This window comes from Brevundimonas sp. FV1ye4L (genome assembly GCF_058681255.1).
In genome coordinates, this window is record NZ_CM178734.1 from 3136075 (window position 1) to 3193537 (window position 57463).

The 57463-nt window shown below is 66.0% G+C and carries 49 protein-coding genes and 1 pseudogene (2 of these 50 running past the window's edge); 19 read left to right on the plus strand and 31 right to left on the minus strand.

Annotated elements, in window-relative coordinates:
- Positions 1 to 359, minus strand: partial view of a SixA phosphatase family protein gene (locus ACW17X_RS15185; protein WP_492098653.1) — the 5' portion only. The gene continues 163 nt to the left of window position 1, outside the view; only the first 359 of its 522 coding nucleotides appear in the window; the start codon lies at positions 357 to 359; its stop codon lies beyond the left edge, outside the window.
- Positions 360 to 418: 59 nt separating this feature from the next.
- Positions 419 to 1159: a class I SAM-dependent methyltransferase gene (locus tag ACW17X_RS15190; protein WP_492098655.1), complete on the minus strand. Its 741-nt coding sequence runs from the start codon at positions 1157 to 1159 to the stop codon at positions 419 to 421.
- Between the two features lie 45 nt (positions 1160 to 1204).
- Here ACW17X_RS15190 and gloB point away from each other — a divergent pair, with 45 nt between their 5' ends.
- On the plus strand, positions 1205 to 1933 hold the full coding sequence (gene gloB / locus ACW17X_RS15195; RefSeq protein ID WP_492098657.1) for a hydroxyacylglutathione hydrolase: 729 nt from the start codon (positions 1205 to 1207) through the stop codon (positions 1931 to 1933).
- On the opposite strand, the gene ACW17X_RS15200 is transcribed toward gloB, so the two are convergent.
- From ACW17X_RS15200 to ACW17X_RS15220, 5 genes and pseudogenes are all read right to left on the minus strand, one after another.
- Positions 1923 to 2642: a DUF4908 domain-containing protein gene (locus tag ACW17X_RS15200; RefSeq protein WP_492100481.1), complete on the minus strand. Its 720-nt coding sequence runs from the start codon at positions 2640 to 2642 to the stop codon at positions 1923 to 1925. The genes gloB and ACW17X_RS15200 overlap by 11 nt on opposite strands.
- A gap of 99 nt (positions 2643 to 2741) precedes the next feature.
- Entirely contained in the window at positions 2742 to 3464 is a 723-nt protein-coding gene (gene phbB, locus ACW17X_RS15205; protein WP_492089100.1) for an acetoacetyl-CoA reductase, read from the minus strand.
- Between the two features lie 123 nt (positions 3465 to 3587).
- A complete protein-coding gene (locus ACW17X_RS15210) occupies positions 3588 to 4649 on the minus strand; it encodes an NAD(P)-dependent alcohol dehydrogenase (RefSeq protein WP_492098659.1) in 1062 nt (353 codons plus the stop codon).
- 84 nt (positions 4650 to 4733) lie between these two features.
- Positions 4734 to 4829: pseudogene (locus tag ACW17X_RS15215) on the minus strand (DUF72 domain-containing protein); the annotation flags it as partial.
- Positions 4830 to 5172: 343 nt separating this feature from the next.
- Entirely contained in the window at positions 5173 to 5613 is a 441-nt protein-coding gene (locus tag ACW17X_RS15220; RefSeq protein WP_492098661.1) for a helix-turn-helix domain-containing protein, read from the minus strand.
- Between the two features lie 306 nt (positions 5614 to 5919).
- On the opposite strand from ACW17X_RS15220, the gene ACW17X_RS15225 reads away from it, so the two are divergent.
- Positions 5920 to 6042, plus strand: a complete 123-nt coding sequence (locus ACW17X_RS15225; RefSeq protein WP_492098663.1) for a hypothetical protein — start codon at positions 5920 to 5922, stop codon at positions 6040 to 6042.
- Positions 6043 to 6146: 104 nt separating this feature from the next.
- Here ACW17X_RS15225 and ACW17X_RS15230 read toward each other — a convergent pair whose 3' ends face one another.
- The 4 genes from ACW17X_RS15230 to ACW17X_RS15245 form a co-directional block, all read right to left on the minus strand.
- Positions 6147 to 6896, minus strand: a complete 750-nt coding sequence (locus ACW17X_RS15230) for a DUF72 domain-containing protein (protein WP_492098665.1) — start codon at positions 6894 to 6896, stop codon at positions 6147 to 6149.
- A 60-nt stretch (positions 6897 to 6956) separates the two neighbouring features.
- Entirely contained in the window at positions 6957 to 7712 is a 756-nt protein-coding gene (locus tag ACW17X_RS15235; protein WP_492098667.1) for a prephenate dehydrogenase/arogenate dehydrogenase family protein, read from the minus strand.
- A 145-nt stretch (positions 7713 to 7857) separates the two neighbouring features.
- Entirely contained in the window at positions 7858 to 9189 is a 1332-nt protein-coding gene (locus tag ACW17X_RS15240; protein WP_492098668.1) for a dihydroorotase, read from the minus strand.
- Positions 9190 to 9339: 150 nt separating this feature from the next.
- Complete coding sequence (locus tag ACW17X_RS15245) at positions 9340 to 10305, minus strand: glycosyltransferase family 9 protein (protein WP_492098670.1); 966 nt, start codon at positions 10303 to 10305, stop codon at positions 9340 to 9342.
- Positions 10306 to 10405: 100 nt separating this feature from the next.
- Between ACW17X_RS15245 and ACW17X_RS15250 the strand changes: the two genes are divergently transcribed.
- The 3 genes from ACW17X_RS15250 to ACW17X_RS15260 all read left to right on the plus strand — a co-directional run bounded on the left by ACW17X_RS15250 (position 10406) and on the right by ACW17X_RS15260 (position 12762).
- A complete protein-coding gene (locus ACW17X_RS15250) occupies positions 10406 to 10648 on the plus strand; it encodes a hypothetical protein (protein WP_492098672.1) in 243 nt (80 codons plus the stop codon).
- Complete coding sequence (locus tag ACW17X_RS15255) at positions 10645 to 11190, plus strand: hypothetical protein (RefSeq protein WP_492098674.1); 546 nt, start codon at positions 10645 to 10647, stop codon at positions 11188 to 11190. Before ACW17X_RS15250 ends, ACW17X_RS15255 begins: the two co-directional genes overlap by 4 nt.
- A gap of 105 nt (positions 11191 to 11295) precedes the next feature.
- Positions 11296 to 12762: a response regulator gene (locus ACW17X_RS15260; RefSeq protein ID WP_492098676.1), complete on the plus strand. Its 1467-nt coding sequence runs from the start codon at positions 11296 to 11298 to the stop codon at positions 12760 to 12762.
- Positions 12763 to 12777: 15 nt separating this feature from the next.
- Here the strand turns inward: ACW17X_RS15260 and ACW17X_RS15265 are convergent, their stop codons facing one another.
- The 11 genes from ACW17X_RS15265 to ACW17X_RS15315 all read right to left on the minus strand — a co-directional run bounded on the left by ACW17X_RS15265 (position 12778) and on the right by ACW17X_RS15315 (position 23954).
- Positions 12778 to 14352, minus strand: coding sequence for a PAS domain-containing hybrid sensor histidine kinase/response regulator (locus tag ACW17X_RS15265; protein WP_492098678.1), 1575 nt, complete (start codon positions 14350 to 14352; stop codon positions 12778 to 12780).
- 58 nt (positions 14353 to 14410) lie between these two features.
- A complete protein-coding gene (locus ACW17X_RS15270) occupies positions 14411 to 15772 on the minus strand; it encodes a glutamate--cysteine ligase (protein ID WP_492098679.1) in 1362 nt (453 codons plus the stop codon).
- A gap of 242 nt (positions 15773 to 16014) precedes the next feature.
- Positions 16015 to 16746, minus strand: coding sequence for a 16S rRNA (uracil(1498)-N(3))-methyltransferase (locus tag ACW17X_RS15275; protein ID WP_492098681.1), 732 nt, complete (start codon positions 16744 to 16746; stop codon positions 16015 to 16017).
- 80 nt (positions 16747 to 16826) lie between these two features.
- The gene (locus tag ACW17X_RS15280) at positions 16827 to 17159 is read right to left on the minus strand and encodes a GIY-YIG nuclease family protein (RefSeq protein ID WP_492098684.1); all 333 of its coding nucleotides are present in this window, start codon (positions 17157 to 17159) and stop codon (positions 16827 to 16829) included.
- 117 nt (positions 17160 to 17276) lie between these two features.
- Positions 17277 to 18440, minus strand: coding sequence for an acyl-CoA dehydrogenase family protein (locus ACW17X_RS15285; protein ID WP_492098685.1), 1164 nt, complete (start codon positions 18438 to 18440; stop codon positions 17277 to 17279).
- Positions 18441 to 18539: 99 nt separating this feature from the next.
- Positions 18540 to 20324 carry an acyl-CoA dehydrogenase C-terminal domain-containing protein gene (locus ACW17X_RS15290; protein ID WP_492098687.1) on the minus strand — a complete coding sequence of 595 codons (1785 nt, stop codon included), beginning with the start codon at positions 20322 to 20324 and terminating at the stop codon, positions 18540 to 18542.
- Positions 20325 to 20329: 5 nt separating this feature from the next.
- Entirely contained in the window at positions 20330 to 20812 is a 483-nt protein-coding gene (locus tag ACW17X_RS15295) for a MerR family transcriptional regulator (protein WP_267515606.1), read from the minus strand.
- A gap of 232 nt (positions 20813 to 21044) precedes the next feature.
- Entirely contained in the window at positions 21045 to 21461 is a 417-nt protein-coding gene (locus ACW17X_RS15300) for a DoxX family protein (protein ID WP_492098689.1), read from the minus strand.
- Positions 21462 to 21663: 202 nt separating this feature from the next.
- A complete protein-coding gene (locus tag ACW17X_RS15305; RefSeq protein WP_492098691.1) occupies positions 21664 to 21885 on the minus strand; it encodes a helix-turn-helix domain-containing protein in 222 nt (73 codons plus the stop codon).
- Positions 21886 to 21894: 9 nt separating this feature from the next.
- Positions 21895 to 22422: a DUF2975 domain-containing protein gene (locus ACW17X_RS15310; protein ID WP_492098693.1), complete on the minus strand. Its 528-nt coding sequence runs from the start codon at positions 22420 to 22422 to the stop codon at positions 21895 to 21897.
- A gap of 119 nt (positions 22423 to 22541) precedes the next feature.
- The gene (locus tag ACW17X_RS15315) at positions 22542 to 23954 is read right to left on the minus strand and encodes a protein adenylyltransferase SelO (protein WP_492098695.1); all 1413 of its coding nucleotides are present in this window, start codon (positions 23952 to 23954) and stop codon (positions 22542 to 22544) included.
- 226 nt (positions 23955 to 24180) lie between these two features.
- On the opposite strand from ACW17X_RS15315, the gene nhaA reads away from it, so the two are divergent.
- The 3 genes from nhaA to ACW17X_RS15330 all read left to right on the plus strand — a co-directional run bounded on the left by nhaA (position 24181) and on the right by ACW17X_RS15330 (position 29795).
- A complete protein-coding gene (gene nhaA, locus ACW17X_RS15320) occupies positions 24181 to 25419 on the plus strand; it encodes a Na+/H+ antiporter NhaA (RefSeq protein ID WP_492098697.1) in 1239 nt (412 codons plus the stop codon).
- A gap of 216 nt (positions 25420 to 25635) precedes the next feature.
- The gene (locus ACW17X_RS15325) at positions 25636 to 28272 is read left to right on the plus strand and encodes a TonB-dependent receptor (protein ID WP_492098699.1); all 2637 of its coding nucleotides are present in this window, start codon (positions 25636 to 25638) and stop codon (positions 28270 to 28272) included.
- Positions 28273 to 28520: 248 nt separating this feature from the next.
- Positions 28521 to 29795 carry a sugar MFS transporter gene (locus ACW17X_RS15330; RefSeq protein ID WP_492098701.1) on the plus strand — a complete coding sequence of 425 codons (1275 nt, stop codon included), beginning with the start codon at positions 28521 to 28523 and terminating at the stop codon, positions 29793 to 29795.
- A gap of 67 nt (positions 29796 to 29862) precedes the next feature.
- Here ACW17X_RS15330 and ACW17X_RS15335 read toward each other — a convergent pair whose 3' ends face one another.
- Complete coding sequence (locus tag ACW17X_RS15335; protein WP_492098703.1) at positions 29863 to 30432, minus strand: TetR/AcrR family transcriptional regulator; 570 nt, start codon at positions 30430 to 30432, stop codon at positions 29863 to 29865.
- Between the two features lie 170 nt (positions 30433 to 30602).
- Between ACW17X_RS15335 and ACW17X_RS15340 the strand changes: the two genes are divergently transcribed.
- From ACW17X_RS15340 to ACW17X_RS15350, 3 genes are read left to right on the plus strand one after another with little or no spacing between them, the layout of a single operon-like run.
- Positions 30603 to 31811, plus strand: a complete 1209-nt coding sequence (locus ACW17X_RS15340) for an efflux RND transporter periplasmic adaptor subunit (protein ID WP_271163636.1) — start codon at positions 30603 to 30605, stop codon at positions 31809 to 31811.
- A gap of 3 nt (positions 31812 to 31814) precedes the next feature.
- Entirely contained in the window at positions 31815 to 35081 is a 3267-nt protein-coding gene (locus tag ACW17X_RS15345) for an efflux RND transporter permease subunit (RefSeq protein WP_492098705.1), read from the plus strand.
- Positions 35081 to 36517: an efflux transporter outer membrane subunit gene (locus ACW17X_RS15350; RefSeq protein ID WP_492098707.1), complete on the plus strand. Its 1437-nt coding sequence runs from the start codon at positions 35081 to 35083 to the stop codon at positions 36515 to 36517. The genes ACW17X_RS15345 and ACW17X_RS15350 overlap by 1 nt, the downstream gene beginning before the upstream one ends.
- A 1344-nt stretch (positions 36518 to 37861) precedes the next feature.
- On the opposite strand, the gene ACW17X_RS15355 is transcribed toward ACW17X_RS15350, so the two are convergent.
- The 7 genes from ACW17X_RS15355 to ACW17X_RS15385 all read right to left on the minus strand — a co-directional run bounded on the left by ACW17X_RS15355 (position 37862) and on the right by ACW17X_RS15385 (position 46131).
- On the minus strand, positions 37862 to 38410 hold the full coding sequence (locus ACW17X_RS15355; RefSeq protein ID WP_492098710.1) for a hypothetical protein: 549 nt from the start codon (positions 38408 to 38410) through the stop codon (positions 37862 to 37864).
- Positions 38411 to 38703: 293 nt separating this feature from the next.
- Positions 38704 to 42111, minus strand: coding sequence for an autotransporter family protein (locus ACW17X_RS15360; RefSeq protein ID WP_492098712.1), 3408 nt, complete (start codon positions 42109 to 42111; stop codon positions 38704 to 38706).
- Between the two features lie 142 nt (positions 42112 to 42253).
- Positions 42254 to 42460: a hypothetical protein gene (locus ACW17X_RS15365; RefSeq protein WP_492098714.1), complete on the minus strand. Its 207-nt coding sequence runs from the start codon at positions 42458 to 42460 to the stop codon at positions 42254 to 42256.
- Entirely contained in the window at positions 42429 to 43034 is a 606-nt protein-coding gene (locus tag ACW17X_RS15370) for an RNA polymerase sigma factor (protein ID WP_492098716.1), read from the minus strand. The genes ACW17X_RS15365 and ACW17X_RS15370 overlap by 32 nt, the downstream gene beginning before the upstream one ends.
- 107 nt (positions 43035 to 43141) lie before the next feature.
- Positions 43142 to 43555, minus strand: coding sequence for a flagellar protein FliS (locus tag ACW17X_RS15375; RefSeq protein WP_492098719.1), 414 nt, complete (start codon positions 43553 to 43555; stop codon positions 43142 to 43144).
- On the minus strand, positions 43548 to 45239 hold the full coding sequence (fliD, locus tag ACW17X_RS15380) for a flagellar filament capping protein FliD (RefSeq protein WP_492098720.1): 1692 nt from the start codon (positions 45237 to 45239) through the stop codon (positions 43548 to 43550). Before fliD ends, ACW17X_RS15375 begins: the two co-directional genes overlap by 8 nt.
- A 67-nt stretch (positions 45240 to 45306) precedes the next feature.
- Positions 45307 to 46131 carry a flagellin gene (locus tag ACW17X_RS15385; protein ID WP_492098722.1) on the minus strand — a complete coding sequence of 275 codons (825 nt, stop codon included), beginning with the start codon at positions 46129 to 46131 and terminating at the stop codon, positions 45307 to 45309.
- A gap of 192 nt (positions 46132 to 46323) precedes the next feature.
- Here ACW17X_RS15385 and ACW17X_RS15390 point away from each other — a divergent pair, with 192 nt between their 5' ends.
- The 8 genes from ACW17X_RS15390 to ACW17X_RS15425 all read left to right on the plus strand — a co-directional run bounded on the left by ACW17X_RS15390 (position 46324) and on the right by ACW17X_RS15425 (position 56679).
- Complete coding sequence (locus tag ACW17X_RS15390) at positions 46324 to 46986, plus strand: flagellar hook assembly protein FlgD (RefSeq protein WP_492098724.1); 663 nt, start codon at positions 46324 to 46326, stop codon at positions 46984 to 46986.
- A 10-nt stretch (positions 46987 to 46996) separates the two neighbouring features.
- On the plus strand, positions 46997 to 48262 hold the full coding sequence (flgE, locus tag ACW17X_RS15395; RefSeq protein WP_492098726.1) for a flagellar hook protein FlgE: 1266 nt from the start codon (positions 46997 to 46999) through the stop codon (positions 48260 to 48262).
- Positions 48262 to 48582 (plus strand): hypothetical protein, encoded by a 321-nt coding sequence (locus tag ACW17X_RS15400; RefSeq protein ID WP_492098727.1) that lies wholly within the window; start codon positions 48262 to 48264, stop codon positions 48580 to 48582. The genes flgE and ACW17X_RS15400 overlap by 1 nt, the downstream gene beginning before the upstream one ends.
- The gene (gene flgK, locus ACW17X_RS15405) at positions 48579 to 50273 is read left to right on the plus strand and encodes a flagellar hook-associated protein FlgK (RefSeq protein ID WP_492098729.1); all 1695 of its coding nucleotides are present in this window, start codon (positions 48579 to 48581) and stop codon (positions 50271 to 50273) included. Before ACW17X_RS15400 ends, flgK begins: the two co-directional genes overlap by 4 nt.
- Entirely contained in the window at positions 50270 to 51136 is an 867-nt protein-coding gene (locus ACW17X_RS15410; protein ID WP_492098731.1) for a flagellin family protein, read from the plus strand. Before flgK ends, ACW17X_RS15410 begins: the two co-directional genes overlap by 4 nt.
- A gap of 294 nt (positions 51137 to 51430) precedes the next feature.
- On the plus strand, positions 51431 to 54391 hold the full coding sequence (locus ACW17X_RS15415; RefSeq protein ID WP_492098733.1) for a TonB-dependent receptor domain-containing protein: 2961 nt from the start codon (positions 51431 to 51433) through the stop codon (positions 54389 to 54391).
- Positions 54392 to 54599: 208 nt separating this feature from the next.
- Positions 54600 to 55280, plus strand: coding sequence for a response regulator (locus ACW17X_RS15420; RefSeq protein ID WP_492098735.1), 681 nt, complete (start codon positions 54600 to 54602; stop codon positions 55278 to 55280).
- A gap of 13 nt (positions 55281 to 55293) precedes the next feature.
- The gene (locus ACW17X_RS15425; RefSeq protein ID WP_492098736.1) at positions 55294 to 56679 is read left to right on the plus strand and encodes an ATP-binding protein; all 1386 of its coding nucleotides are present in this window, start codon (positions 55294 to 55296) and stop codon (positions 56677 to 56679) included.
- A gap of 9 nt (positions 56680 to 56688) precedes the next feature.
- Here the strand turns inward: ACW17X_RS15425 and ACW17X_RS15430 are convergent, their stop codons facing one another.
- On the minus strand, positions 56689 to 57463 hold the final stretch of the coding sequence (locus ACW17X_RS15430; protein ID WP_492098738.1) for a sensor histidine kinase. 1289 nt of this gene lie beyond the right edge of the window; 775 of the gene's 2064 nt are visible here — the last part of the coding sequence; its start codon lies off the right edge, out of view; it ends in the stop codon at positions 56689 to 56691.

The window sequence follows — 57463 nt, forward strand, 5'->3', positions numbered from 1 at the left end:
AGATATTCGCCGGCGAGAACATGGACGCCGGGATTATGGGCCAGGACCAGCAGGCAGCCGGCCTGATCCTCGTTGTCCTCTACGAAGCGGCGCAGCACCTCGGACGGGGCGTTATAGAGGCGCGGCTCCTCACGCACTTCGACGTCGCCGAGGGCATCGTGCATCTGCTCCCAGGTCTGGCGGGTGCGCGTGGCGGATGAGACCAGGGCCAGGTCGGGCTTCAGCCCGCGCTCGGCCAGGGCCTTGCCCATCAGCAGGGCCTCGCCGCGTCCCACGGCGGAAAGGGGACGGGTTTCATCCCCGCCGGACGGGCTGGAGCCCTCGGCCTGGGCGTGTCGCATGAGGATCAGACGGTGCATGGGCTTCGCCATAAGGCCGTTCGAGTTCGGCGACCAGATGGGTCAGGCTCAACTCCCCGTCAGCGCGGCCAGTCCGGGGTGACGGAGGCGGCGGGTTGGGGCGTCAGGGCCGGCTTGGCGGGAACCCGCTGGGCGTGGCCGCTGGGGCGGATGCGGGCATAGGCCTGACGGGATGCTTCCAGCAGGATCAATCCGGCCGTCCCCGGCGCGACACGGCGCCCGACCTGTTCGAAACCGTCGGCGAGGGGCAGCAGCGGCGTCCAGGGCGGGACATACAGGGTCTGGGACCAGGCCGCCGGCTCCAGCCCCGCCTCGCGCACCAGCCGTTCCAACTGGCCCCGGGTGAAGGGACGGCCGTGGCCGAAGGGGGTGTTCTCGGCCCGCGCCCACAGGCCGCCGCGCGCCGCCGCCGCCAGGATGATGCGGCCGGTGGGGGCCAGGGCGCGCACGGCCTCCAGCAGCAGGGCGGCGGGATCGTCGGCTTCTTCCAACGCGTGCACCAGAAGGATGCGGTCGAAGGATCCGGCGGCGAAGGGCAGGCGGCGGTCGTCCACCAGAAGGGTGCGGTTGCGCCCCACGCTGGGCCAGTGTTCGACGCCCTGGCCGCCCGGCATGGCCGCGACGATGCGCCGCGCGCCGACGAAGGCGTCCAGCCAGGGTGTGGCGTAGCCTATGCCCAGCACGTCGCAGTCGGGCGTCTCGCCCCAGGCGTCGTCCAGCCGCCGCGCCAGAAGACGTCGCACCAGCGCTCCGGTCGGTTCGCCGTAGAAGGTTCGAAGCTCGTCGATGCTGCGCCGCATGGGTCCACCATAGGCCGGGTCGGGCCCGCCTGCTAGAACGCGTCCATGACCCTGGATGTTCACCTGTTTCCGTGCCGCAGCGACAACTACGGCTTCCTGATCCGCGATACGGCCACCGGCGTTGTGGCCACGGTCGATACGCCCGATGCGGCGCGCATTCTGGAAGAGCTGGAGGCCCTGGGCTGGGGCCGGCTGGATATGATCCTGAACACCCATTGGCACCCGGACCACACCGAGGGCAACGAACGGCTGAAGGCCGAGACGGGCTGTGAGATCGTCGGGCCGGAAGAGGTGCGCCGGGTCGCGCCGCTGGATCGGGTCGTCGCGGACGGCGACGGGGTCATGGTGGGCGAGACCCGGTTCGAGGTCACGGCCACGCCCGGCCACACCCTGGGCCATGTTGTGTTCCGCTCGGTCGAGGATCAGCTGGCCTTCGTCGGCGACACCCTGTTCGCCCTGGGCTGCGGCCGGCTGTTCGAAGGGACGCCGGAGCAGATGTGGGCTAGTCTGCGCAAGCTGGCCGCCTGGCCCGAGGCGACCGTGATCTGGTGCGCTCACGAGTATTCGGCTTCGAACGCCCGCTTCCTGCTGAGTCTGGATGATCGCCCTGAGGCCCGGTCTCACGCCGAGACGATCTTCGCGGCGCGGGAGCGGGGTGAGCCAACGGTGCCGACCACCATAGGGGCTGAGCTGCGGTTCAATCCGTTTCTGACGGCGACCGATGCGGCTCAGTTCGCCGCGCGTCGGGCGGCGAAGGACGGCTTCAGCGGCTGAGGACGTCGTCCGCGACCACGCGGACGACCCGGGCCGAGGAGGGCCGGCCGGCCACGCCGGCGCGCGGTTCGATCACGATGCGCAGGACGCCGCGAGAGAAGGTCGCCTGGGGGCCCCGACCTTGATCGACAATTTCGATACGGCGGATACGGTCGGCCTCACGTCGCAGTATTTGCGAACGGGACATACGGGCGATGGCGTCGACAGCGGTCGATAAGGCGTCGGCGGCGACGGCTTCCGAGCCCGGTTGGATGTCCACATCCACCACCACCAGCCGGCCCAGGGCGCGACTGGCTCGGTCGCTCTGACGGATGATGTAATTCCACAGCTGGACCGCCGTCAGACCCGGCGCCAGTAACGGCGCGGCCTGACCCGACGGCGAGACCGGCGACCCTTGCGGCGCACTGGTCGTGTACAGGGTCATGCGGCCGTCGGCCGTGACGCGCAGAACCTGGTCGCCGTTGTCGTTGCGATAGACGATGTCGCCGCGTGGGGCGGGGGTGGCGCGCAGCACCCAGATCTCGGTCGACCGGTCGAACCGCAACAGGGGGCGCGACCCCGTCACATCCAGTACGAACCCCTGACCCGTGCCCGAGACATAGCGGGCCGACGGTTCCAGGTTGCGGCGCGACTGGGCGTGACAGTCCGACGGCAGGACGGCGGGCGCAGCGACGGACAGGCCGAGGCCCACGACGGCCGCGAACGCCATCGCGGTCACGCGAGGCGATTTTTTCGCCCAAGCCGTTTCCGTCAACTTCATGAGACTGTGGATGAAACCGTCACGCGGCGGATTTTGGGCGAAGCCCGTTCACCCGACCAGGTATTGGCCGCCGTTCAACGACAGTGTGCAGCCTGTGACATATCCGGCACGCTCTCCGACCAGCCAGGACACCATGTCGGCGATCTCCTCGCCCTTACCCAGGCGGCCGACCGGGATCTGGGCCACGATGGAGTCCAGCACCTTGGGGTCCATGGCGCCGACCATCTCGGTGTCGATATAGCCGGGGGCGATACAGTTGACCGTTACGCCCTTCTTGGCGTTTTCAAGCGCCAGCGCCTTGGTGAAACCGATCATCCCGGCCTTGGCGGCGGAATAGTTGGTCTGGCCGACTTGGCCCTTCTGGCCGTTGATCGAGGAGATGTTGACGATCCGGCCGTGGCCGCGCTCGCGCATGCCGTTGATGACCTGGCGGGTCGTGTTGAAGACGCTGTCCATGTTCACCCGGATCACGTCGGACCACTGGTCATGGCTCATCTTGTGGAAGAAGCCGTCGCGGGTGATGCCGGCGTTGTTGACCAGGATGTCGACCGGCCCCAGTTGGGCCTCGACCTCGGCTACGGCGCGGGCGCAGTCGTCGAAGCTGCCGACATTGCCCTTCACCACCATACAGCCCAGCGCCTGGGCCGTGGCGAAGGCGGCCTCGTCATTGCCGGAGTAGCCGGCGGCGACGCGAATCCCGTCCTCCGTCAGGCGTTGCACGATCGCCTTGCCGATTCCCCGGGTCCCGCCGGTCACGAACGCTACGCGCATCGCTGCTTCCTTGTCCCTTGAAGCCCGTCTGATGCGAGCCGTCCCAGAGAGGTTTAACCACGTCTGGGTTGCAGGCAAAGCCCGATTTTCTTTGCGGAAACCGGGCTTGATGTCGCGGAAGGCTCAGGCCGCCAGCTTTTCCATGTCGATGACGAAGCGATAGCGGACGTCGGACTTCAGCATCCGCTCATAGGCCTCGTTGATCTGGTCCGGCGCGATCGTCTCGATGTCGCAGGCGATGCCGTGTTCGGCGCAGAAGTTCAGCATCTCCTGGGTCTCGGCGATGCCGCCGATCAGCGAACCGGCGATGCGGCGACGACGCCACAGCAGGGGCACGGCATAGACCGGCAGGCCCTCGGTGGTCAGGCCCAGCATGACCATTGTGCCGTCGCGGGCCAGCAGCTGGACCTGGCTGGAGATCTCGTGCGTGGCCGAGACGGTGTTGATGATCAGGTCGAAGCTCTCGGCCGCAGCCTTCATCGCCGCCTTGTCCGAGTTGATCAGGAAATGCTTGGCGCCCATCCGCTCGGCGTCGGCCTTCTTGCGGTCCGAGGTGGACAGGACCGTGACCTCGGCGCCCATGGCCGCCGCCAGCTTGACCGCCATATGGCCCAGGCCGCCCAGGCCGATGACCGCGACCTTGGACCCCGGTCCGACGCCCCAGGTCTTCAGCGGCGAATAGGTGGTGACGCCGGCGCACAGCAGGGGGGCGGCGACGTCCAGCGGCAGGCTGTCGGGGATGGACAGGACGAAATGCTGATCGACGGTGATGTGGTCGGAATAGCCGCCCTGGGTGATGGTCTCGGCCGTGCCGCCCTTCGTGTCCTTGGCGCCATAGGTGCCGGTGAAACCGGGCACGCAATACTGCTCCAGACCTTCCTGGCACGACGAACATTCGCGGCAGCTGTCGACCATACAGCCGACGCCGACGCGGTCGCCTTCCTTGAAGCGGGTGACGTTCGACCCGACCGCCGCCACCACGCCGGCGATCTCGTGACCGGGCACCAGGGGGTAGGGCGCCGGGCCGGTCTCGCTGCGGGCCATGTGCAGGTCGGAGTGACAGATGCCGCTGAACTTGATGTCGATCAGCACATCGTCCGGGCCGGGGTCGCGCCGTTCGAAGCTGTAGGGCGTCAGGGGCTTGTCGGCGGCGGTCGCGGCGAAGGCGCGTGTGGCGATCGGCATGGGGAAGTCCTTAGGCTTTGGGGCAGGCTTTGGGGCGTGGGCGACAGATGTGGCCCGGGTCGACTGGCCGCAAGGCGGCGCGCGTCATTTCAACTGGGCGATCAGCGCCTGGGCCGCCGCGGGGTTCCGCACCTTCGCGCCCGAGATGAAATAGGCGAAGACGTCGCCACGTTCGGCCCAGGCCTTGGCCTAGTCGGCGACGGCCAACTCGGCGGCGGTCAAGTTGTTAGATGTTTAGCAGAAAAATATCTGGTTTATTTTCCAGCCGCAGTCTGACTGCCTTGCCAGACTGACATAATCATTTGGCCCGCAAATGAGCCGGGACCTCGATCCGGATACATGATTGTCCCAACGACCAGTATGATGAAAGCCAAGCCCCCAAGGGATTTTCCTATACAGGCTGCGACATCGATCTTGATGTCGATGTTACCGCCCCACCGCCTGTCAGGCGCGGCAACTTCATCCCTCAGTTTGACGGAGGCGGACTGGCGAGACTTGGGAATGGGGAGCCGGATCATGAACTCTAGGTCCCATGGGTTTCCTGCGCCTGAGCCGCGTAGGCTACAGGCACATCACGAGCCAACTTGGCGACCAATCCCTCGAAACTGAAAATGCGGCGTCCCTGATCGTCGATGCCGCGTGTAATAAGTCCGGCTTTCTCCATCTTTGACGTGGCGCGCTGCACCGTGCGCGTGTCGATGCCCATGCGCTTCGCAATTGTGGTGGAGCGAGGAAATACGGCACGTGCAGGGTCCCACCAATGCGCGAGCAAGTTGATCAGGACCATCATTTCGGTCGGGGTCAGGAGATACTTTGTTTGCAAGCGCAGTAGCGCGACCGGGACGGCCACAAAGCCAGAACCCTGCGTGACAGCCCCCTGCCATTTGTCCTTGATCGTAGTCGGCACCGCCTCAGGGGCGGGACTGATCGCTATCTCGACCGAAGGTGAAATCGTCTGTTCCATGCTGCACCTCTACAAGCGACGAAGCACGGATGTAAGGGATCTATTTAATTAGGTGACACTGGTGACGTTTTTTTTTGGGTGCCGCCGCTAACGGGCGTTATTTGATGTGGGTCCAACAGCCTCTTGCCAAAGCGTAGCTGCCCGCTAACTTGTTGGCCAAGCGGTTAAGCCGCTAACGGTCCAGTCGAAGCGTGCCGCGCGGTCACATTTCAGAAGTACTGGAATCTACCTACCGCGAAACGCTGGCTTAACCAGAGCCCCTACTCGACTGATTAAAGTACGGGGTCCGATTTTGGGAGGTGGGTCATGAACCTGCAATTCACTATCGAAGCTAGCAAGCCGAACGGAACGATTTTCCGCGTCGGGATCGGGGGCCATGTGCTCGCGCTAGCGTTGGCGGTGATCGAACTACTCGTTCGGTTGGTCTAAAGACGGAGGCCGCCTTGGAAACGGGGCGGCCTTTCTCTGTTGCCGCGAAGACTGCAAAAACTACGAGCCAGATTGCCATATTGCCTTGTTCTTTGATTGGCCAGCTACTGTAGTTGCTCGATCAAGGAAATGGCGGCGGCGGGGTTACGCACTTTTGCTCCGGCGATGAAATAGGCGAAGACGTCTCCCCGTTTGGCCCAGGTGCGGGCCTGGTCGGCGACGGCGGCCAGTTCGGCGGCGGTCATGCCGGTCGGCTCGTCCTCGCGACTGGACATCAGCCGGGCGTAGGTGAAGTCAGCGGTGGGCTCGTCGATCTGGGGCCAGGTCGGCTCCTCGTCGTCGACGGCGTAGACGATGGCGGCGCCGTATTTGCGGGCCAGATCATAGAACTGCTCGGTGGCGAAGGTCGGGTTGCGGACCTCCAGGGCGTGGCGCAGGCGGATGCCGTCCTTCTCGGGCGGCAGCAGTTTCAGGAAGCCCTCGAAATCCTCGGGGTCGAACTTCTTGGTGCCCATGAACTGCCAGTTGATCGGCCCCAGCTTGTCGCCCAGTTCGGTCAGGCCCTGGGACAGGAACCGGTCGAAACTTTCGCCGCCCTCCGACAGGATCTTGCGATTGGTGCAGTAGCGGCTGGCCTTGACCGAGAAGACGAACCCGTCCGGCGTCTCGTCGCGCCATTTGCGCCAGGAGTCGGGTTTGAAGGTCGAATAATAGGTGCCGTTGATCTCGATACTGGTCAGTTTCGACGCCGCGTATTCCAGCTCGCGCTTCTGTACCAGACCCTCGGGATAGAAGACCCCGCGCCACGGCTCGAAGGTCCAGCCGCCGACGCCGATGTGGATGGGGTGGGTCATGTGTCGTGGTCCTCAGGTCCGCGCTCTTCGCGGTTCAGAGTGGCGTGCTGACAGGCTTTGTCAATTTTGACGGGGCGCTAATCCTTCGTCCAGATCCCCCCTTGCCGCGTCCGCCAGGGCGAAGAAGCGGTTGCGGACTTCGGCGGCGAAGGGGTTGTCGCGTTCGATGGCGCGGAAGACGGCGGGGCTGTCGTGGCGGACCATGTCGACGGCCTGCATCAGGCGGTCGAAACTGGCGGTGGTCATGCGGGTCGGCAGAGGCTCCATGGCCAGCAGCAGGCGGGCGATCAGATGGGTCAGGCCCTGGACCGTGGCAGCCTCGCGGTCGTGGTCCTCGGGGCTGACCTGGAACACCTTCAGGGCCAGGGCGCGGCGGCAGAAGGCGGCGACGCGGCGGGCGTCGCGGGCGCCGCGCACTTCGCAGACGGCAAGGCGCAGGCCGGCGATGCCGTGCTTGCCGCTCTGGGGACCGAACAGGGGGTGGGTGCCGACGATCCGCACGCCGGGGGGCAGCAGGTCTTCCATCAGCCGGGCCGGTTTGACCTTCACCGAGCCGACGTCGATGACCAGGGCGTCGGGGCGCAGGTGGGGGCGGATGGCCGTCAATGTCGCTTCCAGCGCCTCGACCGGCACGGCCAGGATGACCGTGGGACAGGCGGCGGCCGCAGCCAAGTCGGTCAGGGTCGCGAGGCCCTCGCCGTCGGTGGTCGCTGGGTCATGGGCGAAGATGTCGAACCAGGGCGACAGATGCCGCGCCGTCAGCCGCCCGAAGGCGCCGAAGCCGATCAGGCCGAGCTGTTCCCTTACCCCCGTCACCCTCGGGCTCGTCCCGAGGGCCTACCTGTCCCCGCGCGGATCAGGTGACGATCATGCGCCGTCGCCTTCGCATCGGGGGTCGTGGGACGTCCGCCGTGGGCCCTCGGGACGAGCCCGAGGGTGACGGTTGTTGAAATGCCGGGGCTCACAGCGTCTCCATGAACCGCACCGGCCGACCGTGGGCCGCGCCGATCAGTTCGCCGTCCTGCATCACCACCCGGCCGCGCACGATGGTGGCCATGGGCCAGCCGGTCGCCTCGACGCCGTCGAACGGGGTCCAGCCGCAGCGCGACGCCTGCTGGTCGTGCGTGATGGTGCGCTTCGCCTTCAGGTCCACGATGGTCAGATCGGCGTCATAGCTGACGGCCATACGCCCCTTGTTGGCCGTGCCGAACACCCGCTGGGCCCCGGCGGAGGTCAGGTCGATGAAACGCTCAAGGCTGAGCCGGCCCTGGGCCACATGGGTCAGCATCAGGGGCACAAGCGTCTGCACTCCCGGCATGCCAGACGGCGAGGCCGGATAGGGTTTGGCCTTCTCTTCCTTCGTATGCGGCGCATGATCCGAGCCTAGGACGTCGGCGACGCCCTGCTGCATGCCCCACAGCCACAGGGCGTCCACATGCTCTTGCGACCGGATCGGCGGGTTCATCTGGGCGTAGGCGCCCAGCCGCTCATAGGCTTCGGGCGCAGCCAGGGTCAGGTGTTGCGGCGTGATCTCGACGGTGGCGACATCCTTGTGGAAGCGCAGGAACTCCATCTCGTCCTTCGTCGTGACGTGCAGGACGTGGATGCGGGCGCCCGTCTCCTGGGCCAGGCCGACCAGGCGGCGGGTCGAGCGGATGGCGCTTTCGGCGTCGCGGACCTCGGGGTGGCTGGTCCAGTCGCCGGTGCGGGCCAGGCCGCGCCGCTCGACCAGGCGGTATTCGTCCTCGGAGTGGAAGGTGGCGCGACGGCGTACGTTCGACAGGACCTTGCGCACCCCCTCGTCGTCGGCGATCAGCAGGTCCCCGGTCGAGGCGCCCATGAAGACCTTGACCCCGCAGCAGCCGGGCAGCCGCTCCAGCTCGCCCAGATAGTCGGCGTTCTCGTGCGTGCCGCCGACATAGAAGGCGTGGTCGGTCCACATCCGGTCCTTCGCCCTTGCCAGCTTGTCGGCCATGGTGTCCGGGTCGGTGGTGTTGGGATTGGTGTTCGGCATCTCGAACACGGCGACGACCCCGCCCAGAGCCGCGGCGCGCGAGCCGGTCTCCAGGTCTTCCTTCCACTCCAGGCCCGGTTCGCGGAAATGGACCTGGGTGTCGATGACGCCGGGCAGGACCGTCAGGCCCGTGGCGTCGAAGGTCTCGCCGGCCGAGGCCTGGGACAGGTCGCCGATGAAGGCGATCTTGCCGTCGATCACCCCGACGTCGGCCAGGCCCCGCCCGGCGTGATTGGCCACCTCGCCGCCACGAACGATCAGGTCATAGGTCTGGGTCATCATCTTCACCGTCACCCTCGGGCTTGTCCCGAGGGCCCATGGCGGCCGCCGCACGATCACCGAGACCGCACGCCACGACCGACGTCTCTCAGGCTTGCTTATGCGGAAAGGTGGGCCCTCGGGACAAGCCCGAGGGTGACGAGTTTTCAGTCAGCCCCGTTCCTTCAACACCCGCAGCGCCGCCTTCAGCACCCGTTCCCACGGCAGGTCCATCATGTGCTGGATCGCCTGGTTCAGCCGGGGATCCAGGGTCTTGAACTCCTCGAACGAACGCGGGCCGCGCACGGAAACGCCTTTCCACGGGCCGCGCGTCGTCTCGTCGGACGGGCCGAACACCGCAACGACCGGCGCGCCCGAGGCGACGGCCAGATGGGTCCAGATCGAATCCGCTCCGATGTACAGCCGAGCCTTGGACAGGGCCGCCACCGTCTGGAGCCGCGTCAATTTGCCCTGAAGCTCGATGACCCGCGCGCGTGGCACGGCGTAGCGGATGGTGTGGGCCGCCTCGCGGTCGATCTCCTCGCCGACCAGCATCAGCCGCCCGCCCGCCAGAGGCCCGTCGTCGGCCAGCAGCTTGGTCGCCACCTTGGCGTAGCGTTCCGCGGGCCAGCGCCGGCCCATCCATTCGACGCCGGGGCCGATGGCCAGGATGGGGCCGTCGCCGCCGCCGGTCGGGATCAGGGCCTCGACCTGGGCCATTGTCAGATCCGAGACGTGAATTCGGGGCGTCGGCGCCTCGTGCGGCTCCATCTGCAGGACGGCGGCCGCCGCCTCGACCGCATGCAGGCCGGGGGCATCCTTGCCGCGCACCGCCCGCTTGTGACGCCTCAGCCGGCCCGACAGGGTCGAGCCGCGCATATCGACGACCAGACCCCATTTGGTCCCGCGCACCTGGTTCCACAGGGCGATCCAGTCGAAATGCCCCTCGCGTTCCAGCACCAGCAGGCGCTCCAGGCGCGGCGTATCGGCGAACAGGGGGGCGCTGGCGGCCGAGCCGACGATGGTGAAGGCGGCGTTCGGCAGGCTCTCAACCAAGTGCGCCAGGACGCCCGAAGACAGCACGGCGTCCTCGGCGTCGGCCTCGGCGATATAGAGGATGGGAAAGCGCCCGATCATCCGTGAGCGTCATACAGGGATTCTGTTCGCGATTCACCGTCAAACGCCCGTATCCACAGGCCGGTTTCCCCGAAGGACGCTATGGGATAGAGCCACGGCCATGACCCAAGCCCCCCATCCGGCGCCTGATCCCGCCGCCCAGGCCGCCGCAAACGCCGCCCTCGAGCGCTTCAAGGCCCAGCGCGTGACGGCCATCTACCGCCTCGACCTGATCGCCCAAGGCGCGACCATCGCCTATGAGGACGGCACGCCGGTGGACATGGCGTCGGAGAAGGCGCGGCTGGAGGCCGTGGTCGCCGACATGGACCGTCGCATCGCCCGGCTGGAGCGGGCGGGCGGTTGAGCCTGCCCCTGCTGCCCGACCGGACCTGCGGGGCCTGCGTCGAATGCTGCCGGGCCATTCCGCTGGACCTGCCCGAACTGGCCAAGCCGACCGGCGAGCTGTGCGCCTATTGCGTCGAGGCCGCCGGCTGTTCGGTCCATGCGATCCGGCCGAACACCTGCCGCGTCTGGTTCTGCCTTTGGCGGGTGGTCGAGCTGTCGGAGGACTGGCGGCCCGATCTCAGCGGGGTGATCGTGCGGCCCGATGGGATCGAGGACGGGGTGATCACCCTCTATGTCATCAGGCCCTCGGACTTCCTGGCCTCGCCGGACTTCTTCGCGACTGTGGCCGGCTGGATCGCCGAAGGGGTCGAGGTGGCGCTGAGTATGCCCGGCCCGGTGGGAACCTATCCGACCCGCGCCGTCGTCACCGACTGGCTGCGTCCGGCGGTGGAGGCAGGGGATCCCGCCGCCTTCCTGAAGCGGGTGCTGCGGTCGCTGGACAAGCTGGCGGAACATGATTTCCAGCCGGACGGGATCACGGCGCGATATGCGGTGGTGTGACCTCCCGCCGCGCCAAATTTCCGGTTGCGGCAGCCCCAAGTAAGCGCGTTCCCCTAGAGGGCGCTTAGCCCCTCATTAGCCCTTTCCTCTGATAACAGACGATTGTTGATCGACGTCCAGAAGGGACGCGCCGTGCCAATGCAGGACTGGGACGACCTGCGTCGTCCAATATGGTTGTTCGACCCCGCCAGTCGGCGTGGGGTGTACGCCAATCCGGCGGCTCTGGAGCTGTGGGAGGCGGACAGCCTGGAGGCGCTTCAGGCGCGGGGCTTCGGCCAGCTTTCCCCCGCCGCCGAGGCTCGGGTCGAACGACTGATGCGCGAGACCGCCGATGGCGCCGCCGTCTGCGAGCAGTGGACCTTCTATCCCAACGGACATCCCGTCTCGGTATCGGCGGTGATTTCGACCTATCATCTGGAAGACGGCACGCCCGTGATGTTGCTGGAGGCCTCGCCGCTCATCGCCGACGGCGAGCAGAACCGTGCGACCGAGGCCCTGCGCCATACCTCGACGATGATTAGCCTGTTCGATACCGACGGGGCGCCGATCTTCTCGAATCCCGCCGCCTTTGCGGCCTATGGCGCGAGCGATGGTTTCGCGGCGCGTTTCGCCGAACCAGAACGCGCCCAGTCGCTGCTGGACGCCGCCCTGGCCGGAGACCCCGTCAGCGACGTCTGCCAGGTGGTCACGCGCGAGGGCCTGCGCTGGCATCAGCTCGACGTTCGACAGACGACCGACGCCGCCACGGGCCAGGTCGCCGTCCTGCTGGACGAACATGATGTGACGGCGCGGATACAGGCGGAACAGGCCCGCGCCGCCGCCGAGCAGAAGGCCGCCATGGCCGAGGCGCGCCAGGCCTTCCTGACCGACATGTCGCATGAACTGCGCACTCCCTTGAACACGGTGATCGGCTTCTCGGACCTGTTGGCGACCACAGGTCTGGACGACGAACAGGCCGCCCACGCAGCGCGCATCAACGACGCCGGCCAGAAGTTGTTGTCCGTGGTCAATGAAATGATCGAACATTCAGCGCGCGACGTCGAAGAGGCGGACCAAGGCACGTCCCTGCCGGCGACGTCAGAGTCTCTGCCGCACGCCAGCGCCTCCGTGTCACAAGAGGCATGCGTCGTCGTTCCGAAAGGGGACGAGGGGCGACTGGGCGGGCCTCGGGTTCTTTACGTCGATGATCATGACTGCAACCGCGCCCTGGTCGTCGCCGTGCTGGACGCTCAAGGCATCGTCTGCGCCACCGCCGAGAACGGCGCCGACGGGCTGGAGGCGGCCCGCACAGGCGACTGGGACCTGATCCTGATGGATATCCAGATGCCGGTCATGGACGGCGTCGCCGCCACCCGCGCCATCCGCGCCTTGCCGGGCCATCGCGGGGCCGTCCCCATCGTCGCCCTGACGGCCAACACCCTGTCGGCGCAGAAGGCCGAATACGCCGCCGCCGGCATGGACGGCTGTATGGCCAAGCCGATCAATATCGTCGAACTGACCCATATGGTGCTGAGCTGGATCGGCAGCGATTGGCGTAAAAGCGGGCCGCCGCTGATCGCCGCCGTCGCCTGATCTGCGGCTTAGGCGTCAGTCGGCCAGGACGGACTGGATGCCGGCCAGCAGGCTGGCGGCCGTAATCGGTTTGGGCACATGGCTGTCCGCCCCCGCTTCCCGCGCCTGGTCGCGGTGTTCGGCCATGGCGTTGGCGCTCAGCATGATGACCGGGGTGTGGGCGTTGGCCGCGCGTTCGGCTTCGAACGCGCGGATGGCGCGGGTCGCCGTCAAGCCGTCCATGACCGGCATCTGCATGTCCATCAGCACCAGGTCGAACTGCCCCTGCTTGAAGGCATCGACGGCGCGGGCGCCGTCTTCCGCAACCACCAGCTCGAACTGCGGGCCCGCCAGGATCATCTGGACCACGCGCTGATTGGTCGGATGGTCCTCGGCCAGGAGAACGCGGAGCGGGCGCTGCGGCCTGTCGGACGCCGGAATCGGGAAGGCCGAGGCGGCGAGCGCCGCAGAATCGGCCGCGCGGACAAGCGGCAGGTGAACGCTGAACCGGCTGCCGACGCCGGGCGTCGAACAGGCGGAAATGCGCCCGCCCATCATATCGGTCAGGGCATGGCAGATCGACAGGCCCAGGCCCGTGCCGCCGAACCGCCGGGTGATGCTGGCGTCGGCCTGGCTGAACCTGTGGAACAGGCGCGAGGCGTGGTCCGCGTCGAAGCCGACCCCCGTGTCCTCCACCTCGACCTGCAGCATCGCGTCTCCATCGGGGGCCTCGGTCAGGGCGACGCGGACGGTGACGGAGCCGGCATGGGTGAACTTCACCGCGTTGGAGATCAGATTGGTCAGGATCTGGCGGATGCGGGTGCTGTCGCCGACGAAGGCGCCGCGCGCGTCTGCCCCCCGCTGGAGCCTGAACTCCAGCCCCTTGTCGTCGGCGCGCTGGCGCATGATGTCGAGCGCGGGCGCGAGGGCCTCGTCCAGGTCGAAGGTGCGGGCTTCCAGTTGCAACTGCCCCGCCTCGATCTTGGACACGTCGAGAATATCGGACACCAGCCGTTCCAGGGTCTCGCCCGAGGCGGCGATCAGGGCGACCATCTCGGCCTGCACAGGGTCCAGACCTGTGCGCGACAGGGCGTCGATGATGCCGATTACCCCGTTCAGGGGGGTGCGGATCTCGTGGCTCATATTGGCCAGGAAGTCGGACTTGGCCTGGTTGGCGGCTTCGGCGGCGGCCTTGGCTTCGATCAGGGCCTGCTCGTCGGCCACCTTCTGGGTCACGTCGCGCGCCACGCCGTAGATGCGGTCGCCGAACCGCCGGGCGCGCCATTCCAGAGTGACGTAATGACCGTCGCGGTGGCGGTAGCGGTTGGTCTGACCCAGCACCGGATCGCCCGGACGCCGGTTGGTGACCTCGATGATGGCCTTGCGGGTGGCCTCCTGATCCTCGGGATGGATCAGGGTCGGCAACAGGCTCCCGACCAGTTCTTCCGGACGATAGCCGAGCACGGTGAACCAGGAGGCGCTCGCCTTGATCACCGGTCCATTGATGTCTCGCACCACCAGCAGATCCAGGGACACATCGAAAAAGGTGTCCAGATCCACGTCGGGCGCAGCGCTGGCCGTGAACGGGTCTGTGATCGAGGTGCTGATCATTGGGGGCTATCCTTAGGGGGCTCACCTTACGGGGGCCGGGGTTAAGGACGCCTTGTCTTCAGTAGGCGAAGTCCGCGTAGATGCGCTTCACATCGCCGCACCAGGCCCCGTGATACAGGTCCAGCAGCCGTTCGGCGGGGGTGACGCCGCTGTCGGCGATGTCTTCCAACTCCGACAGATAGCCGCGCTCGTCCACCATGCCGCCCGAGAATTTCGCGCGGTTCTTGAGACCCTGTTTGGCGATATTGACCAGATCGACGGCGATGTCGCGCACGGACCGGCCCGCCACCTCGGCCTTCAGGCCCAGGCGGGTCACGTCGCGGCGCAGGCGCTCGTGGTCGGCGATGTCCCAGTCCTTGACCAGGTCCCAGGCGGCGGCCAGCGAGGGGGCGTCGTACAAAACCCCGGCCCACAGGGCGGGCAGGGCGCAGATCCGGCTCCACGGGCCGCCGTCAGCGCCCCGCATCTCCAGATAGGCCTTCAGCCGCACCTCGGGAAACAGGGTGGTCAGATGGTCGTTCCAGTCCTTGATCGTCGGATATTCACCCGGCAGGGCGGGCAGTTTGCCGGCCTGGAAATCGCGGAACGACTGGCCCGAGGCGTCGACGTATTTGCCGTCGCGCTTGGCGAAATACATCGGCGTGTCCAGCGCATAGTCGGCATAGCGCTCGAAGCCGAACCCATCCTCGAACACGAAGCCCAGCATGCCGGTGCGATCGGCGTCGGTGTCGGTCCAGACATTGGCCCGCGCCGACAGGAAACCGTTGGGCCGCCCCTCGGTGAAGGGCGAACAGGCGAACAGGGCGGTGGCGATCGGTTGCAGCGCCAGCGATGTGCGGAACTTGGCCACCATGTCCGCCTCGCTGTCGAAGTCGAGGTTGGCCTGGATGGTGCAGGTGCGCAGCATCATGTCCAGGCCCAGGGTCCCGACCTTGGGCATATAGGCGCGCATGATGTCGTAGCGGCCCTTGGGCATGACCGGCACCTGTTCGCGGGTCCACAGCGGGTCGAAGCCGGCGCCCAGGAAGCCGACGCCCAGCTGGTCGGCCACCTGTTTGACCTCCATTAGGTGCTGGCCGGTCTCGGAACAGATGTCGTGGATGGTCTTCAGCGGGGCGCCGGACAGTTCGAACTGGCCGCCGGGCTCCAGGCTGACCGAGGCGATGAAGCCTTCGTCGTTGCGACGCTCCAGCCCGATCAGGACGCCGTTTTCCTCGACGGGCGCCCAGCCGAACCTTTGCAGCCCTTCCAGCATGGCCTTGATGCCGTTCGGCCCTTCGTAGCCGGGGCGGGCCAGGGTGGTTTTGTCGAAGCCGAACTTCTCGTGCTCGGCGCCGATCCGCCACTGGTCCTTGGGCTTGGCGCCCTTGGACATGGCTTCGATGAGGATGTCCCGGCTCAGCGGCGCGTTGTCGGTCATGCGTCAGATCCCCTCCGGCGCATCTCTGAGCGACCGTGTGTCGCGGCTAGATGGGCGAGGTTGAGGCCGGGCTCAAGGGGGCAGGGTTCGACTTATTCCCTCTCCCATCGGGAGAGGGCTTGAGCACACGGCGGCGCAGCCGTCGTTCTTGTGCGAAAGGGTGAGGGTTACGGTGTGCGACTTGGCCCACCGCCCGACCCTCATCCGGCCCTTCGGGCCACCTTCTCCCAACGGGAGAAGGACTATTTTTCCCAATCGCCCACGGCCGCCTGCCACAAGGTCATGGCGGCGATGGCGGCGGTGTCGGCGCGCAGTATGCGCGGACCCAGAGAAACGGCGGTGGTGAAGGGCAGTGACCGCAGGCGTTCGCCTTCTTCTGGCGAGAAACCGCCCTCGGGGCCGATCAGGATTGACCATTTTCGGTCTTGGGGGGCCGCACCCGCATCGCGCAAGGCCGACATCGCCGGCGCGCCGCCGGTCTCGTCGCAGAACATCAGCCGGCGTCCCGCCTCCCAGCCTTCCAGCAGGGCGTCCAGCTTCACCGGATCATCGACCGGGGGCACGTCCAGCCGGCCGGTCTGTTCGGCGGCTTCTTCGGCGATGGCGTCCAGCCGGTCCAGGCGGATGCGGTCCGCGTTGGTCCGCTTTGTCAGGACCAGCCGCACCCTGCGCGCGCCCAGCTCGGCGGCCTTCTCGACGATGGTCTCGACCCGCGCCTTCTTCACCACAGCGACGATCAGCTCCAGGTCAGGGCCATAGGTCTGCGGCCGCACCTGCGCCTCGGCCCGCAGGATGACGCCCTTCTTCAGCACCTCGGCGATGGTGCAGCGCCATTCGCCGTCGCGGCCGTTGAAGACCAGCAATTCATCCGCGAGCTTCAGCCGCATCACCTGGGTCAGATAGCGCGACTGGTCCAGTGTGGGGGCGACGGGGGCGGCGGGTGCGAGGGCGCTGGTGACGTGGAGGCGGATCATGGCCCTACATGACTTGAAGGCGAGCCCTTGTCATCCCGGCCGCAGCGAAGCGCAGAGCCGGGACGTAAGGGGCGTTGAACCTACCGAGGCCCGGTCGGCGCAGCCGAGCCGGGCTCAGTGTTCGCCCGCACTTCACCGTAGAGATCCAGCCAGCGTGGATTGTCTTTTTCGACCAAGGCGAACTTCCATTCTCGAAGCCAGCGCTTGATCCGTTTTTCGCGCAAGATCGCCTGGTCGATGTATTGATGGGTCTCGTACCAGACCAGTTGGTCGATACCGCGTTCCGCCGTGTATCCGGGTATCAGGCCCGACTTATGCTCAGCCACACGACGCACAATATCATTCGTCACACCGACATAAAGATAGCCGCATGGGCCGCTGGCGAGCAGATAGACGTAGAAGCTTTTGGCCATGACACCGTCTCCCGGCTCAACCCTGGCGGGTTGTCCGGGAGTGGTCAAGTTGATGCTGATCTCGTCCCCGATCTCCGCTTCGCTTCGTCGGGGATGACAAGGGGCGGTCGCGGTCGTTCAGAGCGTCCGCGCGATCAGCAGCTTCATGATCTCGTTCGTCCCGCCGTAGATCCGCTGCACTCGCGCGTCCTTGTACAGCTGGGCGATCGGATATTCGTTCATATAGCCGTAGCCGCCGTGCAGCTGCAGCATCTCGTCGATGGTCTCGCCCTGGATGTCCGTGACCCAGTATTTGGCCATTGAGGCGGTGGCGGCGTCGAGCTGGCCCTTCAGGTGCAGGCCGATGCAATGGTCGACGAAGACCTTGGCGACGGTCAGCTTGGTCTTCACTTCGGCCAGTTTGAACTGGGTGTTCTGGAAGTCGATCACCCGTTTGCCGAAGGCTTTGCGCTCCTTGACGTAGGCGAGGGTCGCCTCCAGGCCGCGCTCGGCGGCGGCCACGCCCTGGACGGCGATGTTCAGCCGTTCCTGGGGCAGTTGCTGCATCAGCTGGACGAAGCCCTGGCCCTCGCCGCCGCCGATGATGTTGTCGCCGGGGACTTTCACGTCATTGAAGAACAGCTCGGAGGTGTCGTTCCCCTCCATGCCGATCTTGTGCAGGTTCCGGCCGCGTTCAAAGCCTTCGGCCCCGTCCGTTTCGACGACGATCAGGGATGTGCCCTTGGCGCCCTCGGCCGGGTCGGTCTTGGCGACCACGATGATGAAGTTGGCCAGCTGGCCGTTGGTGATGAAGGTCTTGGAGCCGTTGACGACATAGCCGTTGCCGGACTTGACCGCCGTGGTCTTGACCCCTTGCAGGTCGGAGCCCGCGCCCGGTTCGGTCATGGCGATGGCGCCGACCAGTTCGCCGGACTGGAGCCGCGGCAGCCAGCGCGCCTTCTGCTCCGGCGTGCCGTAGTGCCAGATGTAGGGGGCGACGATGGCGTTGTGCAGGCTGATGCCGAAATGGTCTGCGCCCTTCCAGCCCAGCTGGCGCATCAGCACGACTTCATGGCGGTAGTCGCCGCCCATGCCGCCGTCTTCCTCGGGCATGGACAGGCCCAGCAGGCCGTCAGCGCCGGCCTGGGTCCACAGGTCGCGGGGCACGCTGGAGTGGGCGATCCAGGACTGGACCTTCTCGGGCGGCGCGTGCTCGTCGATCCATTTGCCGACGCTGTCTGAGAAGAGGGTGATCTCCTCTTCGCGCATGAATTCGGGGTCGGGGCTGCCCAGCACGTTCATCGGTTTCGTCCCTGTGATCCGAGGGCTTTGCGCCCTTCTGGTTGGAAAGAAAAAACGGGCCGGCGAAATCAGCCGGCCCGTTCCATCGTCAGTCTAGGCTCAGAACGCCTCGGCCGGCATGGCCATCAGCACGTCCGCGCCGGTCTTCATCTTGGCCAGATGCGCGCCGGCGTCGGGCAGGATGCGTTCGACGAAGTAGCGGCCGGTCTGGAGCTTGGTGGCGTAGTAGGGGTCGGTCGAGCCGGCCTCGACCTGGGCTTGCGCCACCTTGGCCATCTGCGCCCACATATAGGCGAGCGCCGTCAGGCCGAAGACGTTCAGATAGTCGGTCGAGGCGGCGCCGGCGTTGTCCGGGTTGGCCATGCCGTTCTGCATCAGCCACATGGTGCCTTCCTGCAGCTTCTTCTTGGCGTCGGCCAGGCCGTCGACGAAGGGCTTGAGCGCCTCGTTCGATCCGTTCTCGGCCACGAAGGCGTCGATCTCGCCGAACCAGGTCATGATGGCCCGACCGCCGTTGGCCGGCAGCTTGCGGCCGACCAGGTCCAGGGCCTGGATGCCGTTGGCGCCCTCGTAGATCATGGTGATGCGCGCATCGCGCAGATACTGCGAGGCCGGGAAGTGTTCGGTGTAGCCCGAACCACCGTGGACCTGCATCGCCAGCGAGGCGACATGGAAGCCCTTGTCGGTCAGGTAGGCCTTCAGCACGGGCGTCAGCAGGCCCATGTAATCCTTGGCCTTGGTCGCCACGGCCTCGTCTTCCGACTTCTCCAGATCGGCGTGCAGGGCGGTCCACAAGATGAAGGCCTGGCCGCCTTCGACGAAGGCGCGGGCCTCCAGCAGCATGCGGCGCACGTCGGGGTGGACGATGATCGGATCGGCCGGGCCTTCGGGGTTCTTGGGTCCGGTCAGGCTGCGGCCCTGCAGGCGGTCCTTGGCGAACTCTGCGGCGGCCTGATAGGCGGCGGTGCCGATGGCCAGGCCCTGCAGGCCGGTGCCCAGGCGGGCCTCGTTCATCACCACGAACATATTGTTCATGCCGCGGCCTTCCTCACCCAGCAGCCAGCCCTTGGCGCCGTCATATTGCATGACGCAGGTGGCGTTGCCGTGGATGCCCATCTTGTGCTCGAGCCCGGCGCATTCGAGGCTGTTGCGCTCGCCCAGCGAACCGTCCTCGTTGACCAGATATTTGGGCACGACGAACAGGGACAGGCCCTTGATGCCCGGAACCGCGCCTTCGATGCGGGCCAGGACGGTGTGGATGATGTTGTCCGAGAAGTCGTGCTCGCCCGCCGAGATCCAGATCTTCTGGCCGGTGATCGAGAAGCTGCCGTCGTCGTTGCGCACAGCCTTGGTCCGCACCATGCCCAGGTCCGTGCCGCATTGGGGCTCGGTCAGGTTCATCGTGCCGGACCATTCGCCAGACACCATCTTGGGCAGGTATTTGGCCTTGATCTCGTCCGAGGCGCTGGCGCGGATGCCGGCATAGGCCGAGGCCGTCAGGCCCGGGTACATGGAGAAGGCCGCAGAGGCGCCGGCCGTCATCTGACCGAATGCCGAGGCGACGATGCTGGGCATGCCTTGGCCGCCGTATTCCGGATCGGCCGCCAGCGCCATCCAGCCCGCTTCCGACATGGCCTTGTAGGCTTCCTTCCAGCCCTTGGGAGCAGTCACCACGCCGCCTTCGGACCAGTGGCAGCCTTCCTTGTCGCCGGGGTTGTTGATCGGGGCGATGACCTCGTCGGCGAACTTGGCGCCTTCCTCCAGGATCTGGTTGACCAGGTCCGAAGAGACGTCCTGGAAACCGGGCTGGTTGGTGTAGCGATCGATCTCCAGCACCTCGTTCAGGATGAAGGTGAAATCGCGGACGGGCGACTTGTAGGCCATGGGGGTCAGGCTCTCGCTTTGAAGGGGTGGTGGTGGTCGTGGTTGAGGCGCGCGCGCAGCAGCTTCTCATAGTCTTCGGCGCCGGGCAGCAGGTCCGGGCGATGTTCACCCAGCTTGGACTCCATCCAGGCGCAGGCGTCTTCCGCCGTCTGGATCGCGCCCTCGATGTCCTCCAGCTGCTGCTTCAGCGTCTCGATCTGGGCGCGGTGGCGACGCAGGGCCACCGCCATCTGATGGACGTTGTGATCCTTGCGATCGTACAGGTCCAGCATCTCCTGGATTTCCTGCAGAGTGAAGCCGATGCGGCGGCCTCTCAGGATCAGTTTCAGCCGGGCGCGGTCGCGGGCGTCATAGACGCGCGTCTGACCCTTGCGAGCGGGCGTCAGCAGGCCCTTGTCCTCATAGAATCGGAGGGCGCGGGCCGTGGCGTCGAACTCGCGGCACAGCTGGCGGATGGAATAGGTGCGGTGATCGTCGGCGGTGGCCATGAGGGCACCATAACTTTACGTGCGCGTAAAGGAAAGGCTTTACGTGCGCGTAAAGGAAAGGCTTTACGTGCGCGTAAGGGTAAGCTTTCGTCGCACACCGTTTCAGGCAAAGAAAAGCCCGGAGCCTTGGGGAAGGACTCCGGGCGCGACGACCGGGGCAGGAGGGGGGAGAGGGCCCCGGCGATCGATCTTGGTGCGGCCCAGCCGCGAAAGGGTTGAGGGCGCGAAAAGCTCAGGCCGTGCGACGGCCCAGGAACACCGCCAGGGTGAAGACCAGCAGGATGGCGTTGACGACCGCCAGACCGATGTCCTGGCTCAGGGCGTGGACGACCAGCATGGTCGATTCCATCACGATCAAGCCTGCCGAAGCGGTCAGCAGCAGGGGGCGACCGACACGCCATGAGATGAGCGGCGTCAGGACGCCGAGCGCCAGGACCAGTTCGACCACGCCCAGGCCGCGCACCATGTTCTCGGGCGCTACGGCGGGCCAGCCCATCAAGGTGATGAGGTTGGTCATCGGCTCGGTCAGCTTGGCGTAGCCGGCGGCGATGAAGAACATCGCGATCCAGCCCTGCAGGGTCCAGAGGGTGACGTTCTTATAGACTGCGCGAGAGCGCGACCGGGCGACGGGAAGGTGTGTGGTGGTCATCGGAAGGGGCCTAATTCGTAACAGCCGCGATATCGGATTGCGTGGCTCCGTTCGCAAGGGGGGATATAGCGGCGTCTTCCGATTTTGTCATCACTCGATGACATCAATCGATGACATCAGCTGATGACTTTGTGTTTCAGGGGCGGCGCGAATGACCCGATTCGCGCCGCCGAAGCAACGGGTGCTGATGATTTCCGCGGCTTCAGGCCTCTTCGGGTTGAGGCCCCGGCGTCTGGACGATCAGGTCGCCGGGCTGGCAGTCCAGTTCTCGGCACAGGGCGTCCAGGGTGGAGAAGCGGACGGCGCGGGCCTTGCCGGTCTTGAGGATCGACAGATTGGCCAGGGTCACGCCGACCCGGTCGGACAGTTCGGTCAGGGACATGCGGCGTTCGAGCAACAGCCTGTCCAGCTGGATAATGATCATGGCGCGCCCTCAGACCGTGGTCAGATGTTCGTCGCGCATGGCCGACCCCTGGCGGAAGACCTCGGCCAGGATGAAGACCACCAGTATGCCCAGCCAGGAGCCGAGGTCGAACTCATAGTCCGAGGCGGACTGGCCGATGGCCTGGGGCGCGACGAAGGACAGCATCAGGGCCGTCAGCTGAATGCCCAGCAGGCCGAAACCGACGGCCTGGAGCCGTTTGACGTTGGCGAACTCGAAGGCGTCGCCCTGGTTCACTGACAACAGAATCCGCCGCAGCCGGTTGATGATCCACCAGGTGAAACCGCAGGCCAGGAAGGCGCCCAGAATGGTGAGGCGTTCGGCCAGGCCCAGAGGGGTCGTCGGGTCGCTCGGCGCGTCCCTCAACCCGTCGATCAAGCCGGCGGCGAAGTCGGGCGAGACGAGGCTGATCAATAGGGCACCGCCCGCTGCCACTGTCGCTAACATGACGAAGACATTCAGGAAGCCGAGCAGCCACCGCAGCGCGCTGGCGGCCGAATATTTGCCTACGAGTTTCATCCGATAGCCCTCCATCTGGGTCGCCTTCCGCGACGCCTTAGTGACTATCGATATGATGTTATCGATAAACGGGCAATGTAATTATCGATAAACGAGATGAAGCTTTCGTAAGATTCGGCTCAGGCGGTGAAATCCCAGGCCGTGCGGGCGGCCTCCAGCCGGGCCAGCTTGGCGTAGAAGGGCGCCCAGTCGTCGCCGGCGTCGATGGCGGCCCAGATCGCCTCCACCTCCTCGATCAGCATCTCCTCCGGCTCGCGGGCGGCGAACATCGGGTGTTCCAGCCGTTCGATCCGGTCGGGTTCGTGCTCCATCAGGGCGAAACGGAAGGCGTCGAAGGCCTCGCCCTGGTACAGTTTGGCGCGCGGCCCCGACAGGGCGCGGGCCGAGGAGGCGAAGCCGCCGAACCAGTCGAAGAACAGCGGCTCCCAGCGCAGGGCCTCGCCGCCTTCGCGCAGCAGGGCCAGGGTTGCGTCCACCAGTCTCTGGTCCGCCGCCTCGCCCAGGCTCAGCACGCCCAGCCGCATCAGGAAGGCCGCGCGCAGTTCGCGGATATAGGCGGGGCCGAAACTGTTCAGAGCGTCGGTTAGGGGCTCGGCATCGGCCACCAGCTTCAGACAGCCGGCCAACTGGGTCAGGTTCCAGAACACCGCCTCGGGCTGGCGCGCAAAGGCGTAGAGGCCGTTCTGGTCGAAATAGGCGGCGGTGAAGGCCGGGTCGTATTCAGGCAGGAAGCGCCAGGGGCCGTAGTCGAAGCTCTCGCCCGTGACGTTCAGATTATCGGTGTTCAGCACCCCGTGGACAAAGCCCGCCGCAATCCAGCGCGCCGTCAGCTTCGCCGAGGCCTCGACGATGGCCCGCAGCAGGCCGGGCGCGTCCCCGGCGGCGACCGTCGGGTGATACAGGCTGCGAACGTGGTCGATCAGCGCTTCGATCTGATCGACGCGGCCCAGATAGGCCGCGCGTTGGAAGGTCCCGAACCGGATATGGGAGTGGGATAGGCGAACCAGCACGGCCGAACGGGTCGGCGACGGCTCGTCGCCCCGCTCCAGCGCCTCGCCGGTCTCGATCAGGGAAAAGGCCCGGCTGGTCGGCGCGCCCTGGGCCTCCAGCATCGACGCGGCCAGCACCTCGCGCACCCCGCCCTTCAGCGTCAGTCGCCCGTCGCCGCCGCGCGACCACGGGGTCTGGCCGGACCCCTTGGTCCCCAGGTCGAGCAGCCTGCCCGATGCGTCGCGCATCTGCGCCGCCAGGAAGCCGCGTCCGTCGCCCAGGTCTGGATTGTACTGGCGGAACTGGTGCCCGTGATAGCGCATGGCCAGGGGGCCGGGTTGGCCAGGCAGGGGCGCGAACCGGCCGAAGGCGGCGATCCATTCCGCGTCGCTGAGGCTTTCCAGGCCGACCTCTGAGGCCGCGCGGTCGTTGCGGAACCGCAGTTGGGTCTGGGGGAAGTCCGCTGCGGCGACCGCGTCGGCGAAATCCGGTCCAAGGTCGAAGACGCGCGGTTCGGGGCGATAGGCGGGGGAGGGGGGCATGAGGGCTAGGTGCGTGCCCCGGTCTGGTTTCGCAACCTGCTTTTGGAATGAGATATGGTTACGGTTTCGGTTGAACCTCTCGTCCCGCCTCGTATTATCCTTCGTAGATATCAGGTCGCGGTTCGTGGCCAGGCTGGCGTCGTCTCCTCGGGAGCCGGCGAATCCGGTCCGACGCCCGTCGATAACCTGGCGTCACGACAGCTCATCCTTCCGACTGGAGGCCGCCGTGGCGCGCAAATTTACCCTTGATTTCCTCAAGACCGAGGCCGCCTCCGGCTCGGCCCTGGCCCTGGCGGCCATTGCCGCCGTCCTGGTGGCCAACTCGCCCTGGTCGGCGGATTATTTCACCTGGCTGAAGAGCTATCACGTGCTCCAGCTCGGCCCGATCCGGCTGGAAGAGTCGATCTCCGACTGGATCAAGGAAGGTCTGATGGCGATCTTCTTCCTCGTCGTGGGATTGGAGATCAAATACGAAATCGTGCGCGGCGAGCTCAGCGATCCGCGCAAGCTGGCGACGCCGGTTCTGGCCGCCATCGGCGGCATGGCCGGGCCGGCGGCGGTTTATCTGCTGTTGTCCGGAACCATGGGTGCGCCGCACGCCGGCTGGCCCATTCCGCTCGCCACCGACATCGCCTTCGCCCTGGCTATCTTCGGTTTCGTCGGCAAGGGCCTGCCGTCGTCGCTGCGGGTCTTCCTGCTGACTCTGGCCATCGTCGACGACCTGGGCGCCATCGCCCTGATCGCGGTCCTGTTCAGCGACGGCGCCAACTGGACGCCGCTGTTCTGGGCCCTGGGGCTGATCGCCGTCGGCGGCCTGGTCGCCCATCGGCTTCGCTTGCCGACTCCCTTCTGGGTGCTGGGCTTTGCGGCGGTTTGGTATCTGACGGTTCTGTCGGGGCTGAGCACTTCTCTGACCGCCGTGGCCTTCGCCATGATCGTACCGATCAAGGCCCGCAAGGAGGATCATCAGAGCCCGCTGAAGGAGGCGATGCACGACCTGCATCCGTGGAACGCTTATTTGGTCCTGCCGCTGTTCGCCTTCGCCAAGGCCGGTGTCTCCTTCGCCGGTCTGTCCATGGACCAAGCCTTCGCGCCCCTGGTCATCGCCATCGCCCTGGGCCTGTTCTTCGGCAAGCAGATCGGCGTCTTCGGCGCCGCCTGGCTGGCCTCGGCGCTCAAGATCGGCGCCCGCCCGACCGACGCGACCTGGCTGCAGGTCTATGGCGTGTCGCTGCTGTGCGGCGTCGGCTTCACCATGAGCCTGTTCATCGGGGTCCTGGCCTTCCCCGGCGCGGTCGATTCGCCCGAACAGGTCGAGGTCAAGCTGGGTGTGATCGGCGGCTCGATCCTGTCGGCTCTGACGGCGGCGCTGGTGCTGGGACTGGCTGGACGCCGCCGTGAGGCTGATCCGGCTGCGCTCAAGCCCGAGATTGAACCGATCGGCTCGAAATCAGGTCAAAACTGACGCAACGTCAGCATTTTATGTCGCTTCCTTGTCACAGGAAGGTCGAACTGCGGCGAAAAATCGTCGCGGCTAACAACGCTCGCTTGTACCCCGGCCCGAAGCGGGCTTAGCCTCTGCCGTATTGAGCGCGTCTCCACGTAGAGGCGGGCCGAATGGGAACTAGGAAACGCTGCGGTCGCTCCGCGCGACCGGGCTTCAGAGCCGGGAGGACGCCTCGTGCGCCACACTAACCGCTATCTCAGGACCACTGTGTCCGCCGCCGTCGTCGGCGCCGCCGTCTTCGGTTTTGCCGGAATGGCCGCCGCCCAGGAGGCGCCGGCCACCATCGACGACATCATCGTCACCGCGCAGAAACGCGAACAGAGCCTGCAGGACGTGCCGATCGTGGTCACCACCCTGTCGCAGGAAATCCTCGACGGCGCCGGGGTGCAGGACATCAAGGATCTGCAGATCCTGACGCCGGGCATGACCGTCACCTCGACCCAGTCGGAAGCCTCGACCACGGTCCGCATCCGCGGCGCCGGCACCGTCGGCGACAACCCCGGCCTGGAGTCCTCGGTCGGCGTGGTCATCGACGGCGTCTATCGTTCGCGCAACTCGGTCGGCTTCGGCGACCTGGGCGAACTGAGCCGCATCGAGGTGCTGAAGGGCCCGCAGGGCACCCTGTTCGGCAAGAACACCTCGGCCGGCGTCATCAACATCATCACCGAACGCCCGTCCTTCAATCCGTCGGTCTCGGCCGAACTGACCGCCGGCAACTATGGCGCGGTCGGCGGATCGGTCTCAGCGACAGGTCCGCTCAGCGACCAGATCGCCGGCCGCATCTTCGTGGCGCACCGCGAGCGTGACGGCTTCTACGACGTCAATCTCGGCGACGGCCCCCGCACCCTGACCGAGGACAACACCCAGGACTACTGGACCGGCCGCGGCCAGCTGCTGATCCTGCCCAGCGACGAGGTGTCGATCCGCCTGATCGCCGATTACACCAAGCGCGACGAATACTGCTGCTCGGCGGTCCAGACCCGCGTCGGCCCGACCCAGGCCTTCATCGCCGCCCTGGCCGCCCCCAACGGTCCCGGCCAGCAGCCGCCCGTCGCCGGTTTCGGCACGGTGCCCTTCAGCCGCACCGCCTATTCGAACCGCGAGACCCCTCAAGAGATCGAGGACATGGGGCTTTCGGCTGAGGCGACCATCGATCTGCCCAGCCTGAACGCCACCTTGACGTCCCAGACCTCGTGGCGCGACTGGTCCTTCCAGCAAGGGATGGACCTGGACTATACAGGCGCCGACATCCTTCACCGCGAGAATGACGGCTCCAACGGCTATGGCGTCGACAATCTTACCCAGGAATTCCGCCTGGCCGGCACGACCGACAAGTTCGACTGGCTGGTCGGCCTGTTCGCCACCAAGGAAGGCGTCTATCGCGACGACTCCTATTCCTACGGCGCGGATTACAACGGTTTCGCCTCCTTCCTGCTGACGGCGACCCTGCCGGCTTCGGTCGGCGGCCCGAGCCCGAGCCGACTGGGCTGTTTCACCAATCCGCAGGGCTTCCTGGTCACCGCCGCCGCTCCGAACACGCCGCTTTGCGTCGTGGGGGCCGTGGCGCCCAGCGCGAGCGCGCCGCTGTTCTCGGCCGGCAAGGCCTATGAAGACCACTATTCCCAGAGGTCGGAGTCGGTCGCCGTCTTCACCAACAACACTTACCGGGTGACCGAGGCTTTCGACATCAATCTGGGCCTGCGCTACACCTATGACAGCAAGCGGCTGCTGGGCTTGCAGGACAATCTTGGGACCAATGGCGCGGCCTGCGGCGGCGCTCTGGCCAACCAGAATCCGGCCAACCGCGCCGTGTCGCCCATCCCTGGAACCGTGAACGTCGGCACCCCGGCGGCGGCGGTGGGGCTGCTCTGCCTGCCCTGGTCCAATCCGCTCTATGACAATCGGCGGATCCAGGAGAAGTTCAGCGACACCGACGTCAGCGGCACTATCAAGGCGTCGTACCGGCTCAACCCGTCCATCATGGGCTATGTCTCCTACGCTCGCGGGTACAAGGGCGCCGGCTATAATATGGACCGGGTGCAGACGGGCGTGACGCCGGACGCCTCGCTGTTCTTCGACGCCGAGACGGTCGACAGCTACGAAGCGGGTCTGAAGACGACCCTGTTCGACCGCACCATGCTGTTGAACATCACCTACTTCGATCAGAAGTTCGAGAACTTCCAACTGAACACCTTCCTCGGCACCGCCTTCGTGGTGGAGTCGATTCCCGAACTGACCTCGCGCGGCGTCGACGCCGACATGGTCTGGTTCACCCCGGTCGAGGGCCTGTCGTTCCAGGGCGGCGTCACCTACACAGACGCCAAATATGGGGACTTCGGCGCCAATGATCTGTCGAACCCGGCCCGCTTCCCGGCCCTGTCCCTGCTGCCGGGCGCCCGCGCCTCGTTCGCTCCGGAATGGTCGCTGACCGGCGCCCTGGCCTTCGACCGCTCTTTGGGCGGCGGCCTGCGCGGCGGCTTCAACCTGTCGGCCAAATATTCGACCGACTACAACACCGGCTCGGACCTGCTGCCCTACAAGGACCAGGAAGCCTTCACCGTCGTCAACGGCCGCATCACCATCGGTTCGGAAGACGAGCGCTGGACGGTCGATATCTGGGGCCAGAACCTGCTGCAGGAAGAATACACCCAGGTCGGCTTCGCCGCCCCGCTGCAGGGCACGGCCTTCACCAACACGACCACGCCCCAGGCGAACGGCACCTACTATAATATCGCCACCGACACCGCGACCTACAACGCCTACCTGGGCGCCCCGCGCACCTGGGGCGTGACGCTTAAGGTCAAATACTAATCGTCCAGCCGCCCGGGCCGTAGGGCATACAGGGCGGAACGACGAAGGGCCGACCGGGCGACCGGTCGGCCCTTTTTCTATTTTCGGATTGGGAAGTGGGGCGGGCGGCGGCGCATGTCATGCGCCAAAGTTTGGTTACAGCCGATGCTTTTCCGCTGGACGGCGCGTTCGGGATGCCCGAACCAAGGCGATCAGAACCGCGCGGGCAAAGCGCGGCCGTCCTTAGTTCATATCCGCAGGGGGAATTCATGTCCGCTCCAGAGGCCGCAAAGCGCCAGGGCACAGCCCTGGCCTTCGCCTATGTCACCACGCTCTTCTTCGCCTGGGGCTTCGCCACCTCGCTGATCGATCCGCTGATCGCGGCGGTGAAGCGGGTGTTCGATCTGAACAACGCCGAAGCTTTTCTGACGACCTTCGCCTGGTTCATCGCCTATGGGCTGATGTCCCTGCCGGCGGCGGCGGTGCTGGGCCGGCTGGGCTATAGCCGGTCGATCATCGGCGCTCTGGTCGTCATGGTGGCGGGCTGTCTGATCGTGCCGGCCGCCACGGCCGCCGACTGGTATCCGGGCGTGCTGATCGCCCTGTTCGTCATCGCCTCGGGCGTCACCCTGCTTCAGGTCGCGGCCAATCCGCTGGTCGCCGAACTGGGCAGCCGCAAGGGCGCGTCCAGCCGTCTGAACCTGTCCCAGGCCTTCAACTCCCTGGGCACCACGGTCGGTCCGTGGCTGGGCTCGCACGTCCTGCTGACGGGGGGCGTCTTCGCCGCCGGCGCCGTGGTCACGGTCGCGACCCGCACCCAGTCGCTGCGCAGCATCGACATGGCCTTCCTGAGCATGGGCGCCTTCTTCGCCGTCGTCGCCTTCTTCATCTTCACCGCCCGCAAGAAGATCAACGCGGCGGCCCCGGCGACGACTGACGCTGTCTCGCCGCTGAAGGCCCTGTCCTCGCCCTGGGCGATCTTCGGCGCCCTGGCCATCTTCCTCTATGTCGGTTCGGAAGTGGCCATTGGCGGCATGCTGACCAACTTCCTTGAAAGCCCCGATATCCTGAACGCCCCGATCGAGACGGCGGGCAAGATGGTCGCCCTCTACTGGGGGGGGGCCATGGTCGGCCGGTTCATCGGCTCGTGGGTGCTGTCGCGGGTCTCGCCCGGCGTGGTCCTGGCGTGCTGCACCGTCGCTGCGGCGGCGCTCTGCCTGCTGGTCAGCCAGATCGGCGGACCGACGGCGGCCTATGCGGTCCTGTCCATCGGCCTGTTCAACTCGATCATGTTCCCGACCATCTTCACCCTGACGCTGGAGCGGTCCACGGCGCCGACCTCGGCGACCTCGGGTCTGCTGGTCTTCGGCATCATCGGCGGCGCCCTGCTGCCGCAGGTGGCGGCGCGTATCGCCGACGCCGCCGGCGCGCTTCAGCCGGCCTTCCTGGTGCCTATGGCGGGCTATGTGGGCCTGACCGTCTTCGCCATCGCCTGCGCCCGCACCAAGGCCAAGGCGGAAGTGACCTCGACCGCGTCGCACTAAGCGCCGGTCATCGGACAAGACACGGGGCGCGGAGGGCAACCTCCGCGCCCTTTTTCATGTCAGGGAATCAGCCGTCGATCAGGGACTGAAGAATGGGCGCCAGGCGGTCGCGCATCTTTTCACACTCGGCCTGTTCGATGTCGAAGCTGCCGCCGCCCAATTCGCGGCTGACCGACATGCCCATGATGAAGCCCGCCAGCAGCCGTGCCCGCACCCTGGCGTCCGGTCCGCTGATCCAGTCTTCCAGGGGGCCGAAGAAGCGCTGGGTGCAGCTGGACTGCACCATTTCCGCCGCCTTGGCGGAGCCGATGGAGCGCAGCATGATCGACATGCCCTGCAGCTTCTCGGCCTTCTTGGGCTCGAAGACGAGCTCGTGGGCGACGCGCGTTCCGAAATCGGCCTTCTCGCCCTCCATCAGGGCGCTGCCGTCGCCGCAGCTGTCCAGCGCCGCCAAGAACAGATCGTCCTTGGATCCAAAATAGCGGCTGATCAGGGCTGCATCGACCCCGACGTCCCGGGCGATGTCGCGCATGCCCACGTCGTCATAGCTCTCGGCCGCGAATCTTTCGCGTGCTGCGTCAAGGATGGCCGTGCGCGTGGCGGCGGCGTTCCTCGGGCGGGGGCCGGGACATAACAAGGGGAGGTGACTCCAAAAACCAATAACCGTAGATCACATATGGCTATGTCAACGCGTGTTGACAAGCGTCACGATGTCCACCATTAAGTCACCACGCGTTGACAAGGCCGACTCCCCATCGGCCTCCGTCCGCACGACAGGGATTTACCTCCGACAGGGAGATTGCGCAGATGCGCGGGCTGAAGATTGCGGCCGTGTCCGTCATGGTGACGGGTGCGCTATATGGTTGTTCCCCCAAGGCCGAAGGCCAGGCGCCCGGCGGCGCTCCGCCTGTGACGGTGGCCACGCCGCTGCAGCAACAGGTGGTGGACTGGGACGAGTTTACGGGCCGCTTCGAAGCGGTCGAAAGCGTGGACGTTCGCGCCCGCGTCGGCGGCTATGTCCAGGCCGTCCACTTCCGCGACGGCCAGATGGTCCAGCGCGGCCAGCTGCTGTTCACCCTGGACCCGCGTCCGGCCCAGGCCGCTCTGGCCCAGGCTCAGGCCCAGGTCGCGCAGATGCAGTCGCAGCTGACCCTGGCCCGCGCCAACCTGGCCCGCAGCGAGACCCTGCTGGCCTCGCAGGCGGTGTCCAAGGCCGAGTATGATTCCAACAAGGCTGCGGTCGACGCGGCCGTGGCCAATCTCGCCGCCGCCAATGCGGCCGTGCGCACGGCCCAGCTGGATCTGGAATACACCCGTGTCACGGCGCCGACCTCGGGTCGCGTCTCGGATCGTCGGGTCGATCCGGGCAATCTGGTCGCCGGCGGCTCTTCGGCGGGCGACATCCTGACCACCATCATTTCGGGCGGGCCGATCCACTTCGTCTTCGACGGGTCGGAAGCGGTCCTGCTGAAATATCTGCGTGACGGCGGCGCCGCCAACGGCGCCCCGGTTCGCATCCGCCTGCAGGACGAGAGCGGCTTCACCCGCACCGGCCGCCTGGACTTCTCGGACAATGCGCTGGACACCGCGTCGGGCGTCATCCGCATGCGCGCCATTGTGCCGAACGGCGACGGCTTCCTGCGTCCCGGCCTGTTCGGCCGCGCCCAGGTCGCGGGCGCCGGCTCCTACGACGCCCTGCTGGTGCCGGACACCGCCATCGGCACCGATCAGTCGCGCCGCGTCGTCTCGGTGGTCAACGCCGACGGTTCGGTCACGGCCAAGCCCGTTCAGTTGGGCCCGATCGTCCAGGGTCTGCGCGTCATCAAGTCGGGCCTGGCCCCGACCGACCGCGTGATCATCGCCGGTCTCCAGCGCGCCGCCCAGCCGGGCTCCAAGGTCACGCCCAAGAACGGCCGCATCGCCCCCGTCGCCGAACAGGCGTCGGACGCTCCGGTCACCCAGGCGGCCCCGGCTTCGACGGGTTCGTTCGCCAGCAGCCTCTCCACCGGCGACTAAGCCATGAACATATCCCGCTTCTTCATCGACCGGCCGATCTTCGCGGCCGTGATCTCGGTGGTGATCACCATCATCGGCGTCTTCGCCTATCCGCTGCTGCCCCTGTCGCAGTATCCGGAGATCGCGCCGCCGACGATCACCATCAACGCCGCCTATCCGGGCGCCTCGGCCGAGACCCTGGCCGAAACCGTCGCCGCTCCCATCGAGCAGGAGGTGAACGGCGTCGAGGACATGCTGTACATCACCTCCTCGTCCACCTCGGACGGGGCGGTGGCCATCACCGTCACCTTCCAGCCCGGCACGGATCTCGACGCCGCCCAGGTGCTGGTCCAGAACCGCGTCTCCCTGGCTGAACCCCGTCTTCCCGATGCGGTCCGCCAGACGGGCGTCGTGGTCAACAAGGCCGAGAGCGGCTTCCTGATGGTGCTGGGTCTGACTTCGCCCGACGGCTCGCTCAGCAACGACTATGTCGGCAACTACGGCAATTCGACGCTGCGGGACCGGCTGCTGCGGCTCGAGGGCGTGGGCGCGGTCCAGGTCTTCGGCGGCGGCAACTATTCGATGCGTATCTGGATCGACCCGGCCAAGGCGGCCGAGCGCAACCTGACCGGCCCCGATATCGTCGCCGCCCTCCAGGCCCAGAACGTCCAGGCCGCCGCCGGTTCCATCGGCCAGCCGCCGTTTGCGAACAACGCTTCCGCCTTCCAGCTGCCGATCCAGGTCCAGGGTCGTCTGACCAGTCCGGACCAGTTTTCCAACGTCGTCCTCAAGACGGACAGCGAAGGGCGCGTCACCTATCTGCGCGACGTGGCGCGGATCGAACTCGGCGCCCAGGATTACGGCATCCGCGGCTTCTTCGACGGCCAGCGCGGCGTTGGTCTGGCCATTGTTCAGCAGCCGGGGGCCAACGCCCTGGGCACCGCCGAACGCGTCCTGGCCGAGGTCGAGGCCGTCAAGGCCGAGCTGCCCGCCGGCATGGACCTGTCCGTCCCCTATAACCCGACCGAATTCGTCGCCGCCTCGGTGGAGTCGGTTCAGCATACCCTGGTCGAGGCCGTCTTCCTGGTCGTGATCGTGGTGATGGTCTTCCTCCAGACCTGGCGTGCCGCCATCATCCCCATCGTGGCTATCCCGGTCGCCCTGGTCGGCACCTTCGCGGTGCAACTGGCCCTCGGCTATTCGATCAACTCCCTGTCCCTGTTCGCCCTCGTCCTCGCGGTCGGCATCGTCGTCGATGACGCCATCGTCGTGGTCGAGAACGTGGAGCGGGCCATCAGCGAAGGTCTGACGCCCAAGGAGGCCGCCTATCGATCAATGCAGGAGGTCTCCGGCGCCCTGATCGCCATCGGCCTGGTGCTGGTGTCGGTGTTCGTGCCCACCATGTTCGTCCCGGGCATTCCGGGCATCTTCTACCGCCAGTTCGCGGTGGTCATCGCCTCGGCCTCGGTCATCTCGCTGTTCGTGTCGCTGACCCTGTCGCCGGCCATGGCCGCCCTGCTGCTGAAGCCGCACAAGAAGGACCACGAGAACGCGCGCAAGCCGGGCGTCCTGGGTTCGGTCGTCTATTACGGCGGCTGGGCGGGTCGTAAGTTCAACGAGGGCTTCGACTGGCTGTCGGATCGCTACGGCCGTCTGACGGCGCGCCTGGTGCGCACCGTGGGTCTGGTCCTGATCATCTACGCCGGTCTGCTGGGCCTGACCGCCTGGCGTCTGGTCGATACGCCCTCGGGCTTCATTCCCGAGCAGGATCAGGGCTTCCTGATCGGCGTCATCCAACTGCCCGCCGGCGCCTCGCTGGATCGCACCGAGGCGATCATGCAACGCGCCAGCCAGATCATCCGCGACACCAACGGCGTCGACGGCACCGTGGCCTTCGCCGGCCTCGACGGCGCCAGCTTCTCGTTCGGCTCCAACGCCGCCACCATCTTCGTGCGTCTGAGCCCCTTCGAGGACCGGACCAAGGAAGAGGCGGCCGCGGCTCTGGCCGGGGCCATCACCCAGGCCACGGGTCAGATCGAGGACGCGCAGATCTTCGTCATCGCCCCGCCGGCGGTCCAGGGTCTGGGCAACGGCAACGGCTTCAAGATGATGATCCAGGACACCTCGGGCGCCGGCTACCGCGCGCTGGAGGGGGCGACCTTCGCCATGATGGGCGCCGCAGCCCAGGCCCCGGATCAGGTCAGCCAGGTCTTCTCGACCTACAACACCGGCTCGCCCCGCATCTCGGCCGACGTCGATCGCGACAAGGCGCTGATGATGGGCGTTCAGCCCAGCGCGGTGTTCGACACCCTGGGGGTCTATCTGGGCTCGTCCTACGTCAACGACTTCAACATGCTGGGCCGCACCTACCGGGTGACGGCGCAGGCCGAGCCCCAGTACCGCGACGACATCGCCGACATCGCCAACTTGAAGACCCGCTCGTCCAGCGGGGCCATGGTGCCGATCGGCTCGGTGGCGAACTTGGTCAATGACTCGGGTCCGTCGCGGATCGTCCGCTACAACCTGTTCCCGGCGTCCGAACTTCAGGGCAACCCGGCCATGGGGGTCTCCTCCGGCCAGGCTCTGGGCATCATGGAGCAGATGGCGACCAGCACCCTGCCGCAAGGCTTCTCCTACGAGTGGACCGAGCTGGCCTATCAGCAGAAGGCGGCCGGATCGGGCGCGACCATGATCTTCCTGATGGCCGTGGTCTTCGTCTTCCTGGTGCTGGCGGCCCAGTATGAGGCCTTCACGCTTCCGCTGGCGGTAATCCTGATCGTGCCGATGTGTCTGCTCGCGGCCATCGTCGGGGTGAACCTGCGGGGTCTGGACAACAACATCCTGGTCCAGATCGGGCTGGTCGTTCTGATCGCGTTGGCGGCCAAGAACGCCATCCTGATCGTCGAGTTCGCCAAACAGGCGGAAGAGGAGGAGGGCATGAACCGCTTCGACGCGGCCGTGCACGCCGCCCGCAGCCGTCTGCGCCCGATCCTGATGACCTCCTTCGCCTTCATCCTCGGCGTCGTGCCGCTGATGCTGGCGACCGGCCCCGGCGCCGAAATGCGCCAGTCGCTGGGCACGGCGGTCTTCTCCGGCATGCTGGGGGTGACCTTCTTCGGCCTGATCTTCACGCCGGTCTTCTATGTCGTGACCCGTTGGATGTCGTCCAAACTGCCGCAAGGCAAGAAGCCGACGCCCACCAAGACTGAAGCCGTACGCTACGATCAAACATCCAGCCTGACCGATCCCGATGCGCCGGCTCCGGCCACCGGGCGGGGAGGGGACATCTGATGACCCGCACCAAGACCCTCAGCTTCCTGACCGCCGCAGCCGCCAGCGCCTTGCTCGCCGCCTGCGCGGTCGGGCCCCGGGCGCCCGCCGCCGACCTGCCTGTGGCCGGGACGGGCGCCTTCATCGGCTCCGCCTCGACCACGGTCTCGACCGCTCAGGCCCGGGACGACTGGTGGCGGCTGTACGACGACCCGACGCTGGACGGCCTGATCCGTCAGGCCTTCGCCGAGAACAACGAGCTGGAGGCGGCCTTCGCCAACTTGCGCGTGGTTCGGGCGTCGCTGTCCGAGGCGCGCGTGGGCCGGTTCCCGACCACGACCACCAGCGCCCAGGCCCAGCGCAGCCGTTCCTCGGCGGCGACGGTCACCGGTTTGCCCGCCGGCGAGGACGCGCCCGAGATCGACACCTATGATGTCGGTCTTTCGGCCAGCTACGAGGTCGATCTGTTCGGCCGGGTGGAATCGACCATCCGCGCCGCCCGCGCCGACGCCCGCGCGGCCGAGGCCGCCCTGGCCACCGTCCAGGTCTCGGTCGCGGCCGAGACGACCCGCGCCTATGCCGACACATGCTCTGCCAACGCCCAGATCGCGGTGGCCGAACGGACGCTGGAGCTGCAACGCAATACGGCCAACCTGACCCAGACCCTGCTCGACGGCGGGGCGGGCACCGGCCTGGACGTGGCCAGCGCCCGTGCGGCCCTGGCCCAGACGGCGGCCACCCTGCCGACGCTGCGCGCCTCTCGCAACGAGGCCCTGTTCCGGCTGGCGACCCTGACGGGCGTCACCCCGGCCGAGGCCAGCCAGGCCGCCGCCGCCGCCTGTGTCCGGCCGCCGCAACTCAGCCAGCCGATCCCGATCGGCGACGGTGCGGCTCTGCTGGCGCGTCGTCCCGACGTGCGTCAGGCCGAGGCGAACCTCGCCGCCGCCGCGGCCCGCGTGAACGTGGCGACCGCCAACCTCTATCCGCAGATCAGCCTGGGCGGCTCCATCGGCTCCACGGCCCTGGAAACCAGCGAACTGGGCGATGACCAGAATTTCCGCTTCAGCTTCGGTCCGCTGATCAGCTGGTCCTTCCCCAACGTCTTCGCCGCCCGCGCCCAGATCAAGGCCGCCGACGCTCGCTCCGACGCGGCCCTGGCGACGTTCGACCAGACGGTTCTGACGGCCCTGCAGGAAACCGAAACGGCGCTCAGCAACTACGCCAACGAACTGGACCGCCGCGCCGCTCTGACCGAGGCCCGCGACCAGGCCGCCCGCGCCGCCAACCTGTCGCGTCAGCGTTTCAACGCCGGCGCCGACAGCTTCCTGCTGGTGCTGGACGCCGAACGGACCCAGGCCGCCGCCGACGCCGCCCTGGCCCAGTCGGACGCCCTGGTCACCACCTACCAGATCGCCCTGTTCCGCGCCCTCGCCGGCGGCTGGCAGGCCGACAGCTGATCGAAGGCCCCGCTCCCTCGCGCAGGCGAGGGGGCGGGGCTTTCATTCCACCTCCGTCATCCTCGTGCTTGACCCGAGGACCGGAGGGGCCGCCGCATTGCGTCCGCGGCGCGCGCACTGCCCGATCCGCATCCGATCCTCGGGTCAAGCCCGAGGATGACGGGGTGAACGTGCCCAACCCCGCTATCGTGTCCCCGCCACCCCTTTCGTTCCCCCCACCCACACCGCAGCGTCAGCTAGCCCTCGCGGCGCCAGGAAGCAGACATTCCCACGGGCTGGAAAGGGTGGAAACCGGTCTTTGCCGATTAGTCGGTGATGGTCGGAAGGATCACGCCCTGCCGGTAAGCCACCTTTGCACGTCCCCACCGACCGCTGGGGCGTGATGCTTCCAGACTGATCTGGTCCCGAATGATCTCGCACATGAGCAGTCCGAGGCATTCGTGACGTTTGAGACCTATGTCGCGGTCGCTTTCGACGTGAAGCATAAGGCGGCGGGGGTCCGGCCCCCAAGTCCGAACTACGGCGTCATCGCCATAATATGCCCGGATGGTCTTCAGAATATAACGCTCTTCCTCGGCAGTCAGAGGAGCGGGCTGTTCGAGCGGCAGCGGAGGATGAGCCTTCGGCATGGCTTGAGGTTGACTACGTTTGCTAAGGTCCGCAACGGGTCGATTGCGGGCATGGTCTTAGACGCCGAAAGCAGACGTCGGCCTCCAGGCCGGAAGGCGGTCGCCGTCAGCCGGGGGTGGAAAGCGTACGCTATCGATGCTCTCTGGCAATATGGATCATCACCCTTTTCACTTTCGCGCGGTATTCACCGTCTTGATGCTCGCAGCAGCCGTGGCGTTGGCAGGGTGCGTAGCAACTACGCAGGCACCTGTGACTGGGCCATCCTGCAAGACGACGTCCGTTACTTTCGTGGGGTTCGGGGACGGACTGGCCGATATCCAACAAGACGGGCAGCGGCTCTGGGAAGGGCGTTTGGCCGAGTATGACTCCTCAACCGATATCTCTGGGGGAGCCGAAATATGCGCGCGAAGTGACCGCGAGCTTGTCCTTCACGCGGGAGACAAGACATATCGCGTATCCCTCCCGGGCAATCAGTCGCGCCATTTCGTGCTGATCGATTTCCGAAGCGCAGAACCAACGATACAGGGCCGTCCCTTCCTATTGGATTGAACGTCCGCTTTGGGTCGATTTCCGAAATGGGCGTCAGGCCCGGAAGCCGACATCGGCGCCAAGACGGGACTGTCGCCTTTTAGGTTGGTCGGAATGACGGATTCTGGTCCAGCGCTTGCAGGGCCTTACCGGCCGGACGCCGATCCACTCCCCTCCGACCGACCCCTATCCCGCCGTCCGCGTGCAGCGACGCTGGTGAGCGATGCCCTTGAGAAAGCCGCGGCGCACCAGGCCGGCGCGGATCGCGGCCTGAACCTCCCGATCATGGGCCGCCGCGCCGGACAGGCGACGCACCCAGCTTCTCAGCGGGATGAAATCGGTGGCGGTGTCGCGAACCATGTCGAGCGCGGCATTGGCGGCCTGGTCGCCCGTGCCGGTCGCCGGCGCCTCCTGGTCGACGTCGGGGCCGAGGGCCTCGTCCAAGGCGTCGATCTGGGCGATGACGGCCGAGCAACGCTGCAGACCCGCCGTCTCATAGGGGGCGCGGCGTGCGGTGATCAGAACCTCGGGCACCTCTTGTCGCCGCAGGTTGAGATCGTCCAGCGGCGCCGTCGCCGCCTCGCCCACGCCGTCGCTGAATGTCTTTCCGCCCTGCGACGCTTGATCCCGGTTCAGCTGAACGCCCGACAGGCCAGGCATGGAGGCGCAGGCCCCGAGGCCGGACAGACCCAAGGTCAGGATGGGCAGGACGACGAGGCGACGGGCGAATTTCAAAGGACCATTCCAAGCGTGACGATAGCAGACACAGCGTTCTGACTGCAGGACAGTTCCGGCCGCCGCCTTGATTAGGCGCAAACCAGGTCTGTGGACACAAGGCCGACCTCTCGCGCCTGTCATCCTCGGGCTTGACCCGAGGACCGGGGGGGCCGACGCATTGTGGTCAGAGTTGGCTCACAGCCCGATCCGCATCCGATCCTCGGGTCGAGCCCGAGGATGACGGGGGAATCTAGCCCCACCCCGTCGCCGTCGATCACACGCTCGCGCCCGATCTCACCCCCACCGCGCCCCTAGAACAGGAAGGTCGCCCGCAGCAGGAAGCTGTAACGGACATAGTCCTCCAGCAGCTGGGCGTCGCCCGAGATGGACAGAGAGCTCAGGCCGTTGGCCATGGTCATGCCCAGGCCCAGCACCGGACCGCCGCCGCTGATCGGCTCGCCGGTCAGGGTGAAGCTGTCGCCGCCGCTGATGTAGCGGGCGGTGGTGGCGTCATAGTCGGCCGACAGGATCTCCTTCCAGCCCAGCTTCAGCTCAGGCCGGAACATCTGGTCGCGGCCCAGGCCGTAGCCGATCTTCAGCGCGGCAGTGGCGCTGGCGACATGGCCGTCGCGGCCGTCGATCTCCAGGTCGAAGGCGTCGCCGCCGCCCGACTCGCGACGCGAGCCTTCCGACAGGCTGAAGTATTCGGCATAGGCCTCGGGCCGCAGCGACAGCCGCCCGAACCGGCGCTCGTAGGAGACGCCGCCGGCGGCCGACAGCGTATAGCCGTCCCACTCCGCGTCCGAGCTCAGATAGACGTCGTCGCCGACCAGGGTGCGGGTGCTGTTGAACGAGGCGTAGCCGACCGCGCCCCGCGCCCAGCCGTTCCAGCCATGGCCTTGGGCGCGCCAGTACAGACCCAGCTCCAGCAGGTTGGAGGACAGTTCCTCCTCGGCCTCCGACTCCGGGTCCTGGATGTCCGAAGAGGCCAGGGCCACCGAGACGCCGACCGCGCCGGCCTCGGTCATCTTCTCCACCCCGCCCGCGACGCCGAAGCCTTCCGAGCGATAGCCGTAGGTGTCGGTCTTGTCCTTGTCCTCGTAGAAGTTGATCTCCTGGACCCAGCCGCTGACCTCGCCGACGGCGGCGGTGTTGTTACGGTTCGCCAGGGCCTGGGTGACGGCTTCCACGCCGCTGGACAGCGACATCAGCGTGCCGCCCGAATGATCCGGCAGGGTCTGTTCGTACAGGTTCATGAAGTCGTCGCGGGTCGCCTGGTTCAGGAAGGCGTCCATCACGTCTTCGTCGCGGCTCAAGGCGCTGTAGAAGGCCTCGTAGGCCGCCGTCTCTACGCCGGACAGGGCCATTTCGCTGGTCGTGCGCTTGCGCAGGTCCACGTCGACCGTCCCCGCCGCCTCGTCGGCGGACAGGCTCGAGACGATCATATAGGGCGAGTTGCCGGTCAGGTCGGTCCCCTGGACGTCCCCGTAGGACAGCGACCCGGCCGTCACCAGCCGAACGGTCTCGCCGTCGTTATCGACCAGCGAGTCCAGGTGCAGGCTGATCGTCGCCCCGTCCGCGAAGACGGCCGCGCCCGACACCACATAGTCGCCCACCGTCCCGGCGTCGGGATCGACGGTGAAGTACAGTTCGCCGCTCTCGCCTACCGTCAGACTGGTCAGGTTCAGGGTCTCGCCCTGAAGCCCCTGCAGCACCCCGTCGATGATGTTGATGTCCAGCAACCCGTCCTCATCCGACAGGGCGCCCTGGTAGGTGGCCCCGCCGTCGATCGACAGGCTGTCCGCCCCCGATCCGAAGGCGATGTCGCCGACCACGTAGCCGTTCTGGATATCGACGACGTCGGCGCCCGAGCCCAGCAGGATGTCGCCCACAATATAGGGCTCCGCCGTGTCGGCGACGCCGTCGTTATCGTCATCGTTGTCGTCGTCATCTTCGGCGTCCAGGATCCCGTCGTCGTCGTCGTCGGGATCCTCGTCGTCGTACAGGCCGTCCCCGTCGTAGTCGGCCAACAGGTCGTTGGCGGCGGCCGACTGGGTGATCGTCACGCCGGTGGTGTTAGCCGAAAAGTCGATAGCGATGGTCTTGCCTGTCACCACCTCGTCGTCCGTCTCGTCGTCATCGTCATTATCGGTCGCGATGATGTAGCTGACGAGGCCGCCGGTGTTGGTCAGGCTGGTCACCGAACCGCTGGCGTCGCGAATGGCCACCGCATCCCCCGCCTCGCCGTAGATATAGGTCGAGATGGTCCCGCTGTTGACGATGTTGGCCAGGGCGGCGTCGGCGTCGATCAGCACCCCGGCCGCCGTGTCCAGGCCTTCGGTGGTCGCCGTCGCCGTGATCGAGCCGCTGTTGACCAGGGTCGGGGTGGCGGCGCCCGACGCAAGCCGCAGGGCGGTGGCGTTCGCCTCGCTGGCGCCGGCGGTGATCGAACCGTCGGTCAGTATTCCGCCCTCGATCACGGTCGATCCGGTCCCGCCGCCGATCAGAACGGCCGTCCCGTCGATGTCGTCGAAGATGCCCGAGGCGGTGATCGAACCCTCGTTGACCAGGCCATAGCCGGTGTCGCCATAGGCGCTGATCACGATGTCGCCCGTCTCTGAGCCGATGGCCAGGGCAGGGGCGGCGCCATAGGTGCTGATGGCCGACGTGCCCTCATTCTCGTCCAGGATGCCGTCGCCGTCGCGGTCGTCGTCATCAGCGTTGATGGTTCCGTCGCCGTCGTCGTCCTCGTCGCCGTTGGTGACGCCGTCGCGGTCGTCGTCGCCGTCCTCGCCGTCGGAATCCTCATAGGACGGCGCGGCGCCCAGCAGTATGCCCCCGCCGACGCTGGCCGAAACCTGAACGGCCGACCCGGCCTGGAGCAGATCGTCCGCATCGAGATCTTCCAGGTAGAGGCTGTCGTTGGACAGGACCACATCGTCCGCATCGTCCTCGTCCAGGTCGGCGACCGCAGTCGGCTGGTAGGTGTACCGGTAGCCGTTGCTGGAGACCGAAGACTGGATCTGGAGAGCGCCCGAGACGGTGTTCTCGACCGAGACCCCGACCGAGCCTTCGCCGGTCACCGCAATCGAGCTTCCGCTCAGCAGGATGTCGCCGTCCACGTCGCCTGCGATCCGCAAGCCGACGCCATTATCGCCGGTCACGGACACCGAACCGAGGACGGTCAGATCGCCGGCCAGGGCGCTCTCGATCGAGATGCCGGCGGAGTCGTCGCCCTGAACGGCGATGCTGCCCGTGTCCTCGACCAGGATGTCGCCGGTGCGGACGCCTTCTCCGGCGACGCGAATCCCGTACCGGTCGCTGCCGCTGGCGAAGGGACCGTCGGCGTCGCCGTCGTCGTCCTCGTCCTCATAGCTGTCGATATCGTCGGTGATCGTGATGCCGCCGCCCATCGTCAGGTCGCCCGTCTGGCCTGCGTTGAGGAGAATGCCAGTGTCGCCGTCCTCGGCCTCCTCCATCGTGATCAGGGAGCCTTCCTCCAGCACGATGTCATTGTCGGAATCGCCGGTGATCGCCACGCCGCCTGTCATCACGACGGAGCCGTTTTCGGACACGGTCACGTCCGCCGCCGAACCGCTGGAGGCCGTCGAGGTCAGTATGGGGGCAGTCTTTTTGGACCCGATGTCGACCTGGGCATGGGCGGCCGAAGCCAGCACGAGCGGCGCAATGGCGGCCGCTGTGGCGAACCTTGAAAGCATGTTGAGCAAATATCCCGACGACGACATTGTCGGGGCGCACAGTTCTTGGTCCCGGTGGCGGTTGTGCGGTGAATTTGTTTCGACGGTGAAGCGCAGGCGTTCATGCCTGCGCCCGCGTGTTTCGGCGCCGAAGCAATGGGCGTCAGGGCGCGGTTGTGGCGGTCGCCTCCCACCGTGGCGCAGGCGCTGCGTCTGCGCGCAGCGACGCTTCGGTCGCGGCGGCGAACAGGTCCTTGGCGGCGTCGGAGACGGCGATCAGATCCAGCGCCGGCTCGGCCAGGGTCGAGGGCCAGGCGCTGAGGTCAGGGCCCAGTCGGTCAAGCGTGGCGTGCAGTTCGGTCAAGGTCATGGGTCCAGATCTTCTTCTGTTTCCGTAGGTCTTCCCGGAGCGCCACCTTGCCTCTTTTAAGCAGGGAACGCACCGAGTTTTCAGTGGCCGCCAGCCGCGCCATGATTTCCGGCACGTCGGCGTCTTCGAAGTAGTGCAGGCTCAGCACCCGTCGCTGGGCCGTGGGCAGGCGGAGCAACGCAGCGCGGAGGCGGTCAGCCGTCTCCTGGCGTGTGATCATTTCCTCTGCGTCAGGCCCGTTGTCGCCGAAATCCTCGACCGCGTTGCTGAGTACGTCGGCCTCGGTCGGCGTGTCGCGACGCCGTCTGCGATGGTCGATCGAGCGGTTGATCAGCACCCGGTGCAGCCAGGTCGTGAAGCGCACATCGCCGGGGGTCCAGCCGCCCCGCTTCCACAGCGAGAAGAAGACCTCCTGCACCACGTCGTCCGCCTCGACCTCGTCGCCGAGGATATTGCGGCAGACGGCATGGGCCATTCCCCGGTGCCGCTCCATCAGCGTTCGCAAGCAGAGATCGTCACCGGCGCGCATGGCCTCATAGAGCTCCTGGTCGGACGCGACGGCGCGATCGGCCATCGGTGCGATGTCTTGGTGATTGAAAGTGTGAAGCGCGTGCGAGTGCATGATCAATACCTGCGTTAGGTCGATCAAAACAAAGCAACGTGCGTGCCAACGGTGCAGTATTACTGTATTGTATTATTGGACATTGTTTGTTGCGGGCGAGATATATTTATAATCGAACGGACCATATTTTGAATTGGATCAGTCACGATTGACCACTCTCTGTTGCGCTTCGGTAGCATTCCGATGCGTCGGACAGAGCGATGGGTGCGGGCGTAGAACCGCCGCAGATCAGCGCCTTCGGGCCCGGCGGCCGCGAAATCCATATGGAGTTTCAACGCGCTAATGATCTGACTGGCGACGCCGAGGTGAAAAACCATCTCGTCCAGCCGATTCTGCTCATCGGCAGATCTTGCCGAGGCCACGGCCGAGTAGAGTTTCTGGTGCAGAGCCAGGGCGATATCGGTGGGACTGAGCGCCAACTGGCTGGTGGCGCGGTAGCCGGCGATGGCGCGGGAATAGGCGGCGTTACTCATCATCGTCACTCGCGCCGAGAATGGCTTCGATCTGCGCTTGCAGCAGACGGGCGGCCTCCAGTTCGGCTTCCATGTTGGCGTATTTGCTCACAAGCTTGGTTCGGTAGGTCTCGGCGTCCTCGCGGATCTTGTCCGAGCGGTCCGACAGGTCGGTGTTGATTTCCGTCAGGGAGTCGATCCGTTGTTGGATCAGGCTGCTCGTGCTGTCGTCGAACTGCGTCAGGGTCTGCGTCAGCAGATTGGCGAAGCCCTGCTGGATCGAAACGGAGATGTCCCCGGCCGTGGCGGGCGATAACGTGAAGGTCAGGCCTTCGTAAATGGTCCCTTCGGCACCCACGAGGCGCGAGCCAGAGACGGTAAAGGCGGCGCTGTCGCCGTCGGCGGCGGCGCTGGTGATCGCGCCCGTTTCGTCCGTGACGATGGTGAGGGTGAAGGACAGCGAGGTGGTCGTGTCGTTGGCCAGCAGTTTGAGGTTGCTGTCCGAGGAGGAGAAGTCTGTCTCGAAGAAGCTCTCGACGGCGTCGAGGTTGGAAAGAATGGCGTCGTTCAGCGCCGTCTCGTCACTGAGTTCCAGAAGGCCTTCCGAGGTCCAGGTTATGCCCATGTCGCTGAACATGGTGATGTCGTCGGAGGCGGCGTCGCTGCCGGAGTTGATCAGGGACTGTAGGGTGGAGTTCAACATCCGCAGGACCGAGTCGGCGAACAGGACCGCGTCTTCGTCTGCTCCGCCGTCAGAGGAGACGGCCGACTGGTCCAGCATGTACTGCTTAAGCGCATTATAGGCGTCGACGAAGTCGGTGATCGCGGTCTTCACCGCCGAGGAATCGGTGGAAACCGTCAGGGTTGCCGCGCCGTCCGTCACGCCGGACAGCGACAGGCTGACGCCCTCGATGACGTCGGTCAGTTCGTTCGTGTCGCGCGTGACCGTCGCCCCGTCCACGGTGATGATGGACGGTTGGGCTTCGCGGAGAACATTGGCGAAGGCGCCGGTGTCGTCTGTCAGTCCTATGGTTTGTGCGACGTCGTCGCCGGAGACGGAGGAGATGACCATCGTCTGATTGGTGTCGGTCGCCGACAGCACCAACTGGACGGTCGATGAGTCCAGGGTGATCAAGGAGGCCTGCACCCCGGTCGTGTCGCTCTGGGCGTTGATGGCCTTGGCCAGATCGCCGAGGGTCGTGGTTGCGGTTACGGTGATCTCGACCGATTCCCCGCCGTCGACGCCCAGAGACAGGACGCCCGCGACGCCGATGGCGTCGGTCGAGGAGCCGGACGAGGCGCTGACCTTCATAGCCTGGGCCAGTTGAACCACTTCGATTTCGTAGTCGCCGTTGATGGCGTCGCTGGTGACATCGACGGCCAGGCCGGTGACGGTCTCGCCGGAACTGCTGCTCAGCGCCGCGCTGCGAGAGTCGAACGAATTCTCGGAGCCCAGGCTGGAATAGGCCGGCAGGGCGAGGCCTTCGATCGCGTCGGATACGGCGGCGACGAGGGTCTGTACTTCTTCGTAGGCGGCGATCTCCGCCTCGTTGGCGGTGATCTTTGCGTCGAGGGTGTCAGCGCGCGCGGTCTTTTGCGCCACGGCCGTCTCGATAAGGGCGTCGGTATCGAGACCGGAGGCCGTCGAGGTGATGTAGCTGACGCCGCTGCTGGTCGAGACGCCGACTGTGGAGGTTGTGCTCATGGGATGATCCGGGGCGCTGTCCTGGTCGTCGAAGGGAACGGGCGGGAGCGAACCCCCGCCCGCGCTGTCATTGCAGGAGCTTGAGCAACGACGACGACATGCTGTTCGCCTGGCCCAGGGCCGCGATGGCGGCCTGTGTCAGGGTGGACAGGTTCGTGTAGTTGGTCTGTTCCGCAGCCAGATCGACGTCCGAGATGGCCGACTTGGAGGCCTCCAGGTTCTCAAGCGAAGTGTCGATGACGCTCGCCCGATACTCGAAGCGCGACAGGCTTGCGCCCACATTCGCCCGAGCCGTCGAGATGGTGTTGATCGCCGTGTCGACCGCAGTCATCGCCGTGGCGGCGTTGGCCGAGGTGCTGACGTCGGTCGTATCGACAGCCAGGTCCGTCGCCGTCGTTCCGTCGATGGTGATCGTCAGCGTATCGGTGCTGGCGGTGCCAAGGAGGAAAGAGACGCCGGTGGAGAAGTCGCCTGCGCCGTCGAGCAGAGCCGAGCCGTTGAAGTTGGTCGATGACGCGATGTCGTCGATTTCCTCGATCAGCTGCTGGTATTCTGCGTCGATGTTCGCCCGACCATCATCATCGACCGAGCCCGATTGGGACTGGGCCGTCAGGGCCTTCATCCGTTGCAGGATGTCACTGATCTGAGACAGGGCGCCGTCGGCCGTCTGAAGCACGGCGGTTCCCTGCTGGGCGTTGATGGCGGCCTGTTCCATCACCACGATATCCGCGGAGATATTGGTCGAGGTGGCGAGACCGGCGGCATCGTCCTTGGCGCTCTGGATGCGTTGTCCGCTGGACAGTTTCGCCAGGGAGGCGGACTGGGCGGCGGAGTTGGCGTTCAGATAACGCAGGGCGGTGTTGGCGGCGGTATTGGTTGAGATACTAGGCATTCTTTCCTCATTCTCTCCAGACTGAACACCGTCCGGCGAACGCCGGACGGGAAGGCCGCAGCGCTTTCTGGCCCTGACCTTCAGCAGAGAAACGGAGCGGCCCCGCAAAATGGGGCGCTGAAATTTTGTGCGCCCCATCGGCGCCGGTCGCCTCGTTGAAGCCGGGACATCCACCGGCTTCGGCGGCGACCCATGACCTCGGTTAACGTAACGACATCAACGGCGACGGCGGCGGCGACGACTTCGTCTTCGTCGTCGGCCCTCTCCATCGACATGGACGAGTTCCTGGGGATCCTGGTTACCCAGCTACAGAACCAGAACCCGCTCGAGCCGACCGACGTCACCGAGTTCACCAACCAGTTGGTCGGTTATGCCCAACTGGGTCAGCAGACCTCGGCCAACGACACGCTGGAAAGCCTGTCGTCGTCCCTGACCTCCATGCTGACGACCCAGAGCGCCGGCTATGTCGGCCAGAAGGTCGAGTACGACGGCGCCATGGCGCCGGTTCAGGACGGCGCCGCCAGCTGGACCTACACCCTGGACGGCGAAGCCGCCTCGACCGCCCTGGTCGTCACCAATCAGGACGGCGACGTCGTCTGGAGCGGCGAGGGCGAAACCGGCGACGGCGAGCACGGCCTGTCGTTGAGCCTGTCCGACATGAGCGATGTCGCCGAGGGCGACATCCTGACCCTGACCTCGGTCTCCACCGACGCGGAAAGCGCGTCCGTCTCCAACGCCGTCACCGCCTTCGCCACCCTGGACGCCGTCGTCTTCGACGACGGGGTCACGACCTATCAGGCGGGCGACGCGGTCATCGATCCATCCGCCGTCCTCGCCTTCTACGGCCAGGCCTGAGGAACATTCCATGAGCCTTTCCGCCTCCCTTTCCTCGGCCGTCTCGGGGCTGACCGCACAGAGCGCGGCTCTGTCGGCGATCTCCGAGAATATCGCCAACTCCTCCACCACCGGCTACAAGACCAAGGAGACCTCGTTCGAGGCCCTGGTCAGCGCCAGCATGAAGTCCAGCGCCGCCGCCGGCGGGGTGACCACTTCGATGAGCCGCGCCATGTCGGTTCAGGGCACGATTTCGACCAGCGCGACCGAGACCAACCTCGCGATCAATGGCTCGGGTTATTTTATCGTCGCCGACAACACCTCCGGCGCGACGTCCGACCTAGCCTATACGCGCAACGGAAGCTTCTCGACCGACGCCTCCGGCTATCTGGTCAACTCCGAGGGCTACTATCTGCAGGGCTATCCGACCGACGAGGACGGTAATGTCATCGGCGGCGGAGTTTCGGGTCTGGAGACGATCAACCTCTCGAACCTGACCAGCCCGGCTGAGGCCACCTCTACCGTGAGCGTTTCCGCCATTCTTCCGGCCGAGGCGGAGGTGGGCGACACCTTCACCTCCACCGCTTCCGTCGTCGACAGTCTGGGCGCCACCAATATCGTCGATCAGACCTGGACCAAGACCGGCACCAACACCTGGACCTTGACGACAGGCGACCCCTATTCAGCCACGACGGGCGAGACGACGGGCACGGCCAGCGCCACGACGATCACGATCACCTTCGACAGCAGCGGGCTTCCCGCGACAATCAGCCCAGATCCGGCGGAGGTGACCTTCAGCTTCACCAACGGCGCTGCGGACGCCACGGTGGAAATGGACCTGGGCGAAATCGGCTCGTCGTCAGGCGTCACCCAGTCCGACTCCGGCGGCAACGAGCCCAGCCTCACCGTCAACAGCATTTCCAACGACGGGATCGTCGCCGGATCTTTGACCAGCGTCGCCATCAATGACGGGGGACAGGTTGAGGCGACCTTCAGCAACGGCCTGACCAAGGTCATCTATGAGGTTCCGGTCGCGACCTTCGCCAACTCGGAAGGCCTGACCCAGGTTTCCGGCACGACCTTCAAGTCCACGAACCTCAGCGGGTCGGCGACGATCAACCTGTCGGGCGTCGGCGCCTCCGGCAGTATCGTGGCCAGCGCCCTGGAAGGATCGACCACGGACACCGCGACCGAGTTCAACAAGATGATCGTGGCCCAGCAGGCCTATTCCGCCGCATCCCAGGTCGTCGGCAGCGTCAAGGATATGTTCGACACCCTGATCTCCGTGGTGCGTTGATGGACGAGATCGGCCGTATCGTCGAACGGGCCGGGCGCTCGCGGCGCACCGGCTTCGATCGCCCCATCGTCGAAAGCTATGAACAGGCCGCTGCGATCGCACGCGATCTGGCCGAGCGGTTGGCGACCCTGCCCTGGTCTGACAAGGCCTTGCTGATCAGCGACGTCCGGCTGCTTGAAACCGCGCTGAAGCGCAGGGCCGACACTCTGCGGGCCGGCATGATCGAAACCTCGGCGGAGATCGTGAGGCTGAATCGCGGGACTGGAGCGGCGGGCGCCTATGCGGCCGGAGGACGGCTGGGCGCGCGGAGGCGGCCATGAGCCTGACCGGAGCCCTCGCCAACGCCTCCGCCGCGCTGACGACGTCCCAGTATCAGGTCGCCCTGAGCACGACCAATGTCGCGAACGCCAGCACCGACGGCTACACGACCAAGACCTATTCGGCGACGTCCCAGACGGCGACTCTGGCGCTCAGCACCGGCGAGCTGTCGCGCGTCACCGACACCTATCTGCAGAGGTCGCTGATCACCAGCAGCGCCTCGGCCGGCTATGCCGAGACGATCGACAGCTATCTGGCGCGCTACGATACGCTCCTCGGCGACACCTCCAGCGACGGCGACATCGCCAGCCTGACCTCAGCGCTATCGACCAGTCTCACCAGCCTGGCGGCGGGCGCCGGCGACACGGACGCCGCCGCCGTGGTCAGCGCCGCTGCGGAACTCGCCGATGGACTGCGGACCCTGTCGTCCGGGATCCAAGATCTGCGATCCGACGCCGACGCCGCCATTGCCACGACCGTCGATGAAGTAAACGACCTCCTGCAAGAGATCGACGCGCTGAACGACCAGATCGTGGCGGGGGAGGGCGACCAGACCAGTCTGGTCGACGCCCGGGACACGGCCTTGCAGACGCTTTCGGGCCTGGTCAGCGTCAGCAGCTATACAGACGCTTCCGGGCGGCTGAACATCTACGCCGGCGGGCAGATGCTGGTCGGAACGACCGTCAGCACCCTGTCGTTCACGCCTTCCGGCACGGTGTCGGCCGACTCGGCCTATCCGGCCAGTCTCTCCGGCGTCAGCGTCAACGGACGCGAAGTGACCTCCAGTTTGACCGGCGGCGAACTCGGGGCCCTGATCGCCCTGCGCGATGAGGTTCTGCCCGCCGAACAGGACGCTTTGGACAGTCTGGCGACGACCCTGATCTCGGCCCTCAATACGGCCGCCTCCAGCGGTTCGGCGGCGTCGCCCGGCAGCCTGACTTCGACCACCGCCGTCACAGCTTCCACGCCGCTTTCGCTGACCGGGACTCTAGGCGTGGTGCAGTCGACCACGGCCGGCGTCGCCACCGCGATCGACGAGATCGATCTGTCGTCCGTCACTACAGTGGGGGAGTTGGTCGATGCTTTGAACGCCGTCAGCGGGATCACGGCCGGCATCGTCGACGGCAAGCTGACCATCTCGAGCAGTTCGGGCGGCGTCGTGCTGGATTCGTCCGTCGCCCTGACCTCGGGCGGAGAGACCCTGTCCGATTGGATGGGGTTCAACGATGTGTTTTCCGGCGTCGACGCCTCGACCATCCGCGTCACGGCCGCCCTGACGGCGAACCCCAGCCTTCTGGCGACGTCCAGTCTGGATACTTCGGCGGCGGTGGGACAGACCGCCGTGGCCTCGGGCGGGACGGGCGGGGCCTCGGCCTTGCTAGCCGCAATGACGGATGAACGGTCTTTCGCGGAATCCGGAAATCTGTCGGCGCGCACCCGCAGCCTTGCGGACTATGCGACGGACGTGCTGTCCGGCGCGGCGACGACCATATCGACGGCGGCCAGCACGGCGGCCAGCGCCACAGCCCTGCGGGACGGCTACGCCAACAGTCTGAGCAACGCCACGGGCGTGAATCTGGACGAACAGACCGCCCTGGTCAGCCTGTATCAGCAGCAGTACGAAATCTCCGCCCAACTGATGTCGGCCATCCAGGCCATGTACGACGCCCTGCTCAGCATGGTGGCGTCGTGATCGGGCGTGTCTCCACCTTCAGCCAGACGCTTTATGTTCTGGATCGCAGCCTCAACAGCCAGGCCCGGCTGGCCGATGCGCAAGCGCAGACGGCTTCCGGGCTGAAGAGCGATACCTTTGGCGGCTATGGTGCGGCGACCAGCGCGATAGCGCGTTACGAGGGCGACATCGCCGCAGCGGACGTCGAATCGGCCAGCGCCACCAGCGCGCTCAATGTCGTTGAGCAGGCCTATTCGGCTCTGGGTTCGATATCAGACCTGACCGAAACCATTCTGTCGTCTCTGGCCACCTATGGCGAGGACAGCACGACATTGGCTTCGCTGGCCGAAGGCTGGCTCGAAGATCTCGAGAGCCTTTTGAACAGCACATACGGCGATCAGGCGCTGTTCGCCGGCGACGCGCTGGATGCTCAGGCGGTGGACCTCGACGCCTGGGACGCGGCGGATGCAGACGCCTATTACAACGGCGGATCGTCGGCGCGCGCCTATACGACATCGGACGGTCAGGTCATCGCCCTGTCGGTAACGGCTGCGGACCCGGCCATCAGCGGGTTGATCGACACTCTAAAGGGGCTGGAGGCCGGGACCACGTCCAGCGCGGACGCGCTCGACGCCGTGCAAGCGGCGGCGGCCGATATCGGCGGGCTTCGCGCCTCTCTGTCTTCCAACGCGTCTCGACTGGAGCGGATCGCCGAACAGGCCACGGCCCGCAGCGACTCTTTGACGTCTCTGGTGAGCACCTTGAAGGAGACGGATCTCGCCGAGGCCGCCATCCTCGCCATCCAATACGAGACCCTGCTTCAGACCTCCTATTCGACCCTCAACATCCTGATCTCGATCAAGCTGTCCGATTATCTTCGATAGGGCGGTGTCCAAAGTGGAGATGTGGTCTCCAAAATAAGCCGTCTCAGCTAAAGTGTCGATTGTGTATCGATGTCGGAAGGCCTGAAATGCTACGTGTCGAGTTCAATACAAAATTATTGCATCTAGAAATTATCTAATCAAAGTTGAATAAAACTGTCACTGTGAAGTCGCATCATTGTTCATAAATTGTTTTGAATGCGATATTTTGCTCCACATTCTCTGATTTCAAACCTCAATACGTCGTCCGGCCAGTTGTGGCTCGGTCTGTTATAATTGAGGGGGCCGGTCGAGAGCATGATCGATTTCAAGAAGCATTTGTTGGGCACGACGGTCGTCGTGGGCCTGGCGTTCGTGTCCGCGCCGGCGTGGGCGCAAACGCAAACGGGGACGAGCGCCTCCGGCGACAAGACCGATGACGACGCGGTGGCGGTGGAAGAAGTCGTGGTCGTGGGCTCGCGGCTGAGACGCGACAACTACAACTCCGCTTCGCCCGTGCAGGTGGTGACTCGTGAAGACGCCACGCTGGCCGGTTTCGCTTCGACGACGGAAGTGCTGCAGAGCACGGCCATCACCCAGGGCACGTCGCAGATCAACAATGCTTACGGCGGCTATGTCACCAATGGCGGTCCGGGCGCCAACACCCTGTCGCTGCGCGGTCTGGGCGCCACCCGCACTTTGATCCTGCTGAACGGCCGTCGCGTCGCGCCCGCCGGCTCGCGCGGCTCGGTCGGTTCGGCCGACCTGAACGTCCTGCCCTCCGCTATGATCGAGCGGATCGAGGTGCTTAAGGACGGCGCATCCTCCCTGTACGGCTCCGACGCCGTCGCGGGTGTTGTCAACATCGTGACGCGTGACGATCTCGACGGAGTGACCGTTGAAGGTCAGTTCAATGCTCCGATGGACGCCGACGGCGCGGGTCAGCAGAAGCGCTATTCGATCGTCGGCGGAACCCACGGCGACCGCTGGAGCCTCTCGGGCTCGGCTGAATATTATCAGCGCGACGAACTGACTCTCGGCGACCGTGATTTCACCCGCTGCCCGACGGACAATTATCTGGACGGGTCAGACTATATCGACCCCCAGACCGGCAAGTCGAAGTGTTATTCACTGAACGCTGGCGGTGTGACCATCAACACCCTCGGCACATCCACGATGACGGGGGTCGCCGCCGACGGAACGACGGCGACCCGCTTCAACCGGTGGCGCCCTAACTCGGCCGTGACCACGGGCCTTGTCGGCTTCGAGGGGGTCGGCGGCACGGGCACCAACACAAGCGTTCGCGACACCTACGATCCCGATATGCTCAATGAGTCGCTGATCTCGCCTGTCGAGGTGGCGACACTCTATCTGCAGGGTGGCTATGATCTGCACGCGCTCGGCAATGCCGAAGTCTACGGCGAATTCCTTTATAATCAGCGCAAATCATCTCAGACGGACTATCGACAGCTTGTGCTGGACTACGCAGTCGGCAGCCCGTTGATCCCTGACAATCTGTCGAGCAGCGTCTTCAGCGCGTCCGACCTTGGGCTCAATCTTGGTCAGGCCGTCGGCGTCCGCGCCTTCATCGGCTACGGCAACACGACGTCCACCCAGCAGGTGGACTTCACCAAGACTGTGGGCGGCGTCCGAGGCGACTTCACGCCCCTGGCGGGCTGGCGCTATGACGTCTCGGCCAGTTACACGCGTTCGGACTCTGTCTACACCAACGAACAGTTCCTGATCGACCGGCTGCAGAACAGTCTCGACGTCGTGGCCAACAGCGATGGCGCCTTCTCCTGCGCCAGCGGCGCCGAGGGCTGCATCGCCGCCCCGGCCGTGAACAGCAAGACGCTTGCAGGGGAACTTCCAGCGGATTGGCTCGGCTACGTCATGACGGACGTTACTGGTCGGACCCTCTATGACGAAGCCGTACTGTCGGCCAGCATCGACGGTCCGCTGTTCACCCTGCCCGCCGGCGAAGTCGCCGTCTTCCTGGGCGCCGAATACCGCGAGATGTCGATCGAGGACATTCCTGGCATCGATGCGCAGACGTCGAACGTCTACAACTATTCGACATCGGCGATCACGCGCGGCGATGACTCGGTATGGGAGGTGTTCGGCGAAGTCGAGGTTCCGTTGCTGAGGAACATGCGCTTCGCCCAGAACCTGACGCTCAGCGCTTCGGGTCGCTATACCGACTATGAGTCATACGGCGATGATACGACCTATAAGGTCGGCCTGGTCTATCAGCCGGTCGATTTCCTCACCTTCCGGGGAAGCTATGGCACCTCCTATCGTGCCCCGGCCCTGTTCGAACAGTTCGTCGGCGCCACCTCGGGCTTCCTGAGTTCGTCCTACGATCCGTGCAATAGCTACGGGGACGACGGCACGGACGCCCGTGTCGCGGCCAACTGCGCCAGCGAAGGCCTGGCCGGCGCCTTCCAGCAGACGTCCAGCGTGGCGGTGGTGACGTCCGGCGGCGCCGACAACGGGCTAGAGGCGGAAACCTCGACCAACCTGACCGTCGGACTCATCTTGCAACCCAAGCTGCCGGCCAGTTGGGGCGAGTTGGCGTTCGCCGTCGATTACTATGAAATCGAAGTCGACAACGGCGTGGACCGCATCGGGGCCAGCAGCATTCTGAGCCGGTGCTACGCCTCGGCCAACGCCGACTTTTCGGCGGACAGCGGCTACTGCTCGCTGATCGACCGCGACGCGGCTTCGAACGGGCTGACTGTTTATGACAGCTATGTCAACGTCGCCACCGACGTGGTCAAGGGCATCGACTATACGCTGCGGTACCGCAAGCCGGTTGGGATCGGCACGGCCCTCGCCAACCTGACCGTGACGCAGATGACCGAGCGGTACAGCACTCTGTTCGCCGACGATCCCGTCTATGACGACGTCGGCACTATCGGCACGCCTGAGTTCACGGCCACGGCCAACTTCTCCTATGCGTGGAACCAGTGGAATCTTCACTATGGTCTCGAGTGGATCGACGGCATGGGTTACTATACGTATTATCAAAAATACTACGGCTATACTCTTGCCAGCCTGGGCTACGACGCAGAGGTGGGCGCCTATCTGACTCAGAACGTTTCGGTTCGCTACGAGGCTGACGACTGGGCCGTGACGGTGGGGGTTCGCAACCTGACCAACAAGACGGGCGACGAAGTGTCCGCCGGCGTGGTCAATATGGTGGGGAATGTGCCTCTGTATTCCGGCTACGATTATGTGGGCCGTACAGCCTTCATCAATCTCAGCAAGTCCTTCTAAGGCGGCAAGGGGCGGCGGATTTATCCGCCGCCCTTTTTCATGTCCCGGCCGCACGAACAGGAGCCTTTGAGGGGGATCGGAACATAAATTCGCTCTCAGTGACTGCTATTTATGGGTTTGTGAGGCAGTTCTGTTTCCATTCTGAAACAAGCGGCCGTTCAGACGAGGGTCATTGATGTTGGAAAGCAGCGCCTCCCGGATATTGGTCGTGGACGACGACGCGGGCATCCGCGACGTTCTGGGCGACTATCTCTCGCAGCACGGGTTCATCGCCTACCAGGCCGGCTCGGCCAGCGAGATGGACGAGGTCCTGGCCAGCACGCCGGTCGATCTGATCGTGCTGGACATGATGATGCCGGGCGAGGACGGCCTGTCCGTCTGTCGGCGGATGTCGGGCAAGGGCGCGCCGATCCTGATGCTGAGCGCCATGAGCGAGGAGACCGACCGGATCGTCGGTCTGGAGCTGGGCGCTGCGGATTATATCGGCAAACCCTGTAATCCCCGCGAACTTCTGGCGCGCGTCCGCGCCGTACTGCGTCGCCAGGACGCGGCGCAATCGCCCATGTCCGGCACGGTCGTCACCTTCCTGGGATGGCGTTTGGACCGGGTGCGTCGCGAGATCACGACGCCGAGCGGACAGGAAGTCTCGCTGTCGCGCAGCGAGTTCGTCATGCTGGAGATGCTGGTCGAGAACGCCGGCCGCATCGTGCGTCGCGAGCAACTGCTGGCCCACGCCCGCGCCGCCGGCCGTGACGTCAACGAGCGCGCCATGGACGTCCAGATCAGCCGGCTGCGCCGCAAGCTGAACGAAGAAGACAGCAAGGAGCTGATCGTCACGGTGCGCGGCGAGGGCTATCTGTTCGACGCCGTGGTCGAAAACGAACACTGACGCCATGAGGCGCATGCGGCCACCGACCGTCCTGTTGCAGGTGGCCCTGATCGCGGTGGTGGCGGTCATCGCCACCCAGCTGACGACGCTGGCGCTCGTCGTCCTGGCGCCGGCGCCCAGGCCGGCCGGCTATACGCTGGCCGCCGCCTCCGCTGCGCTTCGGGGCGAGACTGCGAAGACCGAGGATGGGCGGCCGCTGCGGCGGCGCTTCCAAGCTAAGCCGCCGTTCGAACAGGAACGCGATCCGCTGGCCGACGCCCTCGCGCGCAGCCTCGCGTCGGAACTTGGTCGCGACGTAGCCGATGTCCATGTGCGCATGGATCGCGCAGGGCGTCCGCTCTGGGCCCGCCCGCCGCGTCAAAATGGTCGTGAGCCTCGGGCTCTACGCAGACCTTTCGGACCCGATGAATGGTTGGGCGGCGTCCGCGTCGGCGTGGTGTCGGACGAGATCGCCTTTCCACCGTTCCTCGCTGCGGTTCGCATGGGGGACGGCCAGTGGTCGACGATCGCACCGCCAAGAGGATGGCTGGCTCCGTGGCAGATCACGCTTCTGCTCAGCATGCTGCTGAGCCTTGTGCTGCTTTCGCCGCTTATCTGGTGGATGGCGCAGAAGCTTGCGCGGCCTATCCGGCGGTTCGCCCGGGCCGCCGACCAGCTGGGTGCGGACCCAGATGCGCCGCCCCTGACGCCCTCGGGGCCGAACGAAGTGCGGCAGGCCATCGCCGCCTTCAACGATATGCAGGCCAAGCTGAGGGAGCATATCGAACGTCGCACCCATACGGTGGCGGCGATCGCGCATGATCTGCGCACACCCCTGACGCGGCTGCGGTTCCGGATCGAAATGATGCCGCCCGACCAGCAGCGGCAAGCCATTCGGGACATCGAGGAGATGGATGTCTTGATCGCCCAGGCGATGCAATTCGTCAAAGGCCAGTTCGAGGTCGGCCATGCGGAGACGCTGGATTTCGGCGACCTGGTTCAGGACATGGCGGAGCGTTACGCCGATACCGGGGCGGATATCGCCGTAGCAGCCGAACGGGGGCTGGAGGTTCGTGGGGATCCGGGCGTGCTCAGGCGCGGGCTTTCGAACCTGATGGATAATGCAATCGGGCACGCCGGCGCCGTGTCGGTGCGGGTCGGGGCCGAGGCCGGGCGCGCTGTGGTGCGGATCCAGGACCAGGGGCCGGGCATTCCCGATGACCAGCTGGAACGGGTGTTCGATCCCTTCTTCCGGCTGGAAGCGTCGCGCAGCCGCAAGACGGGGGGCGCGGGCTTGGGCCTGTCCATCGCCCGTCACGCCGTGCGCGCCCACGGCGGCGATCTGACCCTGGCCAATGCGCCCGAGGGTGGGCTGATCGCCACCCTGTCCTTGCCGCTGGTCGAGGTCGAGGCGGCTTAGCCGGTCGTGTCAGGCTGCGGCCGGCAGGCGGACTTCTGCGGTCAGGCCGTCCTGCGACCGCAGCCGAATGGCGCCGCCGTGGGCGAGGATGATGGAGCGGCTGTTGGCCAGCCCCAGACCCATGCCCGAAGCGTCGCTGGCGACCGCATGGGGCGCGCGGTAGAAGGGCTTGAACACCCGTTCCAGCTCGCTGTCGGGCAGGCCGGGTCCGAAGTCGCGGACCGTGGCGATAGCCTCCGCCCCATCCTTGTCCAACCGGACCACTGCGCGCCCGCCGTATTTGACGGCGTTGTCCAGCAGATTGGCGAACACCCGGTTCAGGGCGACGGGATCGGCCTGGATCTCGACCGCGTCGCCGGGCTCCAGGGCGACATTGGCGCCGCCGGCGACGGCGTTCTTCACGGCCTCGTCCAGCAGGGTGCGCAGGTCGAGACGCTCGCGGGCGCCGCCCTCGGCCTGGTCGCGCATGAAGGTCAGGACCGAACTGATCATGGCCTCCATCTGGTCCATGTCGGTCTCAAAACCGGTCTTGAGCTTGTCGGGGGCGGCCTCCAGCCGGAACCGCATCCGGGTCAGGGGGGTGCGCAGATCATGGGAGATGGCGCCGATCATGGCGGTGCGGTCCTCCACATAGCGTTTCAACCGGGCCTGCATCAGGTTGAAGGCGGCGGCGGCGCGGGCGATCTCGGCGGAGCCGCCCTGGACGGTGGCGGGGGCGGACGGGTCGCGGCCAAGCCTTTCGGCGGCGTCGGCGAAGCTGCGCAGGGGTGCGGTCAGGCGGCGC

What these genes read in the sequence shown, in the direction of transcription:
- ACW17X_RS15190 (WP_492098655.1), bottom strand. Translation starts at nt 1,159, where the DNA reads ATGCGGCGCAGCATCGACGAGCTTCGAACCTTCTACGGCGAACCGACC.
- gloB (WP_492098657.1), top strand. Translation starts at nt 1,205, where the DNA reads ATGACCCTGGATGTTCACCTGTTTCCGTGCCGCAGCGACAACTACGGC.
- ACW17X_RS15200 (WP_492100481.1), bottom strand. Translation starts at nt 2,642, where the DNA reads ATGGCGTTCGCGGCCGTCGTGGGCCTCGGCCTGTCCGTCGCTGCGCCC.
- phbB (WP_492089100.1), bottom strand. Translation starts at nt 3,464, where the DNA reads ATGCGCGTAGCGTTCGTGACCGGCGGGACCCGGGGAATCGGCAAGGCG.
- ACW17X_RS15210 (WP_492098659.1), bottom strand. Translation starts at nt 4,649, where the DNA reads ATGCCGATCGCCACACGCGCCTTCGCCGCGACCGCCGCCGACAAGCCC.
- ACW17X_RS15220 (WP_492098661.1), bottom strand. Translation starts at nt 5,613, where the DNA reads ATGGAACAGACGATTTCACCTTCGGTCGAGATAGCGATCAGTCCCGCC.
- ACW17X_RS15225 (WP_492098663.1), top strand. Translation starts at nt 5,920, where the DNA reads ATGAACCTGCAATTCACTATCGAAGCTAGCAAGCCGAACGGAACGATT.
- ACW17X_RS15230 (WP_492098665.1), bottom strand. Translation starts at nt 6,896, where the DNA reads ATGACCCACCCCATCCACATCGGCGTCGGCGGCTGGACCTTCGAGCCG.
- ACW17X_RS15240 (WP_492098668.1), bottom strand. Translation starts at nt 9,189, where the DNA reads ATGACCCAGACCTATGACCTGATCGTTCGTGGCGGCGAGGTGGCCAAT.
- ACW17X_RS15245 (WP_492098670.1), bottom strand. Translation starts at nt 10,305, where the DNA reads ATGATCGGGCGCTTTCCCATCCTCTATATCGCCGAGGCCGACGCCGAG.
- ACW17X_RS15250 (WP_492098672.1), top strand. Translation starts at nt 10,406, where the DNA reads ATGACCCAAGCCCCCCATCCGGCGCCTGATCCCGCCGCCCAGGCCGCC.
- ACW17X_RS15265 (WP_492098678.1), bottom strand. Translation starts at nt 14,352, where the DNA reads ATGATCAGCACCTCGATCACAGACCCGTTCACGGCCAGCGCTGCGCCC.
- ACW17X_RS15270 (WP_492098679.1), bottom strand. Translation starts at nt 15,772, where the DNA reads ATGACCGACAACGCGCCGCTGAGCCGGGACATCCTCATCGAAGCCATG.
- ACW17X_RS15275 (WP_492098681.1), bottom strand. Translation starts at nt 16,746, where the DNA reads ATGATCCGCCTCCACGTCACCAGCGCCCTCGCACCCGCCGCCCCCGTC.
- ACW17X_RS15280 (WP_492098684.1), bottom strand. Translation starts at nt 17,159, where the DNA reads ATGGCCAAAAGCTTCTACGTCTATCTGCTCGCCAGCGGCCCATGCGGC.
- ACW17X_RS15285 (WP_492098685.1), bottom strand. Translation starts at nt 18,440, where the DNA reads ATGAACGTGCTGGGCAGCCCCGACCCCGAATTCATGCGCGAAGAGGAG.
- ACW17X_RS15290 (WP_492098687.1), bottom strand. Translation starts at nt 20,324, where the DNA reads ATGGCCTACAAGTCGCCCGTCCGCGATTTCACCTTCATCCTGAACGAG.
- ACW17X_RS15295 (WP_267515606.1), bottom strand. Translation starts at nt 20,812, where the DNA reads ATGGCCACCGCCGACGATCACCGCACCTATTCCATCCGCCAGCTGTGC.
- ACW17X_RS15300 (WP_492098689.1), bottom strand. Translation starts at nt 21,461, where the DNA reads ATGACCACCACACACCTTCCCGTCGCCCGGTCGCGCTCTCGCGCAGTC.
- ACW17X_RS15305 (WP_492098691.1), bottom strand. Translation starts at nt 21,885, where the DNA reads ATGATCATTATCCAGCTGGACAGGCTGTTGCTCGAACGCCGCATGTCC.
- ACW17X_RS15310 (WP_492098693.1), bottom strand. Translation starts at nt 22,422, where the DNA reads ATGAAACTCGTAGGCAAATATTCGGCCGCCAGCGCGCTGCGGTGGCTG.
- ACW17X_RS15315 (WP_492098695.1), bottom strand. Translation starts at nt 23,954, where the DNA reads ATGCCCCCCTCCCCCGCCTATCGCCCCGAACCGCGCGTCTTCGACCTT.
- ACW17X_RS15330 (WP_492098701.1), top strand. Translation starts at nt 28,521, where the DNA reads ATGTCCGCTCCAGAGGCCGCAAAGCGCCAGGGCACAGCCCTGGCCTTC.
- ACW17X_RS15340 (WP_271163636.1), top strand. Translation starts at nt 30,603, where the DNA reads ATGCGCGGGCTGAAGATTGCGGCCGTGTCCGTCATGGTGACGGGTGCG.
- ACW17X_RS15345 (WP_492098705.1), top strand. Translation starts at nt 31,815, where the DNA reads ATGAACATATCCCGCTTCTTCATCGACCGGCCGATCTTCGCGGCCGTG.
- ACW17X_RS15350 (WP_492098707.1), top strand. Translation starts at nt 35,081, where the DNA reads ATGACCCGCACCAAGACCCTCAGCTTCCTGACCGCCGCAGCCGCCAGC.
- ACW17X_RS15360 (WP_492098712.1), bottom strand. Translation starts at nt 42,111, where the DNA reads ATGCTTTCAAGGTTCGCCACAGCGGCCGCCATTGCGCCGCTCGTGCTG.
- ACW17X_RS15365 (WP_492098714.1), bottom strand. Translation starts at nt 42,460, where the DNA reads ATGACCTTGACCGAACTGCACGCCACGCTTGACCGACTGGGCCCTGAC.
- ACW17X_RS15370 (WP_492098716.1), bottom strand. Translation starts at nt 43,034, where the DNA reads ATGGCCGATCGCGCCGTCGCGTCCGACCAGGAGCTCTATGAGGCCATG.
- ACW17X_RS15375 (WP_492098719.1), bottom strand. Translation starts at nt 43,555, where the DNA reads ATGAGTAACGCCGCCTATTCCCGCGCCATCGCCGGCTACCGCGCCACC.
- fliD (WP_492098720.1), bottom strand. Translation starts at nt 45,239, where the DNA reads ATGAGCACAACCTCCACAGTCGGCGTCTCGACCAGCAGCGGCGTCAGC.
- ACW17X_RS15385 (WP_492098722.1), bottom strand. Translation starts at nt 46,131, where the DNA reads ATGCCTAGTATCTCAACCAATACCGCCGCCAACACCGCCCTGCGTTAT.
- ACW17X_RS15390 (WP_492098724.1), top strand. Translation starts at nt 46,324, where the DNA reads ATGACCTCGGTTAACGTAACGACATCAACGGCGACGGCGGCGGCGACG.
- flgE (WP_492098726.1), top strand. Translation starts at nt 46,997, where the DNA reads ATGAGCCTTTCCGCCTCCCTTTCCTCGGCCGTCTCGGGGCTGACCGCA.
- ACW17X_RS15400 (WP_492098727.1), top strand. Translation starts at nt 48,262, where the DNA reads ATGGACGAGATCGGCCGTATCGTCGAACGGGCCGGGCGCTCGCGGCGC.
- flgK (WP_492098729.1), top strand. Translation starts at nt 48,579, where the DNA reads ATGAGCCTGACCGGAGCCCTCGCCAACGCCTCCGCCGCGCTGACGACG.
- ACW17X_RS15415 (WP_492098733.1), top strand. Translation starts at nt 51,431, where the DNA reads ATGATCGATTTCAAGAAGCATTTGTTGGGCACGACGGTCGTCGTGGGC.
- ACW17X_RS15425 (WP_492098736.1), top strand. Translation starts at nt 55,294, where the DNA reads ATGCGGCCACCGACCGTCCTGTTGCAGGTGGCCCTGATCGCGGTGGTG.